Below are 57,671 nucleotides of genomic sequence, written 5' to 3'. Positions count from 1 at the left end.
AGCGGATTGGTACCACCACCCTCGCGCTCAATGGCTTCACGAATACGGACGGCGGGGGAGACGAGGTCATCCGCGTCGAGAATCAGGGTGCGCGTGCATCCGGCCATTTCCCATTGTTGTGCGACCTTTGTATAGGGGAAGCACGCCATGTACGCGAACCTGCTGGAAATGCGGCTACCCAGCTGCTTCTCCATCCAGGTACGGAATGCGTGCACCGAACTCTGGGACTGGACGACAGGGCTCTGAATCTTGTGCCGTCCTCCCGCGCCGCCCGACTGGTACCACTGGCCGCCGTCGACGGACACGAGGCCACCCTTGACCTCGATGGCAGCGAGGCCGACGCCGGGCCAGAACACCAGCAGGTCGATTTCGCACTCCGCGCGGCCGTCGCGCACCTGCACGGAGTGGGCGACGACGGCGTCGTCGGGCAGGTCCAAGCGTAGCTTTTCCCAGATGACCTTTTCGGCAGACTGCGCCTCTGTGAAATCAGGCTCGGCCGGAATCGAACGCATAGTTCCCCCTAAGTGATAGCAGCACAGTATCTCGTTAACAGCTGTCTACTATGGAAGCCCGTGGCGCTCTCTCGAACCCTGGAAAGCATCACGTGAGTACTGACCAGGCGGCGTGCCGGAATATGTCGCCCCGCGGACCTACTCTGAGAAGGTGAACGAAACCGATGGGGGAGTAGCCGGGCAGATGCTGTCCGAGGGTCTCTATGAAACACTTGTTACCCGTGTACTCGCAGAGCGCCTAGCGGGTGTAGCCGAACTCGAGGCAACAGTTCAACCACTAGGCGAGAGCGACGCTCTTGCCGCCATTTCGAGGCACCTCGCCAGAGTGATGAGTGAAGCGTTGCTCAAGGCCGAGCCCGAGCGGCGGCTCGCCCTAGCAAACCAACTCCTAGTGGCACTGTCAGCAGACGAGGCGGTCGATGAGGGGCCGTCGCAGCTCCTGGCGCTTCACAAGCCCGAGTCGGTCAAGCGGCGCGATCTGCGGCGGCCAGCGACGGCGCTCTCCGACTCAGCGCTCCTGACGAACGGCAGAGATGAGCCGAACTTGGCGGCGGAGCTGCGGGCTGAGATGGAGTCCGCCAACACCGTCGACCTTCTCTGTGCCTTTGTTCGATGGACCGGGCTCAGGCTTCTCCACCCGGCTCTCGAGCGATTGACCGAGCGTGGGGTAAAGCTTCGCGTCATAACGACCACCTATATGGGCGCTACTGAACGCCGAGCAATTGACGAGTTGGTGAATCGATACGGCGCCGAGGTCAAGATCAGCTACGAATCGCAAGCGACGCGGTTGCACGCAAAGGCATGGATGTTCCGTCGCAACACTGGCTTCGACACGGCCTACGTGGGCAGCTCGAATCTGAGCAAGGCAGCTCTGGTGGACGGGCTGGAATGGAACGTGCGCCTCAGTTCCGTCGCCACGCCAGACCTCCTCAAGAAGTTCGAGGTGACCTTCGATAGCTACTGGGCACAGCGGGCCTTCCAGTCCTACGACCCTGAGCGGGACGGCGACAAACTTGATGCGGCGCTCGATCGCAACGGTGGTCGCCGCACCGGCGCACCGAAGACCGCAACTGGACTTGAGTTAGAGCCGTACCTGCATCAGATCGAGATGCTCGAGGATCTCGAGTCTGAACGACTTAAGGGCCACTCGCGGAACCTCATGGTCGCGGCAACCGGCACCGGCAAGACCGTAATTGCCGCTCTTGATTATCAGCGTCTCTGCCAAGCAGCGGGTCGGCGCCTCAAGCTGCTCTTCGTGGCGCACCGGCAGGAGATTCTAAAGCAAGCGCTGAGTACATATCGCACCGTGATGCAGGACGGCGCGTTTGGCGAGCTCTACGTGGGAGACAACAAGCCAACACAGTGGAACCACGTCTTCGCATCGGTGCAATCGCTCGCTTCGCGCGGGATCGAAACGCTGGAATCAGATTCCTTCGACGTCGTCGTTATTGACGAATTCCACCATGCCATGGCGCCAAGCTATCGCCGTCTCATCGACCATCTTCGCCCTCAGCAGTTGCTCGGTCTGACGGCCACTCCCGAACGGGGCGACGGCGTGGACGTGGCCCAACAGTTTTTCGATGGTCGGACTGCGAGCGAGCTTCGCCTCTGGGATGCATTGGACGCTGACCTTTTGGTGCCGTTTCACTACTTCGGAGTGTCGGACGACGTCGACCTCAGCCAGCTGGAATGGAAGCGCGGCAACTACGACGTTGCACAGCTGGACCGCCTCTATACGGGTAACGACGCCCGCGCAGCGAAGGTGATTCGGGAATTGCGAGACAAAGTCACCAATACCGACGACATGCGCGCGCTCGGGTTCTGCGTATCAGTTCAGCACGCGCACTACATGGCAGAGGTCTTCAACCGGGCGGGCATCCGCTCGCTTGCCATTGATGGGGGTACCGACGACGCTGCGCGAGCGCGCGCCCTCGCGCAGCTGCGAGACTCCACTATCAACTGTCTCTTCACGGTCGATCTCTTCAACGAGGGCCTTGACCTACCGCAGGTAGACACAGTGCTCCTCCTGCGTCCCACCCAGAGCTCCACGGTCTTCCTCCAGCAACTCGGCCGTGGACTCAGGAGAGCCGAAGGGAAGTCTGTACTCACCGTATTGGACTTCATCGGTCAACAACGTCGTGAGTTTCGGTTCGACCTCCGGTACCGAGCCCTCACCGGTTACGGGCGGAAGCAACTTGAGGGAGCTGTGGAAGACGACTTCCCATACCTTCCGTCGGGATCACAGATCATCCTCGATCGTGTTGCTCAGAAGGTCGTCCTCGACAACATCAGGTCTCAGCTGCGGTTCAATCGTCAGCAACTCGTGCAGGACATCGCCTCCTACGGCGAGACGAACTTGGCTGCGTATCTCGAGAAGTCCGGCAATGACCTTAAGCAACTGTATCGGAACACCAAGGACTCCTGGACCGGCTACCTACGCCAGGCCGGCTTGATCGGCTCCCTCGTGGAAGCCGGCGTAGGGCAGCAGATCCTCGCACTGTCCACTCCGGACGAGCAAAAGCTTCTCGGTCGAATGGTGCGCTTCCTGCACGTCGATGATCCCGAGCGCGGAGACGCGTATGCGAAGCTCGTTGATCCGTCGTGCCCGCCCTACACCGAGCTCGGTCCGCGCGAGCAGACCTTCGCGCGAATGCTGTTCTACACTCTGTGGAACGACGGCGGAGGATTCACCACGTACGACGCGGGGCTTAGCTACCTTCGCCAATACCGCTTCGTGTGCAGCGAAATTCAGCAGTTGATTGAGCTTGGGGTGGCGACGTCGCGGTACGCGGGCAAAGGCCTCGGCTTGGGGTTGCAGCATATTCCACTTCTGTCACATGCGACCTACCGCCGAGAGGAAATACTCGCCGCACTAAGCTACGGTTCCCTCGAGGCGGGAAAGAACGTGCAGCACCGCGAGGGCGTTGCCTGGTGTCCTCAAACCTCCACGGACGCCTTTTTCGTCACGCTCAATAAGGATGACAAGAATCATTCAGCATCGACGATGTACAAGGACTACGCAATCAGTCCGGAGCTGTTCCACTGGGAATCTCAGAACGCGACGTCGCCCTCAAGCCCGACTGGACGACGGTACCTCGACCGGAAAGGGCATGGGTCTCATGTTCTGATCTTCACGCGGCCCACCGCGGAGGACGAGACTGGCCTCGCGGTGCCGTATACCTGCCTCGGCGCGGTGGACTATGTTCAGCACTTGGGAGAGAAGCCGATCGCGATCACTTGGAAGCTGCACCGCCCCATGCCGGCAGACGTATTTGCGGAGGCGGCTGCAGTGGCGCAGTGATGGCAGTAATGGCAGTCCGGCTGTCTGAGCTTACGATTACAGATGCTGTAGAAGACATTAGACTCCCGGTCGGTGTCGGGGCTTTGTCACCGAAGCCGCTGTGTGCTTGCTGGGCCCGACTATTGTTGTGCATTCCTTGCGGACCCTTCCTCTTCAGCAACTCGCGAAGATGCTCAAACTGTCAGCACGCGGCGGGTTCGCCGTTTGGCAGATTCGAACCGGCGATTCGCCACGCCTCGCCGTTCCAAACCATCGAGTACCGAATCCTCCAGTCCGAACAGGTCTGACCTAACCTGCCGTGTTCCGAGTCCTGCTCGGTCAACAAGCGCACATCAGCTGTAAGGGAGTCTCCCGATCCCTCGACCGCAGTTACCTCGAGTCCACGCCAGAAGGACGAGCCGAGCTGATCACTCCAGGCCTCGAGGCCGCCAAAAGAGCGCTGCAGCTCCGGGGTGAACTGGTCGAACGCAGCTTGGTAGGCGCCGAAATTTATCCCCTGACCATGGAGGAGTAGCGCCTGACCGATGTTCTGAGCCTGGTCGTGGTTCGACCGAACGCTCAAGGGGAAGAATCCGTCCTCCGGTGCTGGCGCGTTGCCACAGTCGACCGGTTCAAGGGGGGCTGGCCGCTCCTGCCATTCTTCGGCCGCAGCCTCAGCCCTGAACCCTGACACCGCATAGGCGATTCCTTCAGCACGAGCGTCACCATCCCGTCTGATAGCGCTGACAATGCCTGCCACTTGACCGTCCTGAGTGAGAAGGGGGCCACCACTATTTCCCGAATTAATCGCCGCATCCGTCTGGATGATGTTCTCAATCGGGCCGTCACCGAAGTCGATCTCGCGGTTCAGTCCGCTGATCGATCCTCGAGTGAACCCTAAGGGCTCGCCCAGCGGGTAGCCCAGTGCTGCCACTTCCGTTCCAAGCGGCGGATCCGCGGGCAGGAACGTGAATTGGTGCCCGTCCAGGGATCTGCTTGTTTGAACGAGAGCGAGATCTGCAAGTTCGTTGATGCCTAGCACGGACCCCGCGACAGTGCCTTCTGGTAGGGATATTTGAACCGCTGAGGCGTCCGCCACGACATGCGCTGCAGTGACGACGAGATCTGGGCGGATGAGGAAGCCCGAGCCGGTTCCACTGCTGTCACACCTCGTGACACTGAATTGCACGACACCGGATTCCACCTCCGCAACAGTCTCCGGCCAGGTTCCCGATGTCGAGGTCTGGGTCGGAGCGGACGTAGGGTCGACCGTCTGCTGAGGCGTTTCAGGAGGATCAGACGTGGGAGGAGATTCGGGTGGCGGATCTGTTGTTGGGTCAGCGAGAGACGGCGGAGTGGTCGTTGAAGGTTCTTCAGCGGGCCCTGTGGTCGCGCTACCGCTCGTCGGACCGGGATTCACCACGACGCATCCGGTTAGGGTGAGCGCAAGAACTACACATGTGCTCAGTAGTAATGGCTTCGTACGAGCGCTTGTGTCCGTCATCGTGCGCCTCCTGACTACGCGGCCTCCGGCGAAGACCGCGGCCCTAGTGGCATCAAGGTAGGCGCTGGCAGGTACCCAGGTCCAGGGAATGCACATATTCGAGTACTACGTGATTCTGTTGCGGGGAGCTTAGGTCGCGCAGGCGCCGGAGCTGCCAAGTGAAACATGGATGCTCCGCGCGGACATGAGACGACTCCCGGTGCTCGAGCGATGCCTCCCCGACCTCACCGCCCTCGAGGTCCTGCGAGCACCCAAGGTTCCTTCAACGTCGACGGCCGCGCGGACGCGCTAAGCCGAGATGGAGGGCATAAGGTAGCTTTTCAAAGAGTGCGGGTTGTGAGTGTGGCGGCCGAGTTCCAGACCAGCCAAACTGAGCTTGATCACGCTGGCTGAGGGGCTGGCGGACAAGTGGATCGTCACGCTTTTTGGAATCTTGATAAAGACGGTCAGCTCGCGGGAGCAATGCTCCGGAGGATCGGGGCACGTGAACTCCACGTAGGCCCCGGCCCCCGTCCTCAGCCTGCGTACTGAGGCGCCACCAGCACGGTTGCCAGGTGTGCGGCTCAGAGGATAGTTACGACGGCCCAGCGGAGGTGGCGTCGAGGATGAACCGGGCTGTCTCCTGCGGCTGGTCCCAGTGCGGAAAGTGCCCGCAGTCTTCGAAGACGTGCAGGGTGGCGTCAGGATAGAGGGACATGGCGACGGCGGCCTCACTGAGCGGGGTGACCCTGTCCGACCGGCCCCAACCGAACGCCAGGGTGCCCTTGATCGTCCCCCGTGGCGCGCCTGCCTGGCGCGGTCCGTGCGCGAGAGACTTGCGCGCTTCGTCGAGACTCGGCGAGGTGGCGAATCCGCGGAGCTCCGTGAGGACGAGGTCCGGATCGAGCTTCCACGGGGCCGCGGAGAACTGGGCGAGCAACGCCGTCCGGCCGGCAGCCTGCTGGACGAGTGAGGGCAGGACGGGTTGGAGGCGCCGTACCAGTGCGATGGACGCGGTGATGCTTGCGTTGAAGATGCGCACCTGGGTGTCGTTCCAGAATCCTCCGGAATTGAGTGCGACGACGTTGCCGACGTGACCTCGCCGCGCCATCTCGACCGCGATCCGCGCGCCCATCGAGCTTCCGACGATGTCGGCGTCGCGCAGGTTCTCCTGCTCGAGGAACTGCTCGACGGCGTCCGTGAGGGTCGCTATGGTCACCTCGCCTGCGAGCGGCTCGCTGCTGCCGAACCCGGGGAGATCGATCGCGATGACCTCGCGCTGTTCCTGCAGCAGGGGGATCACGGGGTCCCAGTTCCGAAGGCCCGAGCCGAGCCCATGTACGAGGACGAGGGGCTTTCCAGTGCCGGTTCGTTCGGTGTTCAACATGGAGGGGCCTTTCGTAGCTGGCGCGAGACCTCAGTCTATGCGGGCACGAATCGCTGCAGCCGAACCCTGCGGTAATGAGGTCCCGGGCCATCCGTCCTGGAGGCGACTCCCGCAGGACGAGGGCGATTCTTCTGTGAGAATGGGCGCATGAGTTCGACAGAGATCCGCCACCACCAGGAGTCCGTCACGGTTCATGCGTCAGTCGAGACCGTCTACGACCTGGTCTCCGACATCACCCGCACCGGCGAGTGGAGCCCGGTGTGTACGCGGTGCTGGTGGGAGGACGACGCCACTGCGGGCCAGGTCGGCGCCTGGTTCACAGGGCGCAACGAGCTCCCGCACCGCACCTGGGAGACCCGGTCGCAGGTCGTCGTCGCAGATCGCGGGCGTGAGTTCGCCTGGGTAGTCGGCGGCGATCGAGTTCGCTGGGGCTACACATTGACGCCGGCCGGCACCGGGACAACCCTGACCGAATCCTGGGATTTCCTGCCGGGCGGCATCGCCATGTTCGAGGAGAAGTTCGGGGACGATGCGCCCGCGCAGATCCTCGATCGGACCCGGCAGGCGCTCGAGGGCATCCCGCAGACACTCGCCGCCATCAAGCGCATCGCCGAGTCCGGCACGTCACTTAAGGATGGCCGGCTTTAGCACGCTGACCCTGCAGCGCCGGGGTCAGTCAATCGCGAACTCCAGGTAGGCGGCGGCGCCGGCGACTTCCTGGTCCTGCTCGATGGCGCCCGTGGAGAAACTGATGATTTGGCTAAAGATCCTCACCGTCGCGACCCTGCGGTAATCTCAGGAAGCGCCGGTGAGTATCCGGCCTTTCAAGATGCTGCAGTTCTCTCGCGATGCTGGGACAGCAGGAACTACCCGTCACAGGGTAAAGGGGGACCTGGATGACTTCTGGAGAGACCCGCTATGACTTCAAAACCGTGCACACAGTGCGGGGCGCAGAAGCAAGAGCGAAAACGAAGTGGCAGCAGGCTGGCTGGGAATTTGTAGAGCAGACTCCTGACTCGATTTTGCGGATGAAACTGCTGTTTCGCAAGCCAGCGCCGAAGCGACCGCCGCTCGTGGTGATGGTTGGGCTTGGCGTTCTGTTGATCATAGGAGTCTCCCTCGCTGCTTTCTTCGAAAAGGATGACCCGGCCGACCAGACGTTGGCGGCGCCCTCTATAACCGCGACAAAGGAGGCTAGCGCTGCCTCACCGTCGCGTCAGCCTTCCCAACAAGCATCTGAGAGCCCGACCGCTGAATTCCGACCTGCAGAGGCTGAGGGTTCTGCAGAATCGACAAGCGAAGCCCCGACGGTCGAGCCGGAAACGAGCGCGACCGAGCCCGCGCAAATCCTTACGGTGGAGAACAGTGCGGATCTGGCAGCGCTTCTGCAGGAGCTCGAGCCAGGCAGTTCGGTCGTCGAGACCTTCGCTGCTAATAATGACGACGCTCTCCTTGAATTCGACGCGAATATCGCCTATCTAGCTCCGCATGGCGAGTATGAAACGAGGTTCGATCTCCTGATCAAGCCAGGCAACTACAGCGAGACGTCCCAAAGTGGACCGAACTTCAAATTCGAGAACGTCAATATCGTCAGTGATCTAAAGCTCAACGGTCAGGGAGCGCCCGATTCGATCAGTGCAGGTCAAAATGTGCGGATCATCGCCAGAGTCGGGAGCTACAACCCGACGCAGGAGCTCTTCTTCCTTGAGCCAGTGTCGACACAAATTCGGTAACCGCGGCGGAACGGCGTCCGACCAGTTGAGTGAATCCCCGCCTAGACACTAAACAACCCCACCCTAGTTCTGCCCATCAGGTCAGCTTCAGGTCGCCCCCACGCAGTACGTCGACGTGCACATGGTCCACGTGGCGCAGGATTTCGTTCGCCGGAGCCGGTGCGTCGTAGGGGTGCCACTGCCCCCGAGCGATGCGTGCGCTCCAGAACTGGTCGTCGAAGATGACGTACTGGATGTCCAGGTCCTCGGCATGCGCCACCAGCCAATGGGACAGCATCCATCCCGCGCGCCGGTTCTCCTCTGATACGGGACGGAAGAACACGTCGATTGCACGCCCGTCGTAATGCGTCGATTCCTCCCCGTGTCCCTGCCCGACACCACCCGGCGCGAAACCGCCCAGGTTCTGCTCGCCGAATACCTCGGTTATCGCCGTCCGTACCTGCTCGGCGCGGGGCGTCAAACCGGAGGCGGTCATCTCCTCCACCTGTAGATCCTCATCGACCGAACCCCTGCAGCTCAGCACCGGCCCCGCGTCTCCGGACGGTCCTTCGGCCAGGGCCTGGAGGGCGGCCGGATCGATGTCCGAGGTGTAGGGAGCCTCGACACCGCGGGCTCGCAGAGCCACCGCCGTCGTCGCGAGCTTGGCCTCCTCACGATCGAGCCCAACCTCCCCGTTCGCCGTCCGCACAACGCACTCCGAAGCGCTGAGGAACGTGCCGCCGCTGGAGCGCAGGCCGCCGAGGAGGCTGGGCCCCAGAATCGCCAGCGCTGCAGCGATGGCGGCGAGCAGGAGGACAGTGACGAGCGCGCGGACCGAGCGGCGTCGATGTCTGGAGGTTGCAGGGCCGTTCATCGGCGCTGCCAGTTACCGGTTGGACTCGAAACGGGAGACACAGGTTCACGTGTCGGTTCAGGTTTGCAGACCGCTTCTGCGGCGGACTTGCTCACGACAACCAATCCTCTCGTGGGGGCAGGTTTTCCTCCTGACGGAGTGCGGACCTGCCATTCAGAGAGTTAATCGACGGCCATCGTCAGTAGTTCCCGTGGAGGGCAACCTATCGGTCACCCTCCACGGGTTCAGCAGTCCAAGCAGGTTCAGTAGCGCAACTCCGAGGCCGGGGACCAGACCGTTGCAAGGACCAGATGCTCTAGCTCAGCAAGGCCGATAGGTCTTTCCGCCGGGTGCGTAGCAACGAGGACCGGTGTAACCCGGGTAGGGATCCGCAGCCGCGGGGGGAGCCGGTGGAACGTACTGCGTCACGGGCGGAACGTAGGGCGCCGGCACGGGTGGAAGGTTCCTAATCCGTTCCTGCTCAGCCGCTGCCGCTGCCGCTGCCGCTGCTTCCGCGGCCACCCGGTCAGCCTCAGCACGCGCGTTGGCTTCTGCCTGGATCCGCTCGGCTTCGACGCGAGCGGCTTCCGCGGCTTCTGCCTGAACCCGTTCGGCCTCGACGCGCGCGGCTTCTGCTGCCTTCGCTGCTTCTGCTTCCACTCGTTCCCGTTCGGCCGCAGCCTCGGCTTCCGCAAGAGCCGTTGCCTGTGTATTGGCCGCCGAGAGCGACTGCTCACCCTTGGCGATGTGGGTGTCGAGGTCGCGCACCATTGCCGCAGCCCGATCAGCTCCGACGGCGAGGACGCGGACGGTGTCCTTGCCAGCCCCCAGTGCTTCCCGGGCGGCCTTCGCGGTGGCCAGGGCCGCGAGAATGCCGGCAGCGGTTGCAGCGGCAGCTGCTCCCGTCTCTCCGACCGGCGCTTCGGCGGCCGCAGCGAGGGCTTCCATGGCATCGGTCACCTCGGCCGGCAGGGTGCACCCCTCGGCCGGGTCGAGCAGCCCGACGCCCTGCGCGGTCGCCTCGTTGTACGCCGCTTGCACGTCGTCGTAGTACTTCCTGTTCGGCTCGATGAGGATGGGAACACCCAGACCAACCCGTGCGAGCTCGGCATTGACCAGCGTCTGGTCCTCGATGAATACCGCGGCGAGCACGCGGTCGTATTTGTCCTTTCGCTCGATGTCGAAGTCCAGAGCAACCTTGGTTCCGGGCGGGGTGAGCGATTCGAGTTCCTCGGTAGCCTCGAGGCCCAGGCATTCGACCGGCTTGTCCGGGTGCTTAGTTTCAGGAGTGTCCACATTCAGCAGGCGGACGGTCTGGTCCTCGCCGTCGAAGTTGATGACGAGAGTGTCGCCGTCCACAACGCGCACCACGGTGCCCGGCTGGTAATCGACCGCCGTCTCGTCCGACGAGGCGGAAGTGGTGCAGGCAGTCAGGGTGGAAGCGAGGACTGCAGTGGTCAGGAGGGTGGCCGGTGCGAGGCGGCGATAGCGAGCAGGGTTCATGATCTTTTTTCTGTCGTGTTCGTGCGGATGCTTCAGCACTTGGGATGAGGCTGATTATTGGGCTACGCAGGATGAGGCATGTTTCCAGGCGGCCGATCGAGAGCCGACCCAGCCTGCTGTCATTCGGCAGGGCTATTTTTCGATCAGGGCTGCGTACACCACATAATTGTCGTCGAAGTTTCCCGTCTCCGGGTTGTAGCCGTCGCAGGTGATGAGCCGGAGTTCGGGCTTATCCGTATCGCCGTACACCTTCTGCGTAGGGAAGGAATCCTTCTCGTATTGTTCGCCGTGCTGAACAGCGAAAGCCGCCGTCGAGCCGTCCTCACGTTCGATGTTGATGGTGTCACCTGCTTGCAGCTTCCGAAGGTCCGCAAACACGCCCGGCCCGCCGTCGGTGGCGTTGACGTGTCCGAGCACAACGGCCGGCCCGAGCTCACCAGGCGTGGGGGAGAGGTTGTACCAACCTGCGGGCGCTCCGGGATCGCCGCGGGGAACTTCAAGCGTTTTATCCGGGTTCAAACCCAGCGAGAGAAGGTGCGATGTCGTTCCCGTCGACGGTATGTCGATCGATACCGGGGTGGACCGGGGAAGAACAACTTGCTGCGCAGCAGCTGCGGTAACGTCCGGGTGTGCCGTCGGGACAGCGGAGGAAGACGTTGGAGCAGTGCTCGCGATGGAGACGTCGCTGCCCGGCTGAGCGCCGCACGCCGTGAGGAGGGCAACGGCAATCGCCGCAGAAGCGACTACGCTCCTGCGGCGATTCCGAGTCGAACTCATCATCTGTTGTGGCATTCCGATCAGTTCGATTGCTGCTGGGTATCAGGCCTGAGTGCCACGACGACGGACGACGAACGTTCCGCCAGCAACTGCTGCCAGAACGAAGCCCGTACCGAGGGCGAGAGCAGCGGTGTTGTCGGTGTCCTGTGCAACACCAGTCGCTACGCCGCCGACCGGTGCCTGCACGACCTGAGGAGCCTGCGTTACGACACCGGGAGCAGGAGCAGGCGCGGGAGCAGGGCTGCCGGCGGCCGGAACGCTGGCGGGATCGCCCTCCTCGCAGGCGATGCCGTCGTTGTCCCGGTCGGAACTCGGGTTGTAGAACGGTGAGGTGGCTGGGATGTTCACCTGACCAGCGGCTCGGGCCTGCTCACAGTTCTGGAATGGAGCGGCCATCGCGGGTGAAGCGGACAGCATGGTCATGCCGGCTACAGCGGCGAGAGTGATGGAGGCAATGCTCTTTTTCAATTGGTCCCCTAAAGGTGGTGCGAGTAGAACTGATGAGACGTGCTTCGGAACAAGTTGTGCCGGAGCACGTGACAAGCAGAGTTGTAGCACAGATTCATACCTACGTAGGTTCTTACTCGAATCGTGACGACGCACCGACTTTTCGTTCGCAGGTGCCATTAGTTTAGGGCTGGAACGGGAGAATTGCCGCGTATCGCTGCCGGATCAGACACCCGCTATGCGTCTAATGACCGTGCGCCGAGCTCCTGGAGCTGGCGGATCTTGAGCAAAAGCTGAGCTTCAGATCTTCATAAACAGACGAACTTCTTGGTCAATGGGAAGAATGCCCGGCATCAGGAGCCGCGCGAGTACGCTGCACCAAGACATTGCATCAACACTGGGGGCTTCTATCTCTTCGTCATCCTTTCCGCCTGCCCATAACCCGTCCGGTACCGCCAAACCGAAGGTCCGTACCTCGACGGCCGTCGTCGGCGGAATCGCTCTGTTCCTCGTCGTCATCGGTCTCATCACCAACGGCCTCAGCGGCGCACTCATCATGGCCGCGCTCTTCGCCCTCTTCACGGGCCTCTACACACTCCTGACCAACCGGCCGTCCTGGGTAGGGCTCGCCGGACGCGCGGCGGGAGCGATGACCGCAGGAGCCGCCGTCGTCGTCCTCCTCGTCGGCACCGCGATCGCGCCGGCGTCGGAATCTGTTCCGACGGCGGCCGCCGAGGCGACCGAGCAGGCTGAACCAACGAGCCCGAGTGCCAGCGCGTCGCCGACCGCGACTGCCTCGGCCAAGCCGACACCATCACCGACGCCCAGTGCAACGCCATCGGACGTCGCTCCGCTCGACTCGGACACTGTCGCGAACGTGTCGGGTACGCCGCGGGCGCCGTCGGACCAGCCCGCCGCCAACACCACGGCGCTGGCCCTGCTGGAGACCCTGCCCATCAAGGGCCGCGCGCCGAAGACCGGGTACGACCGGGAGCAGTTCGGGCAGGCCTGGGCGGACGTCGACCGGAACGGCTGCGACACGCGCAACGACATGCTAAACCGGGACCTGACGGACATCGTCCACGCCAACTCGGTGCCCTGCAAGGTGCAGTCGGGCGTGCTCGACGACCCCTACACCGCGACCGTCATCGCATTCCAGCGCGGGCAGGCAACGAGCACCAGAGTGCAGATCGACCACGTCGTCGCCCTCTCCGACGCCTGGCAGAAGGGTGCGCAGCAGCTCACCCTCGACCAGCGCATCGCGTTCGCCAACGACCCGCTGAACCTGCAGTCGACCGACGGACCGACGAACCAGCAGAAGGGCGCCGGCGACGCCGCCACGTGGCTGCCGCCGAACACCTCCTACCGCTGCGAGTACGTGGCGCGGCAGGTCTCGGTCAAGGCGACCTACGCGCTGTGGGTCACGCAGGCCGAGCACGACGCCATGGTGCGCATCCTCACCGACTGCAACGGCATCCTCGCGCCGACCAACCAGGTTGCTCCCTCGATCGCCCAGCCGACCGAGCCGGTGCAGGCCGAGGCGCCCGCGCCGATCGTGCCGGAGCCCGTCGCACCGCCGGCTCCTGTTGCTCCCGCGCCGGCCCCGGCGCCCGTGGCACCAGCACCGGTTGCGCCGGCACCGGTAGCCCCCGCACCGGCCCCGGCGCCCTACTACGCGAACTGTGACGCCGTCCGTGCGGCAGGTGCAGCACCCATCTACGCAGGTACCCCCGGGTTCCAGCCGAAGTTCGACCGCGACAACGACGGCGTCGGCTGCGACAGCTAGCTGCAGCGACACGACGAACGACGGCGGGGCAGCCACGAACAGTGGCTGCCCCGCCGTCGTCGTGGCTTGTCAGGGCCTTCACCCCGCAACGTCAGCCCGGGAGGTCGATACTGACGATGCGGTCGTCGCCTGGCTGCGGGTTACCGCGTCCGCTGGTGTTGTTGGTGAGCACCCACAAGCGGCCGTCCGGTGCTTCCATCACCGCCCGGAGGCGCCCGTACTCACCCACCAGGTACTCGGTGCTGGTGGTGGGGTCGCTCACGGGAACGGCGCGCAGCCTCTCTCCGCGGAGGTTTGCGATGAAGACCGTGTTATCGGCCACCGTGATCCCGCTCGGACTCGCGTCGGCCGGGCTCCACTGCTGCACCGGATCGACGAAGCCATCCTCGTCCGCGATGCCCTCGACGACCGGCCAGCCGTAGTTCTCGCCGGCCTCGGTGATGTTCAGTTCGTCCCACGTGTTCTGCCCGAACTCGCTGGCAAACATGGTGCCGTCCGCCGCCCAGGCAAGGCCTTGCACGTTGCGGTGACCGTGGCTGAAGACGAGGGAACCGGGGTAGGGGTTGTCAGCGGGAACCTCGCCGTCTGGGGTCATGCGAAGGATTTTCCCCGCCAGCGAGTCGAGGTCCTGGGCGCTTTCCGGTTCGCCGGCGTCGCCAACCCCGGCATACAGCATGCCGTCGGGACCGAAGGCGATGCGGCCGCCATTGTGGTTGCTGCTCGACGGCAGGTCGTCCACGAGGGTCTCGGCGTCCCCCAGGGCCAGGGAGCCGGGAGAACCGTCGAGCGTCAGGCGCTGAATCCGGTTGCCGTCCGTGCCGGTCGAGTAGGCGTACAGGCGGTCCTGGTCGTCGACGGCGAGACCCAGCAGGCCGCCCTCGCCGCCGTGCCGCACGCCCTCGACCGTGCCGACCTCCCGCCGGTTGCCTGCGCTATCGAGCTCGACGATCCGTGCGGTGTCGCGCTCGCTGATGAGGAGCGTGTCGCCGAGGAAGGCCATGGACCAGGGCAGGGCCAGGCCTGTCGTGATGTCCTGTGCGTCAGCTGCTGCGTTCACGCCGACGTCAGGCCCGCTGTTTCCGTTCGTGTTTCCTGAGGGGCCGGCAGTGCTCGTCGTGCAGCCGGTCGCCAGGGTGACGACGACGAGGCCGGCAAGACCAGCGAGGGTGAGGTGTCTCGGCATAGCTCTGCCTCTCGGATGGGGTGGCAACGGGGTGGTCGCTTCGGCCCAATGTATTCGGAACGCTCGTCCAGCCGGCTGTGAGTGGGCCGGTGCCCGGTCGCGCGGACCAGGGCAAGCGGCGCGCGACGGCGGTGCGCCTGCGCGACGGCGCCGTCGTCCCCTGTGGTGCCGCTACATGCTCCAGGGCTCCGCGTGGATGTCTGTCTCGTCGGACCAACGCCGTTGCAGGGCGAAAAGTTCGTCCACGACGTCCTGGGGGAGAGGCACGATGTCCTTGCTGTAGGAGAGCAACTCACGGAGATTCTCCTCACGGCTCGTCGACCCGACCGTGGACACCACCTGCGGGGTGCTGTGCGCGAAGCGGACGCAGAACTCGGCCCAGCTGGCGACGCCGGACCGCTCGAAGATGGGCGCGACCTCGACGGCACGCTCCTGGAGGTACGGCTTCCACGCCCCGCCCGGAACATCCCGCAAAGTGTGAACCGGAGCGCCGGCGACGGTGCGCATCGAGACGATGGCTCTGTCCTGCGTCAGCAGCTCGTCCCACAGCTCGTTCGAGGCAAAGCGCTGCAACGGGTTGAGGTAGAAGATGTAGCCGTCGATCAACTCGTCGAGGTGCCCTGCCCGAAGCGCCGCGAGCGGAGCGTCGGAGGTCCACGGGAAGATCTCGAGCACGAACCGCCCCACGAGGCCTTCGTCCTTGATGCGCTGCAGGTCAGCGAGAATCGGCCCGTCCGCGATCATGTCCTCCGCGAAGGCACCTACACCGCTGAGCTGGCCGATGTCGATCGAGCTGATGCCGAGCGGCTCCATGTTCTCGGCGATGGTGGCGCGGACGTCGTCCGCCGTGCCGCCACCCAGCTTCACGATGACGGGCCGGACGTTGCTGCGGTCCTCCTCGAAGGCGGCTCCGAGTACCTCGAGGGCGTGGTCGTACTGCCGGGAGGTGTGCAGCCAGAGCCCGGCGTCGATCGCCGCCCGTGCCATGTGGGCCTGTTGCCGGCGGGGGACGTCGTCGTGCCCGAGCCGCGTGGTGCCGTAGATGTACGGGGGGAGGTCTGCCAGAGGTCTCATTGCCTCAGGCTAACGGAGGGGCGTGCGCCGTCGAAGGCCGGGGTCATTCGTGGCAGAGTGGCGGGCATGCGCTCCACGCCCTCTTTCGTTCTGTCCGACATCAGCGAGGTGAAGCGACTCATCCGCGAGAACCCGTGGGCTACCCTCGTGTCCTCGCCTGCAGGCGGCCTCGTGGCGTCGCACTACCCGGTCATCCTGGAAGACACCGCTGACGACACCATCAGCATCGTCAGCCACGTCGGCCGTCCTGACGAGCAGCTGCACGAACTCGGCGACCACGAGGTGCTGCTGATCGTCCAGGGACCGCACGGCTACATCTCGCCCGGCTGGTACCCCAGCGACCAGATCATTCCGACGTGGAACCATGTCACCGCCCACCTGTACGCGACGCCGGAGATCCTGTCCGACGACGAGAACTTCCAGGTGCTGGGGACGCTCGTCGACCACTTCGAACGTGCCATGCCGGAACCCAGCTCGCTGGCCCTCGACGTCGAGGGGTCCCGCCGCGTGGCGCGCGGGACAGTGGGCATCCGCCTGCGGGTGACCCGCTTCGACGCCCGGCTGAAACTCAGCCAGGACAAGGCGCCCGAGGTGATCGACCGCATCGTCGACGAGCTCGACCACGGCGAGCACTACGCAAGTCCTGCTCTGGCCCGGGAGATGCGACGGGTCCGCGAGGGATGACGGGCGACATGGCGGCCGTCTTGCTCCGCTCTGCCCGGATGGTCGGTACCGAGGGGAATCCGGTCGATGTCCTCGTCGAGAAGGGCATGATCACGGCGATGGGCGAGGCCCTCGATCCAGATGGAGCCGAGGTGGTCGATCTGGGCGGTCGGTGGGTGTCACCCGGATTGTGGGACTCCCACGTGCACATGGACCAGTGGGCGCTCATGCGGCAGCGTTTGGACCTGTCGTCGGCCACTTCCGCCGCCGCTGCGGCGTCCCTCGTGGGTGAGCGCCTGCGGTCGACGCCGCCACCCGCCGGTCAGCCCCTGATCGGCTACGGCTTCCAGGATGGCTTGTGGCCGGACGCGCCGGCACGGGCCCTGCTCGACGCGGTCAGCGCCGACGTTCCCGTGGTCCTCGTCAGCAAGGACCTTCACGCGCTGTGGCTCAATTCCAGCGCCCTGACCGAGCACGGCCACGGCGACCATCCCACGGGATTGCTGCGCGAGCAGCCCGCCTTCGAGATCAACACGCGCATCAGTGCGGTTCCCGAGGAGCACCTCGACCGCTGGGTGTCAGCGGCAGTCGACGCCGCGGCCGCCCGAGGCGTCGTGGGCGTCGTCGACCTGGAGATGACGCTCTCCATCGACCGGTGGGCGCGACGCGTCGCCGGCGGCATCCGCGGACTGCGGGTCCGGGCCGGCGTGTATCCGCACGATCTCGACGCCGTCATCGCGCGAGGCCTCCGCACGGGAGACATTATCAACGGCACCGACGGCCTGGTCGCGATGGGACCGTTCAAGATCATCACCGATGGTTCGCTGAACACGAGGACGGCGTTCTGCCATGATCCGTATCCCGGGCTCGAGGGTGCGGAGGGAGGCCGAGGAATCTCCACCGTCGACTCCAGGCAACTCGTCGACTACCTCTACCAGGCGTCGTCGGCGGGACTCGTGCCCGCGGTCCACGCGATCGGCGATGCCGCGAACTCGCTGGCGCTCGACGCATTCGAGGAAGTCGGCTGCGGCGGCAGTATCGAGCACGCCCAGCTTGTCCACGAGCACGACTTCGGCCGCTTCGCTCGGCTCGGCATCACGGCCAGCGTCCAGCCGGAGCACGCGATGGACGACCGCGACATCGCCGACCGTTACTGGCCGGGGCGAACGGACAGGGCTTTCGCCTTCGCGAGCCTGGTGGGAGCAGGGGCGAGAATCACGCTCGGCTCTGATGCGCCCGTCGCGCAGCTCGACCCGTGGGTTTCGATGGCCGCCGCCGTGTCCCGTGCTCGGGACGGGCGGGAAGCATGGCACCCGGAGCAACGCGTGCTGTCGTCGGTGGCCCTTGCGGCCTCGACCGGCAGGCATCCAGCGCTTCGCGCCGGGTCAGTTGCCGACCTCGTGGTGACCGAGATGGATCCGCTCGGTGCGAGTGACGCTCAACTCCGGAGTTTCGAGGTGTCGGCGACCATGCTCGGCGGTCGCTGGACGCACTTCACCCTCGGCTGAGGGCGGGAGCGACCTCCCAGCCGCTTCCATCGGCGGGAAACGGCAGGCCGGCTTCGAATGAGGGGGATTTACCTGCGCCGCAGCATGCAACGTGAAGGGCCGCCCGGTCCCGTGAGAGCGAGCGGCCCTTGGAGAGGCGCGGGAGTTGATCAGGCGATCAGAGGCCCGTCGTGCTCACGCCGTACTCCGCCTGCTCCGGAGTGAAGCCCTCGAAGAGCAACTGGTCGACCAACCCTGGACGTGAGAAGGATGTGAATTCCAGGTAGTTGGCAGCGGACTTCGCAGCCTGCTCGTTCCAGTCCACCGTGACATTGTCCACGGCATAGGTCGCATCCTCGGTGGAGTACTTCTCGAACTCGAGCTGCTTGATGAGACCGGTACGTGAGAATGCTGTGTAGTCGAGATAGCTTTCGGCGGACTGGACGGCATTCTTCTGCCCTGAGGTCATCGCTGACGCCGGCGCTGGCTCCGGTGCTGCGGGTTCGGCTGCGGCCGGCTCTTCGGCGGCGGGAGTTGTGGGAGACGGCTCCGGTGCCGCCGTCTCAGCAACAGTGGGTGTCTCTGCTCCAGCAGGCTCCTCGGCAACCGTGGAAGCGATCGGAGCCGGCTGGCTCGTTGCCACCGAGTTGGCCATGGCCGAGAACGAGATCGCGTTGATGACGAAGGACGCGAGGATGACGACGACGGTGATGATCCATGCCTTCACCTTGTGCTCCGGGTACCCCGCAAGGCGGCGCTTCTGCGAGTCCGTTTGGTTGCCGGTGAGGGTGATCACCAGATCGATGAGGTACCAGATCCCCAGCCCTCCCAGCGTCAGGAGCTTGATGATGCCTGTTCCCACCTTGCCGAGGTAGAACCGGTCAACGCCGAGTCCGCCCAGGAAGAGGGAGAGCAGCCATGTCGCCAGGAAGCTCTTCTGCGGCTGCGAGTATCCCTGCTCCTGCCCGTACTGCGACTGCGGGTACTGCTGGGTCGCCCCTGGATACCCGCCCGGCGAACCGGGGTAGCCGGATCCCTGCTGAGCGAAGGGCTGGTTACCCTGGCCCTCGAAACCCTTGGGACTGTACGGAGGTTGTTCTGTGTTGCTCACTAATTCCCCTTGTGTTCCTGAAGCTCCCGACATCGGAGAGCGCGAAAAGGGACGCCGAACAATTCAAGCTCCCCCGTGCTGAATCGTCCTGGGACGAATAGCTCGGAGTCAGATTACCGGTACTCGCAGACACTTTCGGTTGAAGTGCCTTTACTCCTCGCAATATGTCGGGAATGCAAAGCGCGGCGCCGAGGGGGAGCCGACGTCGGATGTGGGGCATTCGGCCCCACGTCCCTTTTGCTCGATTACCGGCCGACGCGCTCGAAGGGCGACTCTGCCGCTCCGGTCCAGCGGTACAGATCGAGTACGGCGGTCTGCTTCGTGACGCCGTCCTCGAGGACCCGCCCCTGCGTGGCGATGTAGAAGTAGCCGTTGCCGAGCGATTCCATGCCGACGTCGGCCGTGAAGTTCCAGCCTCGGATGCCCGTGCTCTTGTGCCGCAGTCCCTGCTGCAGAAGGGGAAGGAGCAGGCCTTCCTCGTAGGTCGGCTGGCCCTCGAGGACGCCCCAGGTGGGGCGGGAGGAGCCGTCGATCGCGTACAGGGAGTAGTTGGGGAACTGCTCCTTCACACCCCTGTACACACCCATCAGCCACGTATGGGTGAAGGCGTCGTAGTTGAGGTTCTGCACGCCGTAGGTGGTGTTGCCCGTGTAGACGAAGTACTTGCCGTCAGTGGTCGCGGGGCCGCTGGTGTGCGGGGCCGCCTGCGTGAGGGGCTGCTCGTACTTCTTCCAGCGCGTGATGTCGTACTGCAGCAGCACCTGGTGGTCGTTGTCGTCACGCTCGGTGTTGGAGTAGACACCGTAGGCGACCGTGAGCAGCTGCTTGCCGTTCTTTCTGCCGAAGGCCGGCCCGAAGGAGACGCCGTCGATCCCGCTGCTGCCGTACCGGTGGTCCGGCGTGTTCGCGATATTGCCGTCGAAGACGCCGTTGCCGTCCATGTCCGCGGTGAAGTCCTGCACCACTTCGTCGAGGTAGACGGCGGTGACGATGCCGTCCGTCTCGGCGTCCATGTCCATCCCGGTGATCTTGTCCACGTCGAAGATGGCGATGTAGAAGGACTCGGCCGCCTTGTACTCCAGTGACCCGTAGACGCGGCCGTCCTTCTCGTTGAAGTCGAGGTCTCCGAGGTGCCCGGTGAAGCCCGTGACGGTGCCGAGCACGGTTCCGTCGAGGTCGGTCTTCACGAGCATCGAGGTGAAGGAGTAGTACACGAACTCGTTCTCGGTGTCGACGGCGATGCCCTGCACATGGCCGGCGGGCCAGGCGCCGCCGTCGATCGTGGCAGGGAAGTCCTCGACGGCTGGCTTCGCGGCCCCGGTGACCAGGACGGCGGACAGCAGGAGGGTAAAGGCGCGGACGATTGCTTTCACGGGAGGGCTCCTCGTCGGGCAGCGATGGTGTCGCTTCCACGCTGTCGAGGGCGAGTCACGCGCGGGTGGCCTCAGCGGAACCCGGAGGTGAACAGCCTGCGAAAGGCTCGTTCATGCTATCGCGGAGCAACGCTATCGATCGAGCCGGCCATCCCGAAGCTCGGCAACAAGCACATCAAGTAACTCGGATACATCCTTGAACCGCTTGCTATGGATGATATCCGGTTGATCAATAGCGCCAGAGAGGTGCTTCATCCAATATGAGAATCTATCGTCGTACAGATCAATGAACTCAACGAATGTTAATATATTGCTCTCACTCGTGCTTGCCCCTCCTTTAATCATCAGTTCGCCGACGGCGCGCTGCTCATCTTTCCAAACTATTGCCGCGAGACCTTCGTGCCGATCGGTTGCTAGCCTTCGAACGATGTCGTTAACGCGGAAGCTCGCACTTCTGGTCTCCAGATCTTGTTCGAAGCGCAGCAGGTTTGCCCGTCGATATAGCAACTCCTGGACTGCCCAGTAGTTGGCGAACCGGTATAAGGTGCCGAGTCGTGCTATCTCCTTGCGATATCCATCTGCGCCGTGGAGGTAGTCAGAAAATCCTTCCTTCTGTATATTCTTTATTCGGTGACTCAGATTATCCGCCGCAACAAGAAGTGGCCCGCGCAACAGATCCAACTCCTCGCCCGCCTTATACCTTCGTTCTTCTCGAATTGCTTCACGTTGGTGCCTAGCGCCTAGCCAGGCAACTAAAAGCGCTGCTACCCCCCCTATGAAGGCACCTAGGACTCCATCCAGCAAGTTCATGTTGATTCAGCGACCTTGATCACAGATTCGATCATGCTCCACAGTGCAGTCGGCACGCACTCAAGTCAATACATACGGCGAGCACCACTAGAACTATTGCTTCCACGTTCTGGGCTCAGGGATGAGCATGAGGGATACTCACTAGGAGGACTGTCCGAATCTCCTGACCTACCGCCGTCAGGGACAGACATGCCGCCTGGACTACTAGGCTTTTCAATACCGCCTCCCGATCTGTTGCAATTTCCACCAGGATCGGCTGCGGATCCAGGAGGATCGGCGGTGTTGTATTTGGCGACTGTTGATCGCTAACCAAGCCGCATCAGGACTTGACGTGGCATCAACCTGCGGTGAGTTCGTTGAAGTAGGGCCATCGGGCTAGAGCCCAGGCCTCCAGTTCCACGGCGCGGGCATATAGCGCTTCAGGCGTCCAGTCGTCGTTCTCCGCATATACTCGCTTGGTCGTGGAGAACACCGTCTCAACCCTCAGGTGGTCGCGGACCGCCGACCAGTCGCGATTGTTTTTTGAAGAGTTTGCAGGCTGCGAAAGCGGAACGAGGTTCGCCCAGGTATTAGCCAACATGTCGTGTTCCTCGCGCGTGAATGCTTCCGTCCAGCTACCCGCGTAGTCTTGTGGCATCAAGTGATCGATGGTGATGTCTGGCAACCGAACCATTATGTCTCCTCGGGTCGAGGAGCGTTCGTACTCTGCAAGGACGTATTTGCAGATCCGCCGCCCGTACAGGTTCCCGGTGCGAATCCCCTGGGCGAACATTGCGTCATTCGGGAAGGTAACTGTGGAGGAGACGACCTGCTTGCGTACTTCTCGTGCATCGGCTCCAGCGTCCCGCCATAGACGTTTGAAGATGGCATGCAGACCGGTAGGCTCAATCCCCAGAAATGCTCGGCGTACTAGGAAAGACTCGACGATCCTCAGGCACTTCGTCGCATCTGGTATATCAACTTCCCCAGCACTAGTGGCCGTCAGCAACTGCATGATGTACGGATAGCACGATGCGGGCCTATTGAGATCGACGAGCCGCCGTACGAACTCTTGTAGTTCGAGATCGAGCCCGGCAAGGCGCCCGGAGTGGATGGCGTTGTAGGCAGACTGATGTCGGCGGAGGTCACTCATTATCTCAAGCAGTTGTTGCTTCCCTGACAGATCACCGTCGCTGGTCAAGTCACTCCAGCGGCTAGTTAGCGCCTTGAATGTCGTAGCCTTCGTTACTGTCGAATCAATGGTCAACGCGAAAGGAAAAAAGTAACCTGTTTTCGCAGGGTTGTCCGCGAATGCGTCTTCGAAGGGCTTCCACTGCTCCGAATACAGCCTGAGGGCAGTATTTGCATTATCCTTCAAACGCTTCAAGACCTCGTTCCTGACTAGATCAATAATCCCTAACCGGACGCCTTCGTTATTGAGTCGGTCAAATACCTCATTGGGGTCGTGCGCCTCGCCGAGTCTGATCTCGACAAATTCGAGTTGATCCAGCAAAACTTCACGCAATTTCTCAAGGCGGTCGACTGAGACACTGGGTGGTAGAGGGAGCCCATCCTCGCTGTAGAGGGTGCGTTGCTCGATATGGCGCAGGATGATTTTGAAGGCTTTCGTCATGTCACCGGCGTCTTCACCCGCTTCGCGCTCGACGTCCAGGTGCAGCTCGAAGGGATTCTCGAATGCACCCCGCAGTATGTTGTTGAACTGTCGCGTATCCCGGAGCGTTGGCCGCAGTTTGGGGTGATTCTTCGTCTCTCGTTTCCTGCTCACCAGGTACTGACCGTACAGGTCCCGCGCCAATTCGAGTCCGATCGGACCGAAGGTTTGCGCGTGTTGCGCAAGAGCGACGATGGTTAGGACCATGGTTGTCAGCCGTTGCTGGCCGTCAATCACCCAGTACTGACCTGCTTCTCGTGCGGTCGGAGCTCGCTCGTCGTCGAAGACTAAAGCGCCAAGGAAGCGCCGCGTGTACTGCTCATCGATGACGGTATCAATATCAGACCAGAGCTGATCGATTTCTTTCTTGCCCCAAACGTAGCGTCGCTGAAACAGCGGGCAGTAAAGCTGCACATCGTCACCTAAGCGCTCACTGAGTGTAACGGGAGCAGCTTCTAGTCCTCTGACGTGGCTCATAGCCCTACTTTCGCTTCAAGAATAGAGAAACCCAGGCTAGTGCAGAACGCTGATCAATGTGACCGCCGAGCGAATAGTTCGTTACGTCGACTGTTGTCCAGCACGTGCTCAAAAGAGCGAGCGACGGCGCCGTCTAGGCAAGGACCGGGGGCGGCATCCGGCGTGAGGACTTGGCTCCTAATGCCACCAGGTTGCGGCGTTCGGCGAAAGCAGTCCCTCCCCGGTCAGGGGCGACGACGAAACGACGACGTCGCTGTCTGGGAGACGCATCGGCGCCAGCTCATCGCGACCGCCACGAGGAACTGGTCATTGCTCAAGTCGGCAGGGTATGAAAACCCTACGCGTTCGAGTGCTGGCAGCTGTTCGGCGGCCAATGAAGCGTCTACTCGCTCGGCTTGCCTGGCAGAGGGGCAACGATGATGACCTGAGGGGTCCTCTCTGAACGGAGCGGTCATTCACGAGCAAATCCAAGCGGATCGCACTCGTTGCTTTGGTGTGCTTCGATTGCGACCCTGAAGTCGTTTTAAGTGCCGGTCCCGCTTGCGTAGTCATCGTGGCCGGGCTTGTGCTCTGCACCGGCACCCCAAGTTAATTTTGAAAACACGGGGTCTGCTCCGTGCCAGGTCTGCATGGACGTCCGCCCGGCGGCCATCGATGGAGGGAAGCCGTCCGGTTAGCGTTTCAGGGCCATGGATGATGAGCGCGCTCACTGGGGCCCTGAGATAAGCCTATTTCCGCTAGGAGCTTGGCCCTCGCGAATTCCGGTGCTGGCAACATCGGCTACGGGCCGCTGGCACCTAAGGGCGCGAGGTCGGCGACGATGTCGGCGGCCGGTCCGGTGCGCGTGGCGCGGTAACCCGTGCCGGCCCAGAGGTGCAGGGCCTGCAGGTCGTTGTTGGCTGCCGCAGCGGCGCGGATCGGCGCGGTCATCGAGTGGATCTGCGGGTAGGCGTGGCTGCCGGGGTCGTGGCGGTCCATGAACCTGTTCCGCAGCCCGCGGGCCGGTCTGCCGGTGAAGGCCCGGGTGACCTTGGTTTCGGTGAACGCAGGGTCCTGCAGCGCGGAGCGATGGGCACGGTTGGTCCCTGCCTCGTCCGCGAGCAGCAGGGCGGTCCCGACCTGGACGGCGGCGGCACCGGTCTCCAGGATCGCGCGGACCTGGTCGCGGGTGCTGATGCCGCCTCCTGCGATCAGTGGGAGGTCGACGGCGTTCCTGATGGCGCCGATCACTTCGGGGAGCGGCTCGATGCCGGGCTCGGCGGCGGGGTCGAAGGTGGCCCGGTGGCCGCCGGCGTCGGGCCCCTGCACGATGAGGAACCGCGCCCCGCGGTCTGCAGCGGTCAGTGCCTCGTCCGCGGTGGTGACCGTGACCGCGGTGTGGATGCCGAGCGCGTTCAGCTCATGCAGTACGTCCGCATCGGGGCAGTCGAAGGTGAAGGAGACGACGTCGGGCCTCAGGTCGCGGACGACGTCGAGCTTGCCGCGCAACGCGTCGTCGTCCCAGATCGGTTCGCCGACGTCGACGCCGTACCGGTCGGCGTACTGCTGCAGTTCCTGCCGGTACGTCTCGAGCTCGTTCTCGTCCACGTCGTTGGCGGCGACGACGAAGAGGTTCACCCCGATCGGCCCTCGGGTGCGAGCCCTGGTGGCGGTGATCTGGTCCGCGAGCTGTTGCGGGCTCTTGTACCCGCCGGCAAGGAACCCCAGGCCGCCCGCAGTGCTCACAGCAGCGACGAGTTCGGGGGTGGAGGGACCTCCGGCCATGGGCGCGCCGACGATCGGCCGCTCCAGCTCGAAGGGCAGGGACACCGAGTTCGATGACACCACGCGAATACTTCCTCTCCTCCTGGGCAAGTGACTTATCTGCCCCGGTTGTGCACCGGCCTGGCGTCCGCTGGGGGTTCTCCGATCTCCTGAATGGTATGTCCGCTGCAGGCCGTCGAGGTGACGGTGGCCCGCTCGATGCGCGACACGGTGAACCATCGCATCGCGTCGCGCAGCAGGCACCACCCGATCAGGTACCACTGGCCGTTCCTTGAGGCGAACAGCACGGGTTCGACGTCACGGGTGGTGACGGTCCCGTCCGCCGACAGGTAGCGGATGCGCACCACCCGCTGCTCGGCCATCGCCTCCTCCAGTGCTGACCTGATGGCGCGTGAAGGGGAGGGAGGCGCTGTGACCCAGACGCGGCCGGCGAGCTCCTCGGCTCGTGCCCGGGTCCTGGGGTCGAGGACGTCCAGGATCTTCTGCACAGCGGTTGCTGCCGAATCGGCGTAGGGGGCGTCGGGTGCAGCGGACACGGCCGCCAGGAGCGCCACCGCCTGCGCTGGGGACAGGCTGACCGGCGGTAGGGACGCTCCCGCAGCCAATCCATAGCCCCCGCCCGGACCTGGACGGGACCAGACGGGCGCGCCGCTGTTCTCCAGCGCGGTGAGGTCCCTCTTGATCGTTCGCACGGATACGCCGAGCTCACTCGCCAGCCGCTCGGCGGGAACTCCCCGGGTGCCTCTGCGGCGAAGCATCTCGGAGAGGGCGTGGAGCCGTTCAACGCGCTTCACGGTTCGCAGCTGAAGGAATTCATGACACAAATGGTGACATGCCCTTGTCCATAGCGCTTGCAACGGTAGTTCCATGACAACCACGACAAGCAGTCCGATCATCATTCTCATCGCCGGCCACTGGCTGGGTGCCTGGGCGTGGGATGAAGTACTCGAACACCTGCCGGACGGGCACTCGCGTGCCATCGCGATGACACTGCCCGGTCTCGCCCAGGACGATCCCGAGCGTGCGTCGAAGACTCTCGACGATCAAGCCGCAGCAATCCAGACCGTCATGTCCCGAGCCGAAGTCTCCGAGCATCAGCCCGCAACTCTCGTTGCCCACAGTGGTGCGAATGCCCCCGTCAGCCTCGTCCTCGACCGGCACCCCGAGCTTGTTTCCCGCGTGGTGTGGGTCGACTCCGGCCCGATGGCGACGGGGACCGCCTTCGCCGCAGACCTTCCGGCGGAGCTGGAGGAGCTTCCGCTGCCGTCTTTCGACGTCCTCGCACAGCAGGCGAGTCTCGAGGGCCTGAGCGCAGAGGTCCTGGAGCGTTTCCGGGCCCGTGCCGTCCCGCAGCCCGGACCTGTGCTGCGTCAGCCCGTCGAGCTCTCGAACGATGCCCGCCGCACGGTGACGACCACCCTGGTGTGCTGCTCGATCCCGAGCGCGCAGGTACTGGAGCTGACCCGCGCAGGCCATCCCATGTTCGCCGAAGTGGCCCACCTCGAGCACCTCGACGTCGTCGACCTCCCGACCGGGCACTGGCCCATGTGGAGCCGCCCCCGCGACCTCGCTGAGGCCATCCAGTCAGCGGCATCTCGAACGAGCTGACGGGGATCGCCCGTCGTTCGGAGGACCTAGCCCCGCAGCACCCAGGCCGCGGCGTCGGGCGGCAGCAGTCCCTCCGCGGAGAGGGGCGACGACGACAGGACGACGTCGCCGGCCGGAAGGCGCACCGGTGCATCACCCATGGCGACCGCCACGAGGAACTGGTCGTTGCGCTCGCACACGAGCAGCCCGCCGTCCTCGACCCGCCACGTGCCGCCGTCGTCGGACAGGAGGACTTCCTTCTCGAAGAGCTGCTTCCGCAGTTGGAGCGCCGCGATGACGAGGTGCAGGGTGGAGCCGCCGTCGTGCTGGTGCGCCTCGACGGACCGCGAGCCCCACTCCGCCGGAGCCGGCAGCCAGGGTGCTGCCGCGCCGCTGGGCGAGAAGCCGAACGCGTTGTCCGGTGCGACGGTCCATGGCAGCGGTACGCGCGCCCCGTCGCGGGACACTCCGCCGCGCGTCCACATGGGATCCACCCGGGCCTCGAGCGGGACGTCGACCTCGGGCAGGGTGAGCTCCTGGCCCTGGTAGATGTAGGCGCCGCCGGGCAGACCGAGGATGGCGAGCAGGCCGGCGCGCGCTCGCAGGGCTCCGCGCTCGCCGCCGCCGAAGCGCGTAGCCGAGCGGACGACGTCGTGGTTCTCGAGTGCCCAGGTCGGGGACGCGCCGTGTTCCCGCCGGCCCGCCTCGAGCTCGGTGCCGACGGCGTCCCACCCCAGCTTCACGAACGCGTAGGCGAACGCCTGGTGCAGCTCGTCGTGCCGCGTGTAGCGGGCGGCGCGTGCCGGTTCGAGGTTGACCTCGCCGACGAGCACGCGCTCGGGGGAGTAGGAGGCGGCGACGCGGCGCCACCGTCGGTACACCTCGTGCACCTCCTCCTGGTCGGACACCTGCGCGTTGGAGCGCAGACCGTCCGTCACGGTGGTGGTGCTGGCGGCGTCGGGCAGTCCCTCCGCCTTGACCAGCGAGTGCGCTACGTCGACGCGCAGCCCGTCCACGCCCTTGTCGAACCAGAAGCGGAGCACGCCCTCGAAGTAGTCGCCCACCGCGGGGTTCCGCCAGTTCCAGTCCGGTTGCTCGGGCGAGAAGAGGTGCAGGTACCACTGCGTGTCCGTCTCGGAGGACGGGTCCACCCGGCTCCACGCGCGGCCGCCGAAGACGCTCTGCCAGTTGTTCGGCGGGGTGTCGCGGTCGGGCCAGTCCTCGAAGTGGAACATCTTCCGCTCGGGGGAACCGGGACCGGCCGCGACGGCGGCTCGGAAGAGGGGGTGCTCGGACGAGCAGTGGTTCGGGACGACGTCGAGGAGGATCCGCAGCCCCAAGGCGTGCGCGGCCGCCAGCAGGTCGTCGAACTGCTGCATGGTGCCGAAGAGCGGATCGACGCCGCAGTAGTCGCTCACGTCGTAGCCCTGGTCCACCTGCGGCGACGGCTGGAACGGCGTGATCCAGATGCCGTCGACGCCGAGGGACGCGATGTACGGCAGGCGGGCCAGCAGCCCGGCGAGGTCACCGACACCGTCACCGTCTCCGTCCGCGAAGGAGCGCGGGTAGACCTGGTAGATGACGGCGTCCTGCCACCATCGACGCTCCTCACTCGCGTGGCGGCTCATGCGGCGGCACCGACCGCAGAAGCCGGCGTGTGCCGAGGACAGTGCTGGGCTCGCATGGATCCAGCCTAGAACGTCGGCACGGGGATCCCGATCCCCCGCGCTCGGTCTCCAGATGTCAGACCGAGGCGGGCACCGGGCTGGGCTTGCGCGTGGTGTGCACCGGCTTGTCAGGAACGTGAGCCGGGCGGCGCTTGGCGAACTCGGCGCGCAGCTCGGGCAGCACCAGTTCGCCGAAGAGGTCCAGTTGGTTCAGCACGGTCTTCAGCGGCAGGCCCGCGTGATCGATCAGGAACAGCTGGCGCTGGTAGTCGCCGAAGAACTCCTGGAAGGAGAGCGTCTTCTCGATGACCTCCTGCGGGCTGCCCACGGTCAGCGGCGTCTGGGCCATGAAGTCCTCCATCCGCGGTCCGTGACCGTACACGGGTGCATTGTCGAAGAACGGGCGGAATTCGTTGATGGCATCCTGCGACTTCTTCGCCATGAAGAACTGGCCGCCCAGACCGACGATCGCCTGGTCCGCCGAGCCGTGGCCGTAGTGGGCATAGCGTTCGCGGTAGAGGCCGATGAGCTGCTGGTAGTGCTCCTTGGGCCAGAAGATGTTGTTCGCGAAGAATCCGTCACCGAAGTAGGCGGCGATCTCGGCGACCTGGGGCGTGCGGATGGAGCCGTGCCATACGAACGGGGCGACGCCGTCGAGCGGGCGCGGGGTGGAGGTGAAGTTGCGCAGCGGGGTGCGGAACTTGCCCTGCCAGTTGACGACGTCGTTGTCCCAGAGCTGACGCAGCAGGTTGTAGTTCTCGATGGTCAGCTCGACGCTGTCCTGCTGGTTCTTGCCGAACCACGGGTACACCGGGCTGGTGTTGCCGCGCCCGAGGATCAGATCGACCCTGCCGTCGGCGAGGTGCTGCAGCGTGGCGAAGTCCTCGGCGATCTTCACCGGATCATTCGTGGTGATCAGCGTGGTGGACGTCGAGAGCTTGATGCGCTCCGTCTGGGCGGCGATGTAGGCGAGGATCGTCGTGGGGGAGCTGGCGTAGAAGGGTGGATTGTGGTGCTCGCCCGTGGCGTAGACATCCATGCCGATCTCTTCGACCTTCTTGGCGATGGCAACGGCTGCCTTGATGCGCTCGTGTTCGGTGGGTGTTGCGCCGGTGACGGGGTTTCGCGTGATGTCACTGACGGTGAAAACGCCGATTTCCATGGTTTCTCCCTATGGATCGTTAGGTTCTGGGTTGCCCGGTGTCGGGCTGACTGGCTCGATGAGCCGGTGGCTACGTCTGCTGTGCAACAGCTCCGAGCCCTGTGAGTGGGTCGTTCAGCGGTTGGACCTCGTGATGTTGGCCAGGAGATCTTCGAAGGGCAGGGATGCAAGCGGCTCGTCGCGCACCCGTGGTGCCGACGTCGCGCCGACCATTTCGGCCAGTTCCCGCGCAGCCCGGCGCACCCTCTTGTCCAGGGGCTGCTCGTCGTCGTTACCCGCGCCCCAGTCCTGCGGAGAAGCGTAGACCGCGGTGGGGACAACCCGCGCGCGCAGGTAGGAGAACAGCGGGCGCATCGCGTGCTCGAGCATGAGCGAGTGGCGGGCGCTTCCCCCGGTTGCCCCGAGGATGACGGGCATCCCCTGCAGGGCAGTGTTGTCGATGACGTCGAAGAGCGACTTGAGCAGTCCGCTGTAGGAACCGGAGAAGACCGGGGTCACCACCACGAGTGCGTCGGATTCTGTGATCCCCTGCAGCATCGAGGCCAGGGCGGGTGGGGCGTAGCCGGCCACGAGGTTGTTCGCGATGTCGACGGCGTAGTCGCGGGCCTCGACGTTCTCGACGACGACTGTCTCGCCCAGAGCGGACAGCTCCTCACGGACGGCTGTCGAGAGCTGATCCGCGAGCATCCGGCTGGAGGACGGTACACCCAGTCCGGCGCTGACGACGGTGATCTTCATTGCGGTACTCCTTCGACTTCATGCATTTGCATATATCCTACTCAACCCGAGCGCCGTCGAATACATTCCCTTGCCGGCCACCGGCGTCGTCGCTCCGATCACCGCGGTGTTCAACCGATTGCTACGTCTCCTCGCGGTCCGGACTCCCGACGCCCCCGTCAACTAAGCTCCGATACTGAGGCCTAGGAAAAGGACACCCATGACCATCGACACCGCCGTCTTCGACCTCTCCGACGCCTCCACCACCGCGATGCACGAGCTGTACCGGCACCTGCACGCGCACCCCGAGCTCTCCATGCAGGAGACCCACACCGCCGCATTCATCCTCGACAAGCTCAACCACCTGGGGCTCGAGACGTTCCTGTGCGGCGGGACCGGCGTCGTCGGGATCCTGCGGAACGGCGATGGACCGGTGGTGGGCTACCGCGCGGACACCGACGGCCTGCCCATCGCGGAGGACACCGGGCTGGACTACGCGAGCACGACGACGGGCGCACTCGCCGACGGGACGGAGGTCCCGGTGATGCACGGCTGCGGGCACGACACGCACGTCACCGTGGGCCTGACCGCCGCGCAACTGTTGACCGAGAACCTCGACGCGTGGGCCGGGACGGTTGTGTTCATCTTCCAGCCCGGCGAGGAGACCGGCGAGGGAGCCGAGGCCATGGTGGAGGACGGACTGTGGGACAAGGCGCCCATGCCGTCGATCATCTACGGGCAGCACGTGTGGCCAGGACTCACCGGCACGGTGAACATCAGCAAGGGCACGGCCATGGCGATGGCGGACTCCTGGCGCGTCACGGTGCACGGCAAGCAGGCGCACGGTTCGCAGCCCGAGCAGTCGATCGACCCGATCGTGCTCGGCGCCCACATGGTGGTACGCATCCAGACGATCGTCTCGCGCGAGGTGCACCCCATGAAGTCGGCGGTCGTCACGATCGGGACGTTCCACGGCGGCCTGAAGGAGAACATCATCCCGGCATCGGCGGAGTTCACCGTCAACGTGCGGACGTTCGACGTCGACGTGCGCGAGCGGGTCCTCGGCTCGTTGCGGCGGATCATCAGCGCGGAGGCCGCTGCGTCGGGTGCGCCCGAGCCCGAGATCGAGGAGATCAGCAGCTTCCCCCAGTGCTACAACGACCCCGCCTCCACGGAGGACCTGATGGCCGTGCTCGGCGAGGTGCTGGGCGAGGATGCCGTCGTCGAGTCCCCACCCGTGATGGGCAGCGAGGACTTCGGCCTGCTCGCAGACGCGATCGGCGTACCGAGCGTGTACTGGTTCTTCGGTGGGCACCCGCAGGAACTGGTCGACGGCGAGACCGCGCCTCCGGGCAACCACTCGCCGTTCTTCGCACCGGCTATCGAGCCCACACTCACCACCGGCGTCCGGGCGGCGATGACGGCGCTGCTGTCGAAGGTTGGAACCGCCGCGTGAGTGGGGCCCTGCACGAGCTGTCCGCCGTCGAGCTGACCGGGGTGATCCGTCGTCGGGAAGTGTCGGCGCGGGAGGCACTCGAGGCGCACTTCGATCGCATCGACGCCGTCAACGGCACGATCAACGCCGTCGTCACCGAGGACCGGGAGGGCGCGACGGCGCTCGCCGAGGCGGCGGACGAGCTGACGATGTCCGGTGGGAACCTCCCGCCGCTGCACGGACTGCCGATGACGCACAAGGACACGCACAACACGAAGGGGCTTCGCACCACGCAGGGCTCACCCGTGTTCCGGGACTTCGTGCCCACGTTCGACGACCTCATCATCGGCCGGCTCAAGCAGGCCGGGGTGGTGACGACGGGCAAGACGAACGTGCCGGAGTTCGCCGCCGGCGCTCACACCTTCAACGAGCTGTTCGGCACGACCGTCAACCCGTACGACACCAGCAGGAGCGCGGGCGGAAGCAGCGGGGGAGTAGCGGCGTCGATCGCTGCCCGCATCCAGCCGCTGGGCGACGGCAGCGACATGGGCGGCTCGCTCCGCAACCCGGCGTCGTTCTGCAACATCGTGGGCTACCGGCCGTCCATCGGCGTGGTGCCGACGGTGCCGACGCGCAACGCCTGGGCCTGGCTGAACCGCAATGGGCTGATGGCGCGCGACGTCGAGGACATCGCGCTGGGCATGACGGCGATCGCCGGGGCCGATCCCGCGGTGCCGTACGCCTACCCGGTGACGCGGTCCTTCAAGGCGTCGCTCCAGCTGGACCTGGCCGGTCTGCGGATCGGCTGGTCTGCCGACTTCGGGCTGGGCGTGCCGGTGGACCGGGAAGTGGTGCGGGTCCTCGAGGGGCAGCTGCAGCTCTTCACGGACCTCGGCGCCATCGTGGAGGAAGCGGCCCCGGACCTGCGCGGCGCGGACCAGGTGTTCGGGACCACGCGCGCCTTCGACTTCGTGCTCGGACTCGGGGACGTGGTGAGGAAGCACGGCGATGCGATCAAACCGGAGATCCGCTGGAACGTGGAGCACGGGCTGGCGCTGACCGCACAGGACATGATCGACGCCGCCGTCGCCAGGACGAGGCTCGACTCCAGTGTGCGCCGCTACTTCGGGAAGTACGACGTCTTCGTGAGCCCGACCGCGCAGGTGCTGCCGTTCGACGCGTCCGAGCGGTACCCGACGTCGGTCAACGGCGTGGAGTTCGAGACGTACCTCGACTGGATGCGCTCGGCAACGCTCATCTCGGCGACCGGGTTGCCCGCGGTGTCGGTGCCGGCAGGCTTCAGCGAGGACGGTTTGCCGGTCGGGCTGCAGCTGGTCATGCCGCACGGGAGCGACGTCGAATTGCTGCAGGTGGCGTACGCGTTCGAGCAGGCGACGGGCTGGGCGAAGCGGGCGCCGGAGCTGTAACCAGGCCCGGCTACGTCTTCAGTGGGCTCAATCTGACGATGGACGGGTCTGTGGTGTCTTTTACCGCAGCGACTCCGGCAGCTGACGCCTGCGCCAGGCACCACTTCACGAGGCTCCCCAACGCCAGGCTGGCGAGGTTTCGGTTCCCGTCCAGGCGCTGCCCGACGAAGCCGCCGAACTGTCCCACGTGGACGCCGCTCTTCCGCAGCTGCCCGTCCTGTAATGCCGACAGGAAGGCTGCGCGGATGTGGTCCGGTTCTGCGCCAGCGGGCGGGACGTGCTTCTCGACGTGCCGCCGCAGGTGCTCGTGGACGGGCGGCGCCTGCTTCCCTGCAGTGGCGGTGGGCGCGTTCGCCTTTTCGTTCGTTGCCTGCAGGACGGGCGGTGCTTTCGCCGGAGCTGGTGCCACCGGCAGCTGGTTTGCAGGAGGAGTTGCGGATGCAGAAGTAGCGTCCGGGCCAGGGGCAGCCGGTGCAGGAAGGGATGGGACCAGTGGCCCGGCCTCAGCAAGCGCCGCCAGTTCGAGGTGGAGCGCAGCCAGCTCCCGATGAATGGCAGCGATCCGCGTTGTCGGATGCGTCATCGGCTGCGCCGGCGCGGAAACCGGGGGAGCGAGCTTCCGGCGAACCGCGGAACTGACCGAGCACCGGAACACGTCGGCCAGGGCGACAGCGAGGTGGACCCGCTCCGTCTCGCCGACCAGCAGGGGAGCAGTGGTGGCTCGCCGCTCGACCGTCCGCACGAGCTCCTCGAGAGTCGCGTGCACGACGCCGTACCGAAGGCGCTCGTGCTGGGTCTTCTCGTTGATCTGCGGGCAGTAGACACTTTGATAGACGTTGATGGAGTCCTGGTTCGCCGTAGCGAAGTGCTGTGGCGCAACGCTCTGACGGAGGACACGACGAACAGCGTCGAGCTGTCGCGCGACCTGCTCTATCGGGTTGGGCACCTCCTTGCCGCCGACGAGTACCCACGGCCTGCCGGTGTCCTTCACCTCGCGCACCTGGCCGTTGTAACGCTTCCACTCACTGAGGATGAAGGTGCCCTTGTCCGAGTTGTAAAAGAGCCAGTCGACCTCCGCAACCGGCGTACCCGGCGAGTCCACCCTGCAGTTGCTGAATGCCCACACGTGGTCGCCCAGGAGTTGATGCAGACGCGCGACGTCAGTGGGGGCCGCCGTGTGGGCAGCAGTGTTCGTGGAAGGGAAATGCAGCACGGTAACCGGCTTTCAGCGGGAGGGTCGGTCAGAACGGCGGGAGGATGCCCGCGGCCGAGGCGAGCAGGGCGGCAGGTATCGCAAGGACCCAGCAGAGGCGCCGTCGTCGTGCCTGTTCCACCCGCCGGTGCAGATTCTCGAACGCCTGCACCACGGCGGCAGGTTCCTGAAGCACCGACGGCGTTTGGCGCCAGGTCGCGGGCTCGGCTGCGGCCGCCGCTAGCACCACAACCTGATCGGCCGACAACACGACCGGCTTCCGGGTGAGCCAGCGCAGGAGCTGGTTCCGGGTCAGTACCGATACCGACCGGTGCTTTTCCTTGACCGTGACCTGCTGCGCGCCGACGACGACGATCGCCGCCCGAGCCGCAACGTTCTGCCCGACCGCCGATGAGAGGAGCTTGCCGGCTCGTGCCGCCTCGTGCTCGGCATTGCGGACGTAGGGGTAGCGGGTGCCTGCAACCATGAAGGTGCCTTTGGCGGTCCACACCTTCTGGCCGGGATGATGCTTCGCGTTGATCGTGAAGATGCCCGTTGGTCCGATCACGACGTGGTCGATGTCGGACGACTTCTCGCCTACCGGAACCGCGTGCAGGACGGTCCACTCGGGACCCAGTGCCGCAAGGGTCCGCCCGACAGCCCGCTCGCCGAGCGCTCCCGAGTACCAGGGACGGCTTTCGGCCTGCAGGGGATGCACTCCAAGAATCCTGGCCAGCAGTCCGCGCTGATCCCTGGTGCCGATGACCTCGAGCAGTTCCTCCATGACGGACTGCCCTGGGAGCCGGTGCGCGAGCCGGCCCGGTTGCAGCGCGTCGGGCGGGTTGGACCAGTCGGACTCTTCCGGCAGGCCGATGTCGTCGAGTGGTACGTCAGCAGTCACAATGTCCCCCAAGCCATGCGATTCCCCCGAGCATGAGACCGGGCGAGGCTCGCTCGGATAGGACGAATCTACCGGGCGCCCCGCGGCGAAGAGCGGCGTGGATGGCCCTGGGGACGGCAGGATTGCGTCAGCATTTCCGCAGCATGATGCGGACGGGGTGGGGGTGGCCGTCGTTCCTGACGCTATGGAGACAGCAACTGACGTGCTGGGCAGCCTCGAGTCGGCCGTCACCCGGCTGGTCGGCTGGATCGGACGACGCACCGCCCGATAGCCGTCAGGCCTCGGGCGCCTTCAGCAGCGCGATCGCCCTACGCAGCCCCTCCTGCATGCTGACGCCCTTGTCGTAGAGCCACTGCACCTGGATGCCGTCGAACACGCCGATCAGCAGCCGCGCCGCCCACTCGGGGTCGATGTCCGACCGGTACTCGCCGGACCGCTGCCGCGCCTCGACGTCTCTCGCGAGGTCACGAATCACCAGTTCATAGCGCTCGCGGAAGTACTCGTGCGACGCGTGGGAGGTGTCGTTCGCCGTCGCCGACGCCACGGCGTACAGGCTGGTCAGCCCCGGCTCCTGTTCGTTCCGGGCTGCCACGACCGGCAGGTCGTCGACGCCGAAGACCTCGCCCGCCATGCTGATCGCGCGATCGTCGCGCTCGGCGAGGACCGCCTGCTGCAGCTCCTGCTTGCTGCTGAAGTAATGGAAGAGCGTGGCTTCCCGGACGCCTACGAGCTCCGCCACGTGCTTCAGCGCAGCGCCCTCGAAGCCTTCGGTCGCAAAGACGTCCATTGCGGTCTGGACGATCGTCCGGCGTCGCTCTTCCCCCTTGGCGTAGGGCCCCCGTGTTTTTCCCGTAGTCACAGCCCCAGTCTAGGAGGGCGGACGAGACGGATTCCACGAAAACCTAGTAAGACTCAGTTTTGACGTGTACGCTCTACCCCAGTCCCAACGACGGGCCCCTGACAAGGAGAGGCAACGTGGCCAACCTTCCAACCTTCATTCCCGAGGCAGCAACCACCCAGCGCGCGAGCAAAGCGTTCATGATCGGACTCCCGATTGCGAGCGCCGGCCTGTGGATGGCGGTGCTCGCCCCAGCACTCGTGGTCCTAGCGATCAAGATCGCAGAGCTCACCACCCCGGACACCCGCGCAGGCGCCTACAGCCTCGTCGCCGGTGTCGGCGCCCTGATCGCGCTGCTGGCCAACCCTGTTTTCGGCCGACTGAGCGACCGCACCACCTCGCGCTTCGGCATGCGGAAGCCGTGGATCATCGGCGGCTCGATCGTCGGCCTGGCCGGCCTGTTCATCCTCGGCTCGGCAACCGGCGTCACCGGTGTGCTGATCGGCTGGATCGTCGCCCAGCTCTCGTTCAATGCCGCGCTCGCAGCCCTGGTTGCCGCACTGCCCGACCAGGCGGCCCCCGACCAGCGCGGCAAGCTCTCCGGCCTCGTCGGCATGACCCTGCCCATCGGTCTCGTGGCAGCTGCCTTCTTCGCGCAGCTGTTCGACACCGCCTTTTTGATGGCCGTTGTCCCGGGTGCGGTCGGTGTGGCGATCGCCCTCGCGTTCGCCTTCACCTTCACGGACCGCGTGTTGGGCGAGAAGCCGAAGGACAAGTACACGATCAAGGACTTCCTCGGTTCGTTCTACTTCAACCCGGTCCAGCATCCCGGCCTCGGCTGGGCCTGGTTCACCAAGTTCCTCGTCTACATCGCCTACTGCTGTGGCCTGCTCTACATGCCCTACTTCCTCAGCGACCACCTCGGCATCGCACAGGCCGACGTACCGACCCTGGTCTTCCAGCTGACCCTCGTCAGCGCGGCCGGAACCGTCGCCACCAGCTTCCTCGGCGGCTGGATCAGCGACCGCATCGGCAAGCGCAAGAACCTCGTGATCCTCTCCGCCGTCGTCATCATGGCCGGGCTCATCATCATCGCCACGAGCAATGACTTCACCCAGGTCCTGATCGGACAGGCCATCGCGGGCATCGGCCTCGGCTGCTTCACGGCGGTCGACGTCGCCCTCATCACCGACCTGCTGCCCGCCGACCAGACCGAGAACGCCAAGACCTTCGGCGTCTTCAACATCGCTCAGGCCCTGCCGCAGTCCCTCGTGCCCGCCATCGCCGCACCGGTCATTGCACTCGCCGGGTACCCCGGCCTGTTCCTCGGAGGAGCAGCGGTCGGACTCATCGGCGCTGCCCTCGTCACCCGCATCAAAGGAGTCAAGTAAATGACTGTCACAGCAACCGCTCCCATCGCCGTCGATCCCCGCATCCGTGAACTCGCCGAGAGCCTGACCCTCGAGCAGCAGGTGAGTCTGCTGACCGGCGCCGACGTCTGGAGCACCGTCGAGATCCCCGAGATCGGCCTCGGCCGAATCGTCCTCAGCGACGGCCCCGCCGGTGTCCGTGGCGAGGACTTCGACGAGCGCCACGACTCCATCAGCCTGCCGTCGTCCTCCTCCCTGTCCGCCGCGTGGTCCGTGGACGTCGCTCGCCGTTACGGCCAGGTGCTCGGCCAGGAAGCGCACCGCAAGGGCGTCCACGTGGTCCTCGGCCCGACCATCAACCTGCACCGCTCGCCGCTCGGCGGCCGGCACTTCGAGTGCATGAGTGAGGACCCGGTGCTCACGGCGCAGCTCGCCGCGGGCTACGTGACCGGCGTGCAGTCCACCGGCATCGGCGCCACGCCGAAGCACTTCGTCGCCAACGACGCCGAGACGGACCGCTTCACAGCCGATTCCGTGGTTGCCGAGCGACCCCTGCGCGAGCTCTACCTGGCGGCCTTCGAACAGGCCGTCACCGAGGCGAAGGCCTGGCTCGTGATGAGCTCCTACAACTCGATCAACGGCACGACGGCGAGCGAGAACCCGCTCCTCGAGACGCCGCTGTCCACCGAGTGGGGCTTCGACGGCGTCGTGGTCTCCGACTGGACCGGCGTCCGCTCCATCGACGCGGCCAAGGCCCACCAGGACCTCGAGATGCCCGGCCCCGTAGGTCACTGGGGCCCGAAGCTCGTCGCCGCCGTCGAGTCCGGCGAGGTGTCCCGCGAGGCCATCCTCGAGAAGGTCACCCGGATCCTGCGGCTCGCCGCGAGGGTCGGCGTCCTCGAAGGATTCGAGCCCGCTGTCACCGAGCAGCCCGCAGAGATCGATGGACGCGCGTTCGCCCGCGAAGCAGCCGTCCGCGGGTCCGTGCTCGTGCGCAACGAGAACAACCTGCTGCCGCTGACCACCGCAGGCCTCAAGCGCGTCGCCGTCATCGGCCACAACGCCTCCGAGGCCCGCACCCAGGGCGGCGGCAGCGCCACCGTCATGCCGCTGCAGATCGTCTCGCCGCTCGAGGGCCTGCGCGAGGCACTGCCCGACGACGTCGAGCTCACCTACTCACGCGGCGCGAAGGTGGCCGACGGACTGCAGGAGTTCCCTAGAACCTCGCTCTCCAACCCGGTGGCGGGTGTGCCCGGACTCCGGGTGTCCTTCTTCGATGCCACCGGCGCCGAGCTCTCCGGCGAGGACCGCCTCGCCTCGCACCTCATCTGGTTCGGCGTGGGCATCCCCGAGGGCACCTCGCGCATCCGCATCCAGACCGAGTGGACAGCGCCCGACGACGGCGTGCACCACCTCGGCGTCGGCACCGTCGGCGAGGTGAAGCTGATCCTCGACGGCGACGTGGTGTTCGACGGCGAACTCGTCGACGAGCACGACGTCCTCGGGGCGGCGCTGTTCTCCCCGCCGCAGAAGACCTTCCCCGTGTCCACCACGGCGGGTCAGCGCGTGTCCGTGGAGGCGATCTTCACGCTCCCCGAGAGCCAGGTCATCCCGTTCTCCGCCATCCTGCTCGGCGAGGAGACCGTCGTCGACGACGCGGACGCCGAGATCGCGGCAGCCGTGGAGGCTGCTCGCGAGGCCGACGTCGCCGTCGTCGTCGTGGGCACCAGCGCGGCCATCGAGTCCGAGGGCTTCGACCGGAAGGACCTCGACCTGCCCGGGCACCAGGACCGTCTCGTCGCCGCCGTCGCCGCGGTGAACCCACGCACCGTCGTCGTCGTGAACTCCGGTTCGCCCGTGCTCATGCCCTGGCGCAACGACGTCGACGCCATTCTGCTGGGCTGGTTCGGCGGACAGGAGTTCGGCGCCGCGATCGCCGACGTCCTGCTCGGAGCCGAGGAACCGGGCGGACGCCTGCCCACCTCCTGGCCCGCGGCACTCGAAGACGTCCCCGTGCTGAACACGACCCCGGTGGACGGCAAAGTGCACTACGAGGAGGGCATCCACATCGGCTACCGCGCGTGGCTGAAGCAGGCGGCCGACGGCGGCGCGAGCCCGGCCTACCCCTTCGGCTTCGGCCTCGGGTACACGTCCTTCGCCCTCGGTGCAGCATCGGCTGATGCTTCCGCAGCGGCGGGGGAGGACGTCACGGTGAGCGCCCCGGTGACCAACACGGGCTCCCGCCCCGGACGCGAGGTGGTACAGGTGTACGTTGCCCGCAGTGACTCCGCGGTGGACCGCCCCGTCCGCTGGCTGGCCGGCTTCGGCTCGGTGACGCTGGAGCCCGGTGCCACCGGCGCCGTCGAGATCAGCGTTCCCGCCCGTGCCTTCGCGCACTACGAGGACGGCTGGCAGTACGAGGCAGGGCAGTTCCAGCTGCTCGTCGGCCGACATGCCGAGGACGACTTCCAGGAGCTGACCGTCGAGGTCCGCTAGGCCGCAGTAGCAGGACAGAAGGCTCCCGACCACGTGTCGGGGGCCTTCTCTGCTATCCGTCGTTCAACGCAGGCAGCCGCCCCACGATATACGGCGGCCTCAGCCCCAGATTGGCCCCGACGCGGTGATAATGAGGCCATGACGACCTATTCCGGCACGAGGGAGTTCGAAGGCGCGACCTTCGTCAGCGCGAGCTTCAAGGGCGCCACCCTACGGTTCTCCGATGTCAGCGGTGTGACGATGCGCGGCGTCGACGTGGACGGGCTCGACATCGACAGCCACGACCTCTTCTTCGGCAGTCTTCTGGTCAACGGCGTCGACGTGGTGCCGCTCGTGGACGCCGAGCTCAATCGGCAGTTCCCGGGCCGCGAGCTGCAGAAGGCACAGACACCCGAGGGCCTACGCGAGGGCTGGGTCGCTGTGCAGTCCGCATGGCAGGAGATGGTGACGAGCACCCCGCTGGAGCTGGTGGACGCCCACGTGGAGGACGAGTGGTCCCTGGCCCAGACCCTGCGGCACCTCATCCTGGCAACCGACGCCTGGCTCCGCGGCGGGATCCTGCAGGTGCCGCAACCATTCCACGAGATCGGGCAGATCTTCACCGGTGCCCGCGAGATGAGCTTCGACATGTCGATCTTCCGCGCGGACCCGCCGACCTATGAGGAGGTCCTCGAGGTGCGTGCCGAGCGGCAACGGCAGGTGACGGACTTCCTGGCCACGGTGACGCCGGAATCGCTCGCGGAGGCACGCGACAACCCGTGGGGTGGCGGCGACTGGCATCCCAGCGTGGGCGACTGCATCCGCGTGATCCTGGAGGAGGAGTGGGCGCACCTGCGCTACATCCGAAGGGACCTCGCCCGCCTGTCGTGAGCCGAGGGCGGCCAGCGGGGAGTCACCCGTCCGGATGAGCCGGTGCCGGACGAACCAGCCTCAGGCGCTGACGGATTCCCGTGCCGACGCTGCGCTGCGCTTCCGCCGCCAGCGCGTGACGGCGATGGGCAGCCACCGGCAGAGGGCCCAGTAGCCGACGCCGACGGGCAGGCATCCGAGCACCGCGACGACCTGCCCCAGGGGCAGCAGGACCGGGTAGACGAGCCAGTGCGTGAGGTAGATGAACAGGGACGCGGCAGCCAGCCAGCCCGTCACCCGGCGCAGGACCGAGGGCACGGGCAGGGCGGGAACCCAGGTGAGCAGCAGGAGGCCGACGATGATCGTCGCCTCGCGGAGCGGGTGGTCGAAGAACCCTGGGACCGTCAGCGCCGCGACGGCGGTCACTGCCCAGCGCTGGTAGGTGTCGCCGGCACGGGCCACGGCCCAGCCGAGGGCGAAGAGCCAGAACACGGGCATGGGCTTCGGCAGGCCGGGATCGACGATGTCGTACCGGCTGAGCAGCGTGACGGCCAGGAGGCCCAGGGCGAACGCGAACGGGAGGCGGCGCTCGAGCCGGTCCAGCCAGGGGACGGCGAGCAGTGCGGTCACCGCGATGAGCACGTAGACGAGCATCTCGACGAACCAGAAATGCCACTCGCTCGTCACCTCCTGCGGCCCGATCATGCCGTTGAGCAGGAAGATGTTCGCGATGCTGTAGTTGTCGGTCAGGAGGAACGCGACGGCGATGAACGCGACCGAGGGCACGACCACCCGGGCCAGGCTCCTCACCTGGCGCCTCAGCCGCGCCGGCCGCTCGCCGGAGAGCTGGAAGCGCGCAAAGTTGAATCCGGCGACGACGAACAGCAGGTGCGCGGTGTGGAACGTGAACAGTTCCACGTGCGCGGCGACGATGCAGATGATCGCCACGGCCCGGAGCACGATCGACGGTTCCAGGAAGGACACGAGCCGCCAGCCACGGGGCTCCCGGCGACCCGACAGCTCGCCCACGGTTTTGAGGTGCCAGTCGGAGGGCAGCCGGCCGAGGGCGGCTTCGAGGCGGACGGAGAGGGCGACGTAGGAGAGCGAATCGCCGTCGAGCGACACGAAGGTGTCCGACGGTGTGACATCCGGGCGGTCCAGGCATTCCGCGAAGATCGACGGCACCTCCGCCGGCCCTTCCCGCCGCGGGCCGGCAGCCGGCGCCGCTTCCTGCGGCCCGGCGAGGTCGCGGACGGCCGGGTAGTCGATCTTGCCGGACGACAGCCGGGGCAGGCGTTCCACCACGTGCAGGTCGACGGCGGCCCGGGGGAGCCCGAGGTCGGACGCGAGGACCTTTGCCAGCATGCCGGCATCCTGCCCGCCCTCGACCGCGACGATCATGCCGTCGTCGGTCCCCGTCGCGGCAGCGGTCGCACCAAGATCGGCCAGGATCCGCTCGACCTGCCCGAGGTCGACCCGCAGCCCGGCGATCTTGACGAAGCGGCTGCGCCGGCCGACCACCTCGTACAGGCCGTTCGCGTGCCGCCGGGCGAGGTCTCCCGTGCGGAGTTCCTGCACCTGCCGCCCGAGGGCGAGGTCACCGGGGCTCTCGGCGTAGCCCAGCATGACGTTCGGGCCCGAATAGACCAGCTCGCCGTCGGGAAGGCCCTCCACCGGCTCGATCCGGAACGAGCCTCCCGGCACCGGGACGCCGATCGTGTGCGGGTAGGCGGCGGCGAGGTCCGGCGGCAGGTAGGCCATGCGGGCGGTGGCCTCCGTGGCGCCGTACATCACGAAGAGGTCCCAGCCGCGGCGCTGGCCCGTCTCGGCCCACGCGCGCACTTTGTCCGGCGCCAGCCGGCCCCCGGCCTGGGTGACGTAGCGCAGGCTCGGCAGGTTCATCTCGGCGAATCCCACACGGTCCAGCAGGTCGAAGCTGTAGGGAACCGCAGCGAACGACGTCGCGCCGCGATCGCGGAAGAGCTCCCAGAAGCAGGGGTCGACGACGGAGAGGTCCGTGAGCACCAGGCCCGCTCCGCTGATCAGGTGGCTGTTGATGACAGACAGGCCGTAGCAGTAGGTGAACGGCAGCGTCGTGGCAGCGCGATCGTCCGGGCCGATGCCCAGGTACTCGGCGATCGCCCGGGCGTTCTCCGTGAGGTTCGTCCGGGAGAGCCGCACGAGCTTGGGCGAACCGGTGGACCCGGACGTGCTGAGCAGGAGTGCGAGCTCCGGGTGGAGGACGTGGCGCGTGCCCGGCCGCCGCTCTTCGAGGGCGAGGCCGCCGCCGCCGGGGCGGAGCACGACGTCGGGATCATAGGCCGCGGCCAGCGATTCCTGCGCGGCGGGCTTGTCGGCGGACGTCAGCAGGAGGGGATGACCGGCCGTCAGGGCCGCGAGGTAGCCGACGAGCGATTCGAGGTCGTTCCGCGCGGCGAGCATGACGAGGCGCCGCTCGGGCCCGAGGCGACGGACGACGTCGTCCACCCGCTCGGCGAGCTCCCGGTACGAGAGCACCCTGCCGGCGGTGAGGACGGCCGGCCGCTCGCCGTGCCGCGCCAGGTCGGTGATCGTGACCTGGAAGAGGTCGGGGTCAAGGCTCATCGTGGTACCTCGGTCGGAACGATGTCGTCGGGAGACCCGGCCTCGCGCGCTGCGCTGCCGCCGAGTCCCAGGCTGTCGGCAGGCGGGGACGTCACGGCCCTGTCGCCGACGAGCAGGGTGGGGGAGGTGCCAGCTGCCACCGTCACCGCGACCGCGGTGCCGACGGGATAGCGAACGTCGTGCGGCTGCCACGAGCGCAGGGTCCGTCCCGAGGCGAGCCGGACGTGGTGGAGGACGAAGGCGCCGTGGTACTCCACCGCAGCAACGCGGGCGGTGGCATCGGCAGCCGGGCGCAGGGCTACCTCATGAGGTCGCAGGACGACGTCGACGTCGACGTCGCTGTCCGCCCATCCCGGGACGGTCGAGACGATCCCGATCTCACACGTCAGCAACGCCCGGTGCACATGCGCCGGAAGGAAATCGGCGTCACCCATGAAGGACGCGACGAACCGGCTCGCCGGCCGCTCGAAGACCACCTCGGGAGCATCCGCCTGCTCGATCACGCCGTTGTTCATGACCACGACGCGCGTGCCCACCGAGAGCGCCTCCGTCTGGTCATGGGTCACGAGGACGCCAGTGGTCCCGGTGTCCCGCAGCGTCGCCACGGTGTCCCGGCGCACCTGGGCGCGCAGCGACTCGTCCAGGCTCGAGAACGGCTCATCCAGCAGCACGACGGCGGGCCGGGGCGCCAGTGCGCGGGCCAGGGCGACGCGCTGCTGCTCCCCTCCGGAGAGCTCGTGAGGGTAGCGTTCCGCCAGGTGTGCCAGCTGGACGAGGTCCAGGAGTTCGCCGACGCGTGACCGGCGCTCGCCGCGGGACAGCCGGTCGAGGCCGAACTCAACGTTCCGGGCGACCGTCAGGTGGGGGAAGAGGGCATGGTCCTGGAAGACGAGCCCGACCCTTCGCCGCTCCGGATTCACGAAGCTGCGGGCGTCGGCGACGACGCTCCCCGCCACGCTCAGGGTTCCGGCGTCCGGCCGCTCCAATCCGGCGACGAGCCGCAGGGTCGTCGATTTCCCGCACCCGGAGGGACCGATCAGGGTCACCAGTTCGCCTGCGCGGATCGAGAGATCCAGTGCCTCCACGCCCCTGGCGGAGCCGTAGCGCTTGGTGACGCCCTCGAGGACGAGCGCCGGAGGAACGGGCGCTCCCGGCCCGGACGCCGCGCCTTCCGCTCGTGCGGTCATGGCCGTACCTCTTTCGCGAGTATGCCCAGCGACTCGTTCCGCCGGGTCTGGCGCACGAGCACGAAGACCGGGACGACGGCGACCGCCACGATGACGAGCGCCGGGAGCGAAGCCTTCTCCCAGAAGTTCTCGCGTGCGAGCTCATAGACCCACACCGACGTCGTCGTGAATCCGAAGGGTCGCAGCAACAGCACGATCGGCAGCTCCTTGACGGCGTCGATCACCACCAGCATGACGGCGACGGCGACACCCGGCCGGGCCAGGGGGAAGTGCACCCGGCCGAGGATGCGCCTCGGAGCGGCACCGAGGCTCAGTGCGGAGAACGTGACGGTGGGTGGGATCTTCTCGAGGCTCGCGCTGACCGACTGGTACGCCGGAGCGATGAACCGGATCACGTAGGCATAGAGGATGCCGAGCACCGACCCCGTCACGACCAGTCCGGTGCCGCCCGGAACACCCGCACGTTCCAGGGCATCATCGGCCGCGGCGAAGGACAGCAGGACCCCGATCCCCACCACGGCGCCCGGAACGGCATAGCCGAAGGTGGTCAACTGCGCCGCGAAGGAGACGAGCCGGCCGCCGCCCAGGCGGATCGCGTGGCCGATCGCCATCGAGAGGATGACGCAGCTGGCGGCCGTGATCCCGGCGACCATCAGGCTGTTGACCAGGTAATCGGCGAAGCGGGCATCGGTCAGCGCGGATGCATCCGAGAAGAGCTGACCCGCGGCCCAGACCAGCAACTGCGCCACCGGGATGAGGAACCCGGCTGCGAGGGCGGCCACGCAGGCGGCGGTGGCTGCCCATCCCCGCGCTCCCCGCAGCAGTTCGGGCTGGAGGCCCTGCCCCCGGCCTCCGTGCTGGTGGTAGCGGGCGCGGCCCCGCAGCGCCCGCTCACCGGTCAGCACCGCCACGGCGAACAGCAGGACCAGCACGGCGAGCTGTGTCGCAGCATGGAAATCGAAGGTGCCCTTCCAGACCAGGTACACGCCCACGGAGACGGTCTGGACATTGAAGTACTGCACCGTGGCGAAATCGGTGAGGGTCTCCATCATGACCAGGGCGAGCCCCGCGGCCAGCGAGGGCCGGGCCAGGGGCAGCAGCACCCGGCGCAGGGCGCGACCACGCGACGCACCCAGGGTGCGCGCTGCGTCGTAGGTCCCGGCGGACTGCTCGATCAGCGCCGAGCGTGCCAGCAGGTAGACGTACGGGTACAGGGACAGCGACATCACCAGCACCGCCGCCGGCAGGGAGCGGACCTCCGGAACCCACACTCCTGCCCCGAAGGCGGACCGCAGGAAGGACTGGACCGGGCCCGCGACGTCGAAGACGGACAGGAAGATGAAGCCGAGGACGTACGCCGGCATCGCCAGGGGAAGGACGAGCAGCCACACCAGGAGGTTCCGCAGCGGGAAGCGGTAGGCGGTCACGAGCCAGGCCAGGCCGCCGCCCACCACGAGCGACCCCGCGCCGACCCCGAGCATCAGGGCGAGGGTGGTGACCACCATCCCGGCGAGTCCGCGCGGTGGCGTCGAGGCCCCGATGCTTCCGACGCCGTCGAGCACCACCGCCAGCACCGGGGTGGCGATGATGACGGCGACGGCGATGACCAGGGCCGACCAGCCCGGCCGGCCCACGCCGTACGCGCGGACGCGGCGCTCGGGAGGACGCGCCTCGGCGAGTGCCGCCGGTCCCGTCACCGGTATCCGGCCTCGGCGAGCAGGTCGACGGCGTCGGCGTTGAGCGTCCCGTAGGCCTCCGCGTTGAGGGGCATGCGCGAGAAGTCCCCGAAGCCGGCGATGACCGGTTCCGGCTCGACGGTCGGGTTGACCGGGTACTCATGGTTGGCGTCCACGAAGGCGTTCTGCCCGTCGGTGGCAAGCCACTCGATGAGTCGCTGCGCGTCCTCCGGGTTGTCTGCGCCCTCGACGACCCCTGCACCCGAGATGTTCACATGCGTTCCCGCTCCCTGCTGGCTGGCCCAGAACAGGTCGACCGCGAGCTCCGGCTTCTCCGCCAGGGTGCGGGCGAGGTAGTAGTGGTTGTTGATGCCGACGTCGCACGTCCCGGCGTCGATCGCCTCGAGCAGCAGGACGTCGTTGCTCATGATCTCCACGTTGTTCGCGACCCAGCCCTGGACGATCTCGAGGGCGCGGTCCCGACCGTGCAGGTCGATCAGGCTGGCGACGAGGGACTGCGTGTAGGCGGAGGTCGCGTCCCGCATGCACAGGCGGTCCTTCCACCGTGGATCCGCCAGGCCCGCGTAGGTGTCCACCGGGTCGAACTCCGCGGGGTCAACGGCCTCGGGGTTGTAGGTGACGGTGCGCGCACGCATGGCGAGTCCGTACCAGCGCCCCTCGGTGTCGCGGAGGTCGTCGGGCACGGCCTCGTCGAGCACGGCGGAATCGATCGCGGCGAGTTCACCCTGGCGCGCCCCGTTCCAGAGGTTGCCGGCATCGACGGTCATGAAGACGTCCGCGGGGGTGTCCTCGCCCTCGGCCTTGAGCCGTTCGAGGAGCTCGGCATCGTCGCCGCTGATGAACTCGACGGTGATCCCCGTATCCTCCGTGAACTGCCCGAACGCGCCCTCGAGGTCGTAGTGGCGCGCGGAGTAGATTTGGAGGTCCGCCGACTGGGATCCGAGCACGCCGCATCCCGAGAGGGTCGATGCCAGGGCGGTCAGGCCGACGATCGCGGTTACCAGTGGGCGGGGGTGCATCAGGTTCTCTTCTCAGCAGGGGGGGGCGGTACGTCCGGGAGGCGGCGATGAAGGGCCACGAGGAGCAAGGGTAGCCTAACTTAAGCAGGGCCGAAGGGTGGATTCGACGTCGTCGCGCGTAGCATTCCGCACTCCTGTGCTAGCTCAGGATGTCCTTCGTGCTGAAGCGGCCGTAGGCCAGCGCCCCGAACACGGCGATGTACCCGAACTGCAGGAGCGCGTTGTCGGCGAACGAGGTCCAGACGATCGGCTCGCGCAGCAGGTCCGCGAAGCCCAGCCAGTGGTGCGTGAACAGCCACGGATGCAGCCACTCGAGCTGCGGCAGGGCGCCGAGGATCTGGGCGATGACGGCCAGCGCGGCCGTCGCCGCCATGGCGCCGACCGGAACACTCGTCAGCGTCGAGATGAAGAGACCGATGGCGCTGAGCCCCAGGAGCGACACCGTGACGTACAGCGCGAGCAGGAGCAGCCGCGCGAAGTATCCGGGTATCCCCACGGTGGCGCCGGACAGCAGCGTCACCGGCCCGACGGGAAACAGCAGCGCCCCGACGACGGCGCCCGTGACGACGACGGTCAGGGTCGCGACGAAGCAGAACAGTGCGGCCCCCGCGTACTTCACGAGCAGCAGGCGGATGCGCCCGGCGGGAGCGACGAGCAGGTAGCGGAGGGTGCCGAGGTTGGCCTCGCCGGCGATCGTGTCACCCGCCACGACGCCGATGGTCAGCGGCAGGAACAGCGGAATGGCGACGGTGAGTGCCGTCAGCGACACGAACAGGCCGTTCTGCGTGATGCTGTTCAGGAACGCCGGACCGCGACCGCTCGAGGACTCGTCCGACGAGACACGGACCACGACGGCGATGAGGATCGGGATCAGCGCCAGCGCGCCGATCATCGCCCAGGTGCGGAGCCGCCGGAACAGGACAGCGACCTCGGAGACCACCAGGGTGAGCCCGAGGGATCCTCCCGTGCGTGGCGCGTGGGTAGCTGCGGATTCAGCCGGCAACGTCGAACCCCTCTCCGGTGAGTGCGACGAAACGGTCCTCGAGCGAGGCCCCGCGGGCCTCGAAGCCGCGCACGCGCACCTCCGCGCGGACCAGTGCCGCGTTCACGGTCTCGGGCTGCAGACCGGCGACGGACAGTTCGGCCGTGACGACGTCGTCGTGCCCGTGCGGTTCAGGCGTGAGGCCGAGGCCGGTGAGCACGCGGCGGGCTTCGGCTGCATCGGGCGTCGTGACGCGGACGCGGGCTGTGCCGCCGGAGCGGAGTTCGTCGAGTGTGCCCTGCGCGACGAGTCGGCCCGCGCTCATGACGGCGATGCGCGTGCACATCTGCTCCACCTCGGCGAGGAGGTGGCTGGAGACGAAGACGGTGGTGCCGTCGTCCGACAGCGACCTGATGAGGCTCCTGACCTCGCGCGTGCCCTGCGGGTCGAGACCGTTGGTGGGCTCGTCGAGGATCAGCAGGTCCCGCGGAGCCAGCAGCGCGTTCGCGATCCCGAGGCGTTGCTTCATGCCGAGCGAGTAGGCGTGTGCCCGCTTCTTCGCCGCATGGCTGAGTCCGACGCGCTCAAGCGCTTCGTCCACCCGCCTGCTGCGGGTCGCAGGGTCGGTCCGGCGGTCGGCGGCGTCGAACCGCTGGAGGTTCGCGCGGCCCGAGAGGAAGGGATAGATGGCCGGTCCTTCGACGAGTGCGCCGACGCGTGGCAGGACGGCGCGCGCATCGTCGGGCATCTCGCCGTCGAGCAGGCGGACCTCGCCGCTGGTCGCCGAGGCCAGGCCGAGGAGCACGCGGATGGTCGTCGTCTTCCCCGACCCGTTGGGACCGAGGAAACCGAACACCGATCCACGCGGCACCGTGAGGTCGATGCTGTCGACCGCCCGCTGCCTGCCGAAGACCTTGGTCAGGCCGCGCGTCTCGATCGCGAGCTCGCCGGCGCTCACTCTCCGGCCCGTGCCGCGGATGCCGACCGCGCGGGTACTCCGTCGATCACTGCCGGTTCGACCACTGCCGGGACGCGGCGACGAGCTGGTCGACGCCGACGGCGCCTGCAAGCACCCGTCCGTCGTCGGTGATGAACACCGAGACGAGGGACGTCTGCAGGGCCCTGCCGCCATCGGTCTCGACGAGGGCCTGCTCCAGCAGCGCCTGGGCTCCGGCGACCTCCTCGGGATCCATTCCGGGCTCGATCTCCATGATGTCGCCCATCCCGGTCGATTCACCCGTGCCTGTGCTGAGGCCGAGCTTCGAGGCGCTGCCCGCCGGCAGTTCCACGATGGTGCTCCATCCCTGCCCGATGACGGTGGGTTGCCCGGACACCCGGACCTCGTCCGCCGCGTCGGCGTCGTGCTGTGCGCCGTCCTTCGGGGACGCCTCGGTGACGGTTGCGCCGGGCGGCGGGGTGAAGTCGAAGATGCCGGCGTCGGGGGTGCTGAAGTCGACGGAGCTGAAGCCTGCGGAGAACGCGGGTTCCTCCTGGCCCCTGGCCTGCACCCTGACGCCGAGGGGGACGCCGGTCTCGGAATCGACGGTCACGGCGACGGAACCGATGAGGGTGGCGGCGTCGTCGGGCGTCAGCAGGAGCTGGTAGGCGCTCCGGCCTGCGACGCGGCTGGTGTCGCCGACGGTTACCTCGGTGCTGGGATCGATGCGTGCGAGGAACACCTCGGCCAGTTCGGCAGGGGTCCTCGGGATGTTCTGCAGCTCGGGATGCTCGGCTGCCTTCTCCCGGAGCATCGCCTCGAGGTCGTCCTCCCCGGCGTCAGCGGGGCGGACGGCATGCACAGCCTCGTTCGCCTCCGAATCGTAGAACCAGACGTGGTCCCCGTTCACGACGACGTCCCGCTGGGCCAGCTGGTCGAGCAGCTGGACGCGGGCCTTGCCCGGCCCGTCGACGTAGACCTGCGCGGTGTGCTCGCCGGTGAGGAGCTCCAGGGCGGCGGAGGTGGGATCGGATCCTGACGAGCCGCCGGGAGGAGCTGCGAGGCTCAGGTCCGGGAGGCCGAGGTCTGAGGACTGTTCGACGGTCCCGGAATAGGCGTCGTCCGTGCTGGTGGCCACGAACTCGAGGAGTTCCTGCGCGGTCAGGGCGGGCAGCTGCGGCTGGGCTTCAGCGACGGTCGATGCGCTCACTGCCGCAGCGGCGATGACGACCGGGACGATACCGGCGGGAAGCCAGCGCCAGTTCTTGTTCATGATTGAGCCCTCCGACGAATCTGTGCCCCGTCTACTGTCAACGCTACACCTGGACACTGCACGCGGTGGGGGCGTGCATTGGGTGAACGAGCGGGGGGACGACGACGTGCCGCACCGGCCGCGCAGGTGGGTGCAGGGATCGGGCAGGGCCTCGGGCACACACGAAAGGGGCGGCTGGAGCCGCCCCTTCTGCGATGCTGCTGCCTAGCGGGTGACGCGGCGGCGGCCCATGACAGCTTCGGCGACGCCGATCAGCAGGACGGCGGCGATAACGGAGACGATGAAACCGAAAACGTTGAGCTCGAAGATATCGCCGGTGCCGATGAGGCTCGCGATCGAGCCGCCGATGATGGATCCCACGAGGCCGAGCAGCAGTGTCGCGAGAAGGCCGAGGTTCTGCTTGCCGGGCTTGATGAGCCGGGCGAGCGCGCCGATGATGAGGCCGGCGATGATGAATCCGATCATGGTGGTTCTCCTTCTGTAGCCCGCTCTTCCGCGGGAAGTCTCTGTGCTCGCTGCCTATAACGCGGCGGTACCCGTACTTATTGCCGGGCAGCAAGTCGACAGGGGGTCTCTGTCAGGCCTTGCCACGAGCGTTCTTCAGTCCAACGATAGAGGAATGCGAAGCCTACTGAGGAATCCGTGATGCCTCGGCATCCGCGGCAGCGCCGCGCCGCATCCCATGGGTCCGTCTTCGCCGGCCGGACGAGACCTCGCGGCGCGAGCCGTATCTTCGGGCTGGTGGTGGGCTGGCTGCTGGTGCTCGTCGGCCTCGCCGCCCTCGTACTGCCCGGTCCCGGTCTGCTGGCCCTGGTTGCAGGGCTGGCCGTTCTGTCGCAGCAGTACGAGTGGGCGCGGCGGTGGTTGCGGCCGGTGAAGCGAAGGGCCTTCGCGGCCGCAGCCCAGGGCGTGAGGAACACACGCAATATCGCGCTCAGCTTCCTCGGGGCTTTGGTCCTCCTGCTGATCGGCGTGCTGTGGGGCGTCCAGCCGGCAGTTCCTGCCTGGTGGCCCCTCGACGACCGCTGGTGGCTGCCGGGCGGCTGGAGTGTGGGCTCGGGTCTCATCCTCTCCGCCCTCCTGGCAGCGGCGTTCATCCTGTACAGCATCCGCCGATTCCGTCCTGTAGTCCTCGATCGGACCTGACTTGGAGATGCGATCGGCCCTGGCTACCGACACCTCATCCGGCCCCGACACCGCACGGCAGAACCACCTCGCTGCAGACGCAGCGAGCCCATCGAAGAAGGAGCACCTCATGTCCAAAGCCCGCGCCATGCTCGACACCTACCCGCAGGACCGCGACGGCTTCGACCCCGACCTGCTGGCCGAGTGCATCGAGGCGTGCTTCGACTGCGCACAGACCTGCACGGCCTGTGCCGACGCCTGCCTCGCCGAGGACATGGTGGCGGAGCTGCGGAAGTGTGTCCGCACCAACCTCGACTGCGCGGACATCTGTGCAGCCACCGGCCGCGTGGTGTCCCGCCATACCGGATACGACGCCAACCTGAGCCGGGCGATCCTCGAGGCCTGCCGTACTGCATGCAGGGCCTGCGGGGACGAGTGCTCCCGGCATGCGGAGATGCACGAGCACTGCCGTGTCTGCGCGGAGGCGTGCCGACGCTGTGAGCAGGCCTGCGACGCGCTGCTCGCCTCGATGTAGCCGGAGTGCATCAAGGGACTAGGCGCGCAGCAACTCCCGTACTTCTGCCGCCGACTCCATGGCTCCGGCCTCCTCCAGGAGGGTGATCGCACTCTGGAAGTACTTCCGGCTGCGGAGGGTGTCGCCCTGGCCGGCGTGGTACTCGCCCAGCAGGCGTTGAAGCAGCGAGACCGTCTCGAAGTCCTGGAGAGCGCCAGAACCCTCGACCTCCTTCAGGAGCGGGCCGGCCAGGCCGGGTCGCCCCGACCGCAGATGGAAGTGTGCTTCCTGCAGCTTCACCTCCTGGCGCTGCTCATCGGTGCCGGAGATCTGCAGACCCAGCTGCGCGTTCTGGATAGACTGCCACACCTCATCATCGGCAAGACCGGCAGACAGCCGCATCGCAGCGGACGCGCTGTGGAACGCGGCCCACGATTCGACGTCCGTCCTGGCCAGGAGAAGCTCGGCGGCCAGCCGGTGCTGCATGAGCCCTATCTCGACATCGCCGCGCCGGAACGCGACATTGCCGACAGCCCAGGCTCCTCGACCGATCAGCCGGGACGGCAGAATCGGGTCCGCCGCATCGAGGTGCATCTCCGTGACGAGCCCCCAGGCCTCATCGAGGCGTCCCTGGACCGACAGGGCGGCGAGAAGCACGAACGCGGCTTCCAGACGTACCACGCTGGGCGAGGGCAGACCCGAAGCCACCTCCACGGCGGCCTGCGCGGCCTCGATGGCTTCGGTCAACCTGCCGCGCGACCGCAGGATCACGGACTGGCGGGCAAGCACCACGACCCTGAGTTCGGGCTTCTTCTCGGCGAGAGGGCTGGCCCCGAGCGCCCGGAGGACGATGCCGGCGTCGTCGTACCTGCGCAGGGACACCAGGGCCTGCGCCTGCAGATTCGCCATCGACCACCAGGCAGCAGAATTCCCCTGCTTCTGTGCGATGGAAGCGGCATATCCGGCTTCGGAGGCCGTCAGCGAATCATCCTGTAGATCGCGCGCGTTGCTGGCGTTGTGCATCGCCACCGCGAGGGCGGATTCATCCGTACCGGACGGCGGCTCCACCCACCAGTTGAGGATCTGTGCGTCCATGCCCAGGACGCCGGCCAGGTGATGCACCATGTCGGGAGTCGGCTGGCGCTGGCCGCGCTCGAGGAGCGAGATGTAGTGGGTGGAATAGACGCCTGCGCCCAGCTCGGCGCGGGACAGTCCCTTCGCGCTGCGCGCTTCACGCAGCATCTCTCCGAATCGCATGTGCAGTTCTCGTCCCCATGTGAGTGGTCACGGATACCGCCCGGTATCGAGGCTTGTCCGTGACCTTCCTTGTGTAGCAGATTCTTCGACGCATCAGAGAAGCGCGGAGATCACGGTGAGGCGCAGCGGCACGCTCGATGGCGGTGGCCGTGCCCCTGTCAGCGCTCAGGAGGGCAGTCCGCGAACGCGCTTCGGTAGCACGGGTGATGCTAGCAGGGCCAGGATGCCTGCCAGTGGAACGACGATCAGCCCCACCCGCAACGACGAAGCGTCGGCAATGGCTCCTACGATCGGCGGGGACAGCAGGAACCCGAGGCGCAACAGCCAACTGATCACGGTGAGTCCCGTTCCGCTGCGGAGCCCGGGGAGCTCGTCGGCGCTGTGCATCGCCGCCGGCACCAGCGTTGCGACGCCGAGCCCTGCCAGTCCGAACCCGAGGATGGTCAGCGGGATCGACGGGAAGAGCAGAGCGGTGCCCATGCCCACGGCGGCCAGTGCGCCGCCGGTCTGTGCCACGGCCCGTTGCCCGAACCGGTCCACGAGGCGGTCCCCGAACAGGCGCCCGACGAACTGCAGGCCGACCAGGGCGACGAAACCGAGGCCGGCCACCGTTGGCGTCGCATCGAGGGCGTCGGTCAGGTACACAGCGGCCCAGGTGCTTCCGGCGTCCTCCACGAGCGCTCCGGCGATGCCGATCACGACGAGGGCCGCCAGGATGCCGGCCGTGACGAGCGAAGCGCGCCGCACGACGGCGGGCGCTGCCGCGTCCGGCGCTTCGTCGTCGGGCTCCGCCGGTTCGGCACCCGGCAGGAGGAAGCGGTAGCACGTCAGGGTGAGGGCGCTGAAGAGCACGAAGGACACCGCGAGGTGCAGGCCGCGCGGAATCTCGAGGCCCGCCGCCGTCGCCCCCATCAGCCCGCCGAGCACCGCGCCGATGCTCCACACGGCGTGGAACGAGTTGAGGATGGAGCGCTTGTAGAGACGCTGGACCCGGAGCCCGTGCGAGTTCTGCGCGACGTCGGTGATGGCGTCCATGGCGCCCGCGAGGAACAGGGTGACGGTCAGGACGGCCCACGACGGCGCGATGCCCGCAAGCAGGATCGACAGTCCGATGAACCACGTGCCGACGGTCGCGACCCGCGAGGACCGGAAGCGTCGGACGAGGGCGCCGGACGCGAGCCCGGCCGTGATCGCGCCGAGTGGAAAGGCCGCCACCGAGACGCCGAAGGCCGCGTTGCTGAGGTCCAGCCCGTCCTTGATGGCCGGGTAGTGCGGCAGGATGTTCGCGAACATCGCGCCATTGGTCAGGAACAGGACGCTGACGGCGAGGCGTGCCTGCCCGAGACGGCGCGCGCTGTGCTCGGTCGGCTCGACGGATACGGAACTGGTCATGGTCCGACCATCCTCTCAGAGCCCGCGCGGCGAACAGAACAGAACAAGCAGGGTTCCGGTGGGCAGGGGGTGCGCGGCTGGGCGCTCAGGCCTCCGGCGGCAGCGCCTCGTGGTGCTTCTTGCCCTTGGTGCGGCGGTCCTCTTTCATCTCCGCTTCGAAGAGGTGGCGCTTGCCCTGCACGAGGGCGTCCCGCGCCTCCTTCTCGAATGCCTTGAATTCGGAGTAGTAGTGGTCGTCGTAGTCCTCGACGATCTGGAACGTCCAGCGCCCCTCGATCACGTTGCGTCCGATGATCTCGCTGGCGAGCCTGTCGGCGATCTCCGTGTGGCCGGCCTCGCGGAACAGTTCCTCGGCCTCGGAGAGGTTGAGGTCCGCGGTACCGGTGAGGCGGTGGAACCCGTACAGGTAGCCACGCGCGTGTTCCAGCACCTCGAGTGCTTCGGAGAGCTTGCCGAGGGCTTCGACCGTGATGTCGGAGACGCCCTCAGGGCGCTGGTGGGTTTCGTCGGGACCGGGAGTGTCGAGGGTAGCCATACTTCGTACCGTACCCAGATGCGCGGAGACTTGGACAGCCTTTCCTGATCACCCGAACGCTGACGCTCCTGTGCGAAGGCTGATAAGCCCGACGCCGAGTACGGTGCACACACGAACCCCTGCGCTTCCTGACCTGCAGCAGGTGGCCGAGGAGCTGGATACCGGGAACAGCACCGACCGGGCGCTCATCCAGTCAGGGGACTCGCCGGCCAGGGCTAGGGGTACCAGCTGCGTCCCTCATCGCTGGGACGTAAGGGGCTGGAAGGTCGCTCCGTTGTCGTTGGAGACGTGGATGCCCTTGTCTGTGGCGACCCAGACGCGGTGCGTGTCGTCGTTGGTGTGTGCTGCGGCGATGGCCGCCGGTTCTCCTTCGATGGTTCCTCGCTCTGCCCAGGTGGGGCCGGCATCAGCGCTGCTGTGAACGGTCCCGTCGGGGGTGACACCGATGGCGGTGTCGCCGGCGAAGGTCGTGAGCATCAGGAGGGGAGCGTCCGGCACGGGTCCCCAGGTCGCTCCGCTGTCCTCGGACCGGAACAGGCCTTCCTCGGTGGTGGCGAGCACGGTTCCGCTGCTGGCTGCGGCCAGGTTGTAGGCGGGAACATCGTCTGCTGCGACAGTCCAGTGGTGTCCGTCCGGGCTTGTGATGATCTGCCCTTCGTAGCCGATGAGACCGTCGCTGGTCGCGGCGAGGGCGTGGAAGTCCGTCTCGCCCTGGCGGGAAACAGGTGTCCAGGTGCGGCCGTCGTCAGCGCTCGTGATCAGGCCGACAGGGTCGGGTAGATCGGTGCCCGGACCGGGATGCCCAGAGGCGTAGAGGGTTCCGTCGCTGGTGGTGGTGAAACCCATGAGGTCGATCGTCGGGCCGATCTGCTGGGCGGGAGATCGGGTCACGTCGAAGAGGCCGTCGTGGGTGGCGAGCAGGATGCGGTTGGTACCGGGATCGACGCTCATGCCGTGAATGTGCCCGGACGGGTAGTGCGCCGCTGACGCGGCCGGTGTGTCCGGGGAGGTTGAGGCCGGGGTGGCACAGGCGCTGAGCAGCACGGCCAGGGCGGCGATAGGGCCGAAGTGTGCGATGCGGTACAGGGACGAGAACAAGAAGCAGTCCTAACACGGGCGTTGGAAAAGCAGCCGATACAGCGTCAGGTCCCTGGGAGACCAGATCAGTGCTTGGGCTGCGTGGTGGAGCTGGTGTGGTCAGAGGCCCGCGAGCAGCTCCTTCATCTCGTCGATCTCGATCTGCTGGGTGTCGACGATAATTCCGGCCAGCTCGACCGCTTCGGGGTTCTCGCCGTCGGTGATCTCGATCTGGGCCATCTCAATTGCTCCCTCGTGGTGGGCGGTCATGGACTCGAGGAACATGCGGGCCGCCTCGGTACCCTCGGTGGATCCGAGGGCGGACATCTGGTCCCGGCTCATCATTCCCGGCATGCTGGCCATGGAACCTGCGCCTGATTCGGAGTGGGATTCCATGTCGCCCATGTCGTGGCCTCCTGAACCATCGTCGGCGCCATCTTCGGGCTCCCTGGGCTCGCCCCAGGCTTCCAGCCAGCCGCTCATCATCTCGATCTCAGGGCCCTGGGCGTGCTTGATCTTCGTCGCGAGGTCCTTGATCTCGGGGCTGATGCCATTCTTGGCGAGCATCATCTCGCTCATCTCCACGGCTTGCTCGTGGTGGGGAATCATCATCTGCGCGAACATGACATCCGCATCGTTGTGTTCCTCCGACACAGCGTCCGAACTGGTGGTTGCTGACGCGTCAGCGGACGGGGACGTATCAGCAGCTGCGCTCGAGGCAGGAGCTGCAGCTTCGGCGCTGGTCGGGTCTGTGCTGGTGGTGCTGCCGGAGTCGGTGCCGCAGGCGGAGAGGGTGAGGGCCGTCGCGAGACTCAGAGCGGCGAGGGACGAATAACACTTCATGGTGGTCAGATCCTTCAAAACTCAGGTGGGTGTGCTGTCAGTACCTTCCGCCCGGACAAAGTGTGAGGCGGGTACCGAACCTGATCAACGAACACGCCGTCGAACAGGTTCGGTACTTGTCCTCGTAGGACCGGCGCAGATGCTGGCAGTTCTAGTCGATCCTGATCCGCTCCGGGCTGAGGTCGATCCGACGCAGCAGCTGCGCGTTCAGGGCCACCACGATCGTGGAGACACTCATGAGGACCGCGCCGGCGG

48 protein-coding genes (1 of these 48 running past the window's edge) are annotated in these 57,671 nt (G+C 66.4%); 14 read left to right on the top strand and 34 right to left on the bottom strand.

What is annotated here, in order from left to right; all coding sequences use genetic code 11:
* Positions 1 to 512 carry the 5' end (the start) of a nuclease-related domain-containing DEAD/DEAH box helicase gene (locus CXQ96_RS04425; protein WP_104116836.1) on the bottom strand. The gene continues 1,186 nt to the left of window position 1, outside the view, so 512 of the gene's 1,698 nt are visible here — the first part of the coding sequence; it begins with the start codon at positions 510 to 512; its stop codon lies off the left edge, out of view.
* Between the two features lie 184 nt (positions 513 to 696).
* On the opposite strand from CXQ96_RS04425, the gene CXQ96_RS04420 reads away from it, so the two are divergent.
* A complete protein-coding gene (locus tag CXQ96_RS04420; RefSeq protein ID WP_104117034.1) occupies positions 697 to 3,813 on the top strand; it encodes a DUF3427 domain-containing protein in 3,117 nt (1,038 codons plus the stop codon).
* 181 nt (positions 3,814 to 3,994) lie between these two features.
* On the opposite strand, the gene CXQ96_RS04415 is transcribed toward CXQ96_RS04420, so the two are convergent.
* Complete coding sequence (locus CXQ96_RS04415) at positions 3,995 to 4,996, bottom strand: S1C family serine protease (RefSeq protein ID WP_258058858.1); 1,002 nt, start codon at positions 4,994 to 4,996, stop codon at positions 3,995 to 3,997.
* 874 nt (positions 4,997 to 5,870) lie between these two features.
* Complete coding sequence (locus CXQ96_RS04410; RefSeq protein ID WP_104116834.1) at positions 5,871 to 6,662, bottom strand: alpha/beta fold hydrolase; 792 nt, start codon at positions 6,660 to 6,662, stop codon at positions 5,871 to 5,873.
* A 147-nt stretch (positions 6,663 to 6,809) separates the two neighbouring features.
* Between CXQ96_RS04410 and CXQ96_RS04405 the strand changes: the two genes are divergently transcribed.
* Entirely contained in the window at positions 6,810 to 7,310 is a 501-nt protein-coding gene (locus CXQ96_RS04405) for an SRPBCC family protein (protein ID WP_104116833.1), read from the top strand.
* Between the two features lie 248 nt (positions 7,311 to 7,558).
* Complete coding sequence (locus tag CXQ96_RS04400) at positions 7,559 to 8,395, top strand: DUF4839 domain-containing protein (protein ID WP_104116832.1); 837 nt, start codon at positions 7,559 to 7,561, stop codon at positions 8,393 to 8,395.
* A 76-nt stretch (positions 8,396 to 8,471) separates the two neighbouring features.
* On the opposite strand, the gene CXQ96_RS04395 is transcribed toward CXQ96_RS04400, so the two are convergent.
* The 4 genes from CXQ96_RS04395 to CXQ96_RS18585 all read right to left on the bottom strand — a co-directional run bounded on the left by CXQ96_RS04395 (position 8,472) and on the right by CXQ96_RS18585 (position 11,975).
* Positions 8,472 to 9,248, bottom strand: a complete 777-nt coding sequence (locus CXQ96_RS04395; RefSeq protein ID WP_104116831.1) for a hypothetical protein — start codon at positions 9,246 to 9,248, stop codon at positions 8,472 to 8,474.
* Between the two features lie 300 nt (positions 9,249 to 9,548).
* On the bottom strand, positions 9,549 to 10,730 hold the full coding sequence (locus CXQ96_RS04390; RefSeq protein WP_104116830.1) for a thermonuclease family protein: 1,182 nt from the start codon (positions 10,728 to 10,730) through the stop codon (positions 9,549 to 9,551).
* 132 nt (positions 10,731 to 10,862) lie between these two features.
* Positions 10,863 to 11,522: a class F sortase gene (locus CXQ96_RS04385; RefSeq protein WP_258058857.1), complete on the bottom strand. Its 660-nt coding sequence runs from the start codon at positions 11,520 to 11,522 to the stop codon at positions 10,863 to 10,865.
* Between the two features lie 27 nt (positions 11,523 to 11,549).
* Positions 11,550 to 11,975: an excalibur calcium-binding domain-containing protein gene (locus CXQ96_RS18585; protein WP_219816084.1), complete on the bottom strand. Its 426-nt coding sequence runs from the start codon at positions 11,973 to 11,975 to the stop codon at positions 11,550 to 11,552.
* 313 nt (positions 11,976 to 12,288) lie between these two features.
* Here CXQ96_RS18585 and CXQ96_RS04375 point away from each other — a divergent pair, with 313 nt between their 5' ends.
* A complete protein-coding gene (locus CXQ96_RS04375) occupies positions 12,289 to 13,740 on the top strand; it encodes a DUF1524 domain-containing protein (RefSeq protein WP_258058856.1) in 1,452 nt (483 codons plus the stop codon).
* A 91-nt stretch (positions 13,741 to 13,831) separates the two neighbouring features.
* On the opposite strand, the gene CXQ96_RS04370 is transcribed toward CXQ96_RS04375, so the two are convergent.
* Both CXQ96_RS04370 and CXQ96_RS04365 read right to left on the bottom strand, forming a co-directional pair.
* Positions 13,832 to 14,923, bottom strand: coding sequence for a sorbosone dehydrogenase family protein (locus CXQ96_RS04370; protein WP_104116827.1), 1,092 nt, complete (start codon positions 14,921 to 14,923; stop codon positions 13,832 to 13,834).
* Positions 14,924 to 15,094: 171 nt separating this feature from the next.
* A complete protein-coding gene (locus CXQ96_RS04365) occupies positions 15,095 to 15,997 on the bottom strand; it encodes an aldo/keto reductase (RefSeq protein ID WP_104116826.1) in 903 nt (300 codons plus the stop codon).
* 66 nt (positions 15,998 to 16,063) lie between these two features.
* On the opposite strand from CXQ96_RS04365, the gene CXQ96_RS04360 reads away from it, so the two are divergent.
* Both CXQ96_RS04360 and CXQ96_RS04355 read left to right on the top strand, forming a co-directional pair.
* Positions 16,064 to 16,681, top strand: coding sequence for an FMN-binding negative transcriptional regulator (locus tag CXQ96_RS04360; RefSeq protein WP_104116825.1), 618 nt, complete (start codon positions 16,064 to 16,066; stop codon positions 16,679 to 16,681).
* 8 nt (positions 16,682 to 16,689) lie between these two features.
* Complete coding sequence (locus CXQ96_RS04355) at positions 16,690 to 18,168, top strand: amidohydrolase (protein WP_104117033.1); 1,479 nt, start codon at positions 16,690 to 16,692, stop codon at positions 18,166 to 18,168.
* A 157-nt stretch (positions 18,169 to 18,325) separates the two neighbouring features.
* Here the strand turns inward: CXQ96_RS04355 and CXQ96_RS04350 are convergent, their stop codons facing one another.
* From CXQ96_RS04350 to CXQ96_RS04325, 6 genes are all read right to left on the bottom strand, one after another.
* Positions 18,326 to 19,258 carry an Ltp family lipoprotein gene (locus CXQ96_RS04350; RefSeq protein WP_258058855.1) on the bottom strand — a complete coding sequence of 311 codons (933 nt, stop codon included), beginning with the start codon at positions 19,256 to 19,258 and terminating at the stop codon, positions 18,326 to 18,328.
* A gap of 245 nt (positions 19,259 to 19,503) precedes the next feature.
* The gene (locus CXQ96_RS04345; RefSeq protein ID WP_181036349.1) at positions 19,504 to 20,631 is read right to left on the bottom strand and encodes a hypothetical protein; all 1,128 of its coding nucleotides are present in this window, start codon (positions 20,629 to 20,631) and stop codon (positions 19,504 to 19,506) included.
* 132 nt (positions 20,632 to 20,763) lie between these two features.
* On the bottom strand, positions 20,764 to 21,441 hold the full coding sequence (locus tag CXQ96_RS04340; RefSeq protein ID WP_146070807.1) for a hypothetical protein: 678 nt from the start codon (positions 21,439 to 21,441) through the stop codon (positions 20,764 to 20,766).
* A gap of 337 nt (positions 21,442 to 21,778) precedes the next feature.
* A complete protein-coding gene (locus CXQ96_RS04335; RefSeq protein ID WP_104116822.1) occupies positions 21,779 to 23,569 on the bottom strand; it encodes a DUF262 domain-containing protein in 1,791 nt (596 codons plus the stop codon).
* A 780-nt stretch (positions 23,570 to 24,349) separates the two neighbouring features.
* Positions 24,350 to 25,393 (bottom strand): nitronate monooxygenase, encoded by a 1,044-nt coding sequence (locus CXQ96_RS04330; protein WP_219816099.1) that lies wholly within the window; start codon positions 25,391 to 25,393, stop codon positions 24,350 to 24,352.
* Positions 25,394 to 25,428: 35 nt separating this feature from the next.
* On the bottom strand, positions 25,429 to 26,127 hold the full coding sequence (locus tag CXQ96_RS04325; RefSeq protein WP_104116821.1) for a YafY family protein: 699 nt from the start codon (positions 26,125 to 26,127) through the stop codon (positions 25,429 to 25,431).
* 73 nt (positions 26,128 to 26,200) lie between these two features.
* Between CXQ96_RS04325 and CXQ96_RS04320 the strand changes: the two genes are divergently transcribed.
* Positions 26,201 to 26,941: an alpha/beta fold hydrolase gene (locus CXQ96_RS04320; protein ID WP_104116820.1), complete on the top strand. Its 741-nt coding sequence runs from the start codon at positions 26,201 to 26,203 to the stop codon at positions 26,939 to 26,941.
* A gap of 26 nt (positions 26,942 to 26,967) precedes the next feature.
* Here the strand turns inward: CXQ96_RS04320 and CXQ96_RS04315 are convergent, their stop codons facing one another.
* The 3 genes from CXQ96_RS04315 to CXQ96_RS04305 form a co-directional block, all read right to left on the bottom strand.
* The gene (locus CXQ96_RS04315; protein ID WP_104116819.1) at positions 26,968 to 28,548 is read right to left on the bottom strand and encodes an alpha-amylase family glycosyl hydrolase; all 1,581 of its coding nucleotides are present in this window, start codon (positions 28,546 to 28,548) and stop codon (positions 26,968 to 26,970) included.
* 115 nt (positions 28,549 to 28,663) lie between these two features.
* Positions 28,664 to 29,749: a CE1758 family FMN-dependent luciferase-like monooxygenase gene (locus CXQ96_RS04310; RefSeq protein WP_104116818.1), complete on the bottom strand. Its 1,086-nt coding sequence runs from the start codon at positions 29,747 to 29,749 to the stop codon at positions 28,664 to 28,666.
* 114 nt (positions 29,750 to 29,863) lie between these two features.
* Positions 29,864 to 30,487, bottom strand: coding sequence for an FMN reductase (locus tag CXQ96_RS04305; RefSeq protein WP_104116817.1), 624 nt, complete (start codon positions 30,485 to 30,487; stop codon positions 29,864 to 29,866).
* Between the two features lie 199 nt (positions 30,488 to 30,686).
* On the opposite strand from CXQ96_RS04305, the gene CXQ96_RS04300 reads away from it, so the two are divergent.
* Entirely contained in the window at positions 30,687 to 31,922 is a 1,236-nt protein-coding gene (locus CXQ96_RS04300) for an amidohydrolase (protein WP_104116816.1), read from the top strand.
* Entirely contained in the window at positions 31,919 to 33,328 is a 1,410-nt protein-coding gene (locus CXQ96_RS04295; RefSeq protein WP_104116815.1) for an amidase, read from the top strand. The genes CXQ96_RS04300 and CXQ96_RS04295 overlap by 4 nt, the downstream gene beginning before the upstream one ends.
* A 10-nt stretch (positions 33,329 to 33,338) precedes the next feature.
* On the opposite strand, the gene CXQ96_RS04290 is transcribed toward CXQ96_RS04295, so the two are convergent.
* The 3 genes from CXQ96_RS04290 to CXQ96_RS04280 all read right to left on the bottom strand — a co-directional run bounded on the left by CXQ96_RS04290 (position 33,339) and on the right by CXQ96_RS04280 (position 36,280).
* The gene (locus CXQ96_RS04290; RefSeq protein WP_104116814.1) at positions 33,339 to 34,541 is read right to left on the bottom strand and encodes a nuclease-related domain-containing protein; all 1,203 of its coding nucleotides are present in this window, start codon (positions 34,539 to 34,541) and stop codon (positions 33,339 to 33,341) included.
* Positions 34,542 to 34,569: 28 nt separating this feature from the next.
* Positions 34,570 to 35,421, bottom strand: a complete 852-nt coding sequence (locus tag CXQ96_RS04285; RefSeq protein WP_258058850.1) for a nuclease-related domain-containing protein — start codon at positions 35,419 to 35,421, stop codon at positions 34,570 to 34,572.
* A 274-nt stretch (positions 35,422 to 35,695) separates the two neighbouring features.
* Positions 35,696 to 36,280, bottom strand: coding sequence for a TetR/AcrR family transcriptional regulator (locus CXQ96_RS04280; protein WP_104116813.1), 585 nt, complete (start codon positions 36,278 to 36,280; stop codon positions 35,696 to 35,698).
* A 116-nt stretch (positions 36,281 to 36,396) separates the two neighbouring features.
* On the opposite strand from CXQ96_RS04280, the gene CXQ96_RS04275 reads away from it, so the two are divergent.
* From CXQ96_RS04275 to CXQ96_RS04265, 3 genes are all read left to right on the top strand, one after another.
* Positions 36,397 to 37,650, top strand: coding sequence for an MFS transporter (locus tag CXQ96_RS04275; RefSeq protein WP_258058849.1), 1,254 nt, complete (start codon positions 36,397 to 36,399; stop codon positions 37,648 to 37,650).
* Positions 37,651 to 40,125 carry a beta-glucosidase gene (locus CXQ96_RS04270; protein ID WP_104116812.1) on the top strand — a complete coding sequence of 825 codons (2,475 nt, stop codon included), beginning with the start codon at positions 37,651 to 37,653 and terminating at the stop codon, positions 40,123 to 40,125. It abuts the gene before it with no gap.
* A gap of 138 nt (positions 40,126 to 40,263) precedes the next feature.
* Positions 40,264 to 40,995: a DinB family protein gene (locus CXQ96_RS04265; protein ID WP_104116811.1), complete on the top strand. Its 732-nt coding sequence runs from the start codon at positions 40,264 to 40,266 to the stop codon at positions 40,993 to 40,995.
* Between the two features lie 60 nt (positions 40,996 to 41,055).
* Here the strand turns inward: CXQ96_RS04265 and CXQ96_RS04260 are convergent, their stop codons facing one another.
* From CXQ96_RS04260 to CXQ96_RS04225, 8 genes are all read right to left on the bottom strand, one after another.
* The gene (locus CXQ96_RS04260; protein ID WP_104116810.1) at positions 41,056 to 43,578 is read right to left on the bottom strand and encodes an AMP-binding protein; all 2,523 of its coding nucleotides are present in this window, start codon (positions 43,576 to 43,578) and stop codon (positions 41,056 to 41,058) included.
* Positions 43,575 to 44,765: an ABC transporter ATP-binding protein gene (locus CXQ96_RS04255; protein ID WP_104116809.1), complete on the bottom strand. Its 1,191-nt coding sequence runs from the start codon at positions 44,763 to 44,765 to the stop codon at positions 43,575 to 43,577. Before CXQ96_RS04255 ends, CXQ96_RS04260 begins: the two co-directional genes overlap by 4 nt.
* Entirely contained in the window at positions 44,762 to 46,462 is a 1,701-nt protein-coding gene (locus CXQ96_RS04250; protein ID WP_104116808.1) for an iron ABC transporter permease, read from the bottom strand. Before CXQ96_RS04250 ends, CXQ96_RS04255 begins: the two co-directional genes overlap by 4 nt.
* A complete protein-coding gene (locus CXQ96_RS04245; protein ID WP_104116807.1) occupies positions 46,459 to 47,481 on the bottom strand; it encodes an extracellular solute-binding protein in 1,023 nt (340 codons plus the stop codon). The genes CXQ96_RS04250 and CXQ96_RS04245 overlap by 4 nt, the downstream gene beginning before the upstream one ends.
* A gap of 139 nt (positions 47,482 to 47,620) precedes the next feature.
* On the bottom strand, positions 47,621 to 48,484 hold the full coding sequence (locus CXQ96_RS04240) for an ABC transporter permease (protein ID WP_258058845.1): 864 nt from the start codon (positions 48,482 to 48,484) through the stop codon (positions 47,621 to 47,623).
* The gene (locus CXQ96_RS04235; RefSeq protein WP_219816098.1) at positions 48,474 to 49,421 is read right to left on the bottom strand and encodes an ABC transporter ATP-binding protein; all 948 of its coding nucleotides are present in this window, start codon (positions 49,419 to 49,421) and stop codon (positions 48,474 to 48,476) included. Before CXQ96_RS04235 ends, CXQ96_RS04240 begins: the two co-directional genes overlap by 11 nt.
* A 46-nt stretch (positions 49,422 to 49,467) precedes the next feature.
* A complete protein-coding gene (locus CXQ96_RS18580; protein ID WP_219816083.1) occupies positions 49,468 to 50,673 on the bottom strand; it encodes a hypothetical protein in 1,206 nt (401 codons plus the stop codon).
* Positions 50,674 to 50,877: 204 nt separating this feature from the next.
* Positions 50,878 to 51,138 carry a GlsB/YeaQ/YmgE family stress response membrane protein gene (locus CXQ96_RS04225; RefSeq protein WP_104116805.1) on the bottom strand — a complete coding sequence of 87 codons (261 nt, stop codon included), beginning with the start codon at positions 51,136 to 51,138 and terminating at the stop codon, positions 50,878 to 50,880.
* A 180-nt stretch (positions 51,139 to 51,318) separates the two neighbouring features.
* Here CXQ96_RS04225 and CXQ96_RS04220 point away from each other — a divergent pair, with 180 nt between their 5' ends.
* Together CXQ96_RS04220 and CXQ96_RS04215 are read left to right on the top strand one after the other, a co-directional pair.
* Positions 51,319 to 51,819 (top strand): PGPGW domain-containing protein, encoded by a 501-nt coding sequence (locus CXQ96_RS04220; protein WP_104116804.1) that lies wholly within the window; start codon positions 51,319 to 51,321, stop codon positions 51,817 to 51,819.
* 109 nt (positions 51,820 to 51,928) lie between these two features.
* The gene (locus tag CXQ96_RS04215; protein WP_104117027.1) at positions 51,929 to 52,333 is read left to right on the top strand and encodes a four-helix bundle copper-binding protein; all 405 of its coding nucleotides are present in this window, start codon (positions 51,929 to 51,931) and stop codon (positions 52,331 to 52,333) included.
* Between the two features lie 18 nt (positions 52,334 to 52,351).
* On the opposite strand, the gene CXQ96_RS04210 is transcribed toward CXQ96_RS04215, so the two are convergent.
* The 5 genes from CXQ96_RS04210 to CXQ96_RS04190 form a co-directional block, all read right to left on the bottom strand.
* The gene (locus CXQ96_RS04210; RefSeq protein ID WP_104116803.1) at positions 52,352 to 53,569 is read right to left on the bottom strand and encodes a helix-turn-helix domain-containing protein; all 1,218 of its coding nucleotides are present in this window, start codon (positions 53,567 to 53,569) and stop codon (positions 52,352 to 52,354) included.
* A gap of 165 nt (positions 53,570 to 53,734) precedes the next feature.
* The gene (locus tag CXQ96_RS04205; RefSeq protein WP_104116802.1) at positions 53,735 to 54,961 is read right to left on the bottom strand and encodes an MFS transporter; all 1,227 of its coding nucleotides are present in this window, start codon (positions 54,959 to 54,961) and stop codon (positions 53,735 to 53,737) included.
* An 85-nt stretch (positions 54,962 to 55,046) separates the two neighbouring features.
* Positions 55,047 to 55,496, bottom strand: coding sequence for a hypothetical protein (locus CXQ96_RS04200; protein WP_104116801.1), 450 nt, complete (start codon positions 55,494 to 55,496; stop codon positions 55,047 to 55,049).
* A 237-nt stretch (positions 55,497 to 55,733) separates the two neighbouring features.
* On the bottom strand, positions 55,734 to 56,594 hold the full coding sequence (locus tag CXQ96_RS04195) for a F510_1955 family glycosylhydrolase (RefSeq protein ID WP_104116800.1): 861 nt from the start codon (positions 56,592 to 56,594) through the stop codon (positions 55,734 to 55,736).
* Between the two features lie 99 nt (positions 56,595 to 56,693).
* Positions 56,694 to 57,416 (bottom strand): DUF305 domain-containing protein, encoded by a 723-nt coding sequence (locus CXQ96_RS04190; protein WP_104116799.1) that lies wholly within the window; start codon positions 57,414 to 57,416, stop codon positions 56,694 to 56,696.
* Between the last annotated feature and the right edge of the window lie 255 nt (positions 57,417 to 57,671).

It is taken from the genome of Arthrobacter sp. B1805, from assembly GCF_002929745.1.
Taxonomy (GTDB): Bacteria; Actinomycetota; Actinomycetes; order Actinomycetales; family Micrococcaceae; genus Arthrobacter_D.
This window is presented reverse-complemented; position numbering and strand designations above follow the sequence as displayed.

What these genes read in the sequence shown, in the direction of transcription:
- CXQ96_RS04305 (WP_104116817.1), bottom strand. Translation starts at nt 30,487, where the DNA reads ATGAAGATCACCGTCGTCAGCGCCGGACTGGGTGTACCGTCCTCCAGC.
- CXQ96_RS18580 (WP_219816083.1), bottom strand. Translation starts at nt 50,673, where the DNA reads ATGAACAAGAACTGGCGCTGGCTTCCCGCCGGTATCGTCCCGGTCGTC.
- CXQ96_RS04200 (WP_104116801.1), bottom strand. Translation starts at nt 55,496, where the DNA reads ATGGCTACCCTCGACACTCCCGGTCCCGACGAAACCCACCAGCGCCCT.
- CXQ96_RS04375 (WP_258058856.1), top strand. Translation starts at nt 12,289, where the DNA reads ATGGGAAGAATGCCCGGCATCAGGAGCCGCGCGAGTACGCTGCACCAA.
- CXQ96_RS04205 (WP_104116802.1), bottom strand. Translation starts at nt 54,961, where the DNA reads ATGACCAGTTCCGTATCCGTCGAGCCGACCGAGCACAGCGCGCGCCGT.
- CXQ96_RS04270 (WP_104116812.1), top strand. Translation starts at nt 37,651, where the DNA reads ATGACTGTCACAGCAACCGCTCCCATCGCCGTCGATCCCCGCATCCGT.
- CXQ96_RS04335 (WP_104116822.1), bottom strand. Translation starts at nt 23,569, where the DNA reads ATGAGCCACGTCAGAGGACTAGAAGCTGCTCCCGTTACACTCAGTGAG.
- CXQ96_RS04395 (WP_104116831.1), bottom strand. Translation starts at nt 9,248, where the DNA reads ATGAACGGCCCTGCAACCTCCAGACATCGACGCCGCTCGGTCCGCGCG.
- CXQ96_RS04210 (WP_104116803.1), bottom strand. Translation starts at nt 53,569, where the DNA reads ATGCGATTCGGAGAGATGCTGCGTGAAGCGCGCAGCGCGAAGGGACTG.
- CXQ96_RS04410 (WP_104116834.1), bottom strand. Translation starts at nt 6,662, where the DNA reads ATGTTGAACACCGAACGAACCGGCACTGGAAAGCCCCTCGTCCTCGTA.
- CXQ96_RS04355 (WP_104117033.1), top strand. Translation starts at nt 16,690, where the DNA reads ATGGCGGCCGTCTTGCTCCGCTCTGCCCGGATGGTCGGTACCGAGGGG.
- CXQ96_RS04400 (WP_104116832.1), top strand. Translation starts at nt 7,559, where the DNA reads ATGACTTCTGGAGAGACCCGCTATGACTTCAAAACCGTGCACACAGTG.
- CXQ96_RS04420 (WP_104117034.1), top strand. Translation starts at nt 697, where the DNA reads ATGCTGTCCGAGGGTCTCTATGAAACACTTGTTACCCGTGTACTCGCA.
- CXQ96_RS04245 (WP_104116807.1), bottom strand. Translation starts at nt 47,481, where the DNA reads ATGCACCCCCGCCCACTGGTAACCGCGATCGTCGGCCTGACCGCCCTG.
- CXQ96_RS04190 (WP_104116799.1), bottom strand. Translation starts at nt 57,416, where the DNA reads ATGAAGTGTTATTCGTCCCTCGCCGCTCTGAGTCTCGCGACGGCCCTC.
- CXQ96_RS04265 (WP_104116811.1), top strand. Translation starts at nt 40,264, where the DNA reads ATGACGACCTATTCCGGCACGAGGGAGTTCGAAGGCGCGACCTTCGTC.
- CXQ96_RS04370 (WP_104116827.1), bottom strand. Translation starts at nt 14,923, where the DNA reads ATGCCGAGACACCTCACCCTCGCTGGTCTTGCCGGCCTCGTCGTCGTC.
- CXQ96_RS04220 (WP_104116804.1), top strand. Translation starts at nt 51,319, where the DNA reads ATGCCTCGGCATCCGCGGCAGCGCCGCGCCGCATCCCATGGGTCCGTC.
- CXQ96_RS04315 (WP_104116819.1), bottom strand. Translation starts at nt 28,548, where the DNA reads ATGAGCCGCCACGCGAGTGAGGAGCGTCGATGGTGGCAGGACGCCGTC.
- CXQ96_RS04260 (WP_104116810.1), bottom strand. Translation starts at nt 43,578, where the DNA reads ATGAGCCTTGACCCCGACCTCTTCCAGGTCACGATCACCGACCTGGCG.
- CXQ96_RS04385 (WP_258058857.1), bottom strand. Translation starts at nt 11,522, where the DNA reads ATGCCACAACAGATGATGAGTTCGACTCGGAATCGCCGCAGGAGCGTA.
- CXQ96_RS04365 (WP_104116826.1), bottom strand. Translation starts at nt 15,997, where the DNA reads ATGAGACCTCTGGCAGACCTCCCCCCGTACATCTACGGCACCACGCGG.
- CXQ96_RS04310 (WP_104116818.1), bottom strand. Translation starts at nt 29,749, where the DNA reads ATGGAAATCGGCGTTTTCACCGTCAGTGACATCACGCGAAACCCCGTC.
- CXQ96_RS04320 (WP_104116820.1), top strand. Translation starts at nt 26,201, where the DNA reads ATGACAACCACGACAAGCAGTCCGATCATCATTCTCATCGCCGGCCAC.
- CXQ96_RS04340 (WP_146070807.1), bottom strand. Translation starts at nt 21,441, where the DNA reads ATGAACTTGCTGGATGGAGTCCTAGGTGCCTTCATAGGGGGGGTAGCA.
- CXQ96_RS04390 (WP_104116830.1), bottom strand. Translation starts at nt 10,730, where the DNA reads ATGAACCCTGCTCGCTATCGCCGCCTCGCACCGGCCACCCTCCTGACC.
- CXQ96_RS04255 (WP_104116809.1), bottom strand. Translation starts at nt 44,765, where the DNA reads ATGACCGCACGAGCGGAAGGCGCGGCGTCCGGGCCGGGAGCGCCCGTT.
- CXQ96_RS04225 (WP_104116805.1), bottom strand. Translation starts at nt 51,138, where the DNA reads ATGATCGGATTCATCATCGCCGGCCTCATCATCGGCGCGCTCGCCCGG.
- CXQ96_RS04360 (WP_104116825.1), top strand. Translation starts at nt 16,064, where the DNA reads ATGCGCTCCACGCCCTCTTTCGTTCTGTCCGACATCAGCGAGGTGAAG.
- CXQ96_RS04215 (WP_104117027.1), top strand. Translation starts at nt 51,929, where the DNA reads ATGTCCAAAGCCCGCGCCATGCTCGACACCTACCCGCAGGACCGCGAC.
- CXQ96_RS04300 (WP_104116816.1), top strand. Translation starts at nt 30,687, where the DNA reads ATGACCATCGACACCGCCGTCTTCGACCTCTCCGACGCCTCCACCACC.
- CXQ96_RS04405 (WP_104116833.1), top strand. Translation starts at nt 6,810, where the DNA reads ATGAGTTCGACAGAGATCCGCCACCACCAGGAGTCCGTCACGGTTCAT.